We start from the raw sequence: 56058 nt of genomic DNA on the forward strand, positions 1-56058 counted from the left end.
TTCTCTTGACCTAGTCAAGAGACCCTACACATTTGGTTCGTCTTACTTTGTTCAGTTTTCAAAGGTCTAAGTTGTTTTGTTGTTGTTTTAACAACTTCTATATATTAACATTCGTTTAGAAGTTTGTCAATACTTTTGAATAAATATTTTTTCGATTGAATAATTATTCATATCTGTCGTCGCTCTTAATTGACGACTTAGAAATATTATCACATTCAATCAATGTTTGTCAACACTTATTTAAAAACATTTTTCAATGTCTTTCTAGGAGTTATTAGCTCTTAGCGACATCAACTACTATACCAAGTTTCTGATTATTGGTCAATAGAAATCTACACATTTTTATACATTTTTTTAATAAGCCGTACAATTCTATTTATAGACCCGATTTCATACTGGATAATCCAGTATTTTAATGCATGTTAAACCTTATTACATACGTGTTTATTGATAAGTTAGATTGCTTATACTTAGCAATCTAACTTATACAAATTGAAATCTGCTATTTGTTCTCCTGCATCATGTTGGTAAATTGTTTTAAAAAAGTTAAATCCTGCATCTTGATATAATGCATTTAAAACTTTATTATCAGCAATACAATCCAATCGAATTTCTTTTTTACCTTTAGATTTGCTATATTTTTCCACTTCAGTGAGAATTTCCATCGCTATACCTTGACCTGAATAATGACGATTAATCGCTAATCGATGCAAGTAAAAATAATGATCACTCTTGTCTACTCCCCAAAGTTCCTGATCCCATGAACTTTGTTTATTCCACAAAATACACATTCCGACTAGGGCATCTCCCTTAGTAAAATAAAAAACATCTCCTCTTTCAATAGCTGATTTTGTATCGTGATTGTCCTTTCCTTCCAAAATGCCATTCCATTGCTTAGAACCTTTTGCTTTTAACCATTTTGCAGATTCTATCAACAAATCAGTTATAAGTGTGTACTCCTTCATACTGGCTTTGTTTAACTTTAGTTGTGTATTCATTTTTCCCTCTTTTCTTCTATAGTAAGATATAAAAATAGACATGCACTTTTAAGTACATGTCTATTTAGTTTGTTTAATGAGATATTTTATAGACGTTCATTTAATTCTTTTGCTAACTCTTCGAAACCAGGTTTACCTAAAAGGGCGAACATATTTTTTTTATAAGCTTCGACTCCTGGTTGGTCGAATGGATTGACACCATTTAAATAACCTGAAATTCCTACTGCAATTTCAAAGAAGTACATCAAGTAGCCTAATGTGTACGCATCTGTTTCTGGAATTGTAACTAACAAGTTAGGAACTTCTCCATCTGTGTGTGCCAATAATGTTCCTTGGAATGCTTTTGTGTTTACAAAATCAATTTCTTTTCCTTGTAAATAACCTAAACCGTCTAAGTCTGATTCTGTTACTGGGATTTTAATATCATGACGTGCTTTGTCTACTTTGATAACTGTTTCAAAGATATTGCGACGTCCTTCTTGGATATATTGTCCTAGGGAGTGTAAATCAGTTGAAAAGTTTGCACTTGATGGATAGATGCCTTTTTGGTCTTTTCCTTCTGACTCTCCGAATAACTGTTTCCACCATTCTGAGAAGTATTGTAGACTTGGTTCATAGTTGATTAAAAGCTCGGTTACTTTTCCTTTGCGGTATAAAGCATTACGAACTGCTGCATATTGATATGCTTCGTTTTCTTCTAGTTTATCACTTGAATAAGCAACGCTAGCGTCAGCTGCACCTTTCATTAAAGCATCAATATCTGCTCCACTTGCTGCGATTGGCAATAATCCAACGGGTGTTAAAACAGAGAAACGTCCGCCTACATCATCTGGGATAATAAACGATTCGTATCCTTCTGCGTTGGCTTCTTCTTTTAAAGCGCCACGAGCTTTGTCTGTTGTTGCATAAATACGTTTTTTAGCTTCTTCTGCTCCGTATTTTTTAATTAGTAATTCTTTAAAGACGCGGAATGCGATTGCAGGTTCTGTTGTTGTACCTGATTTTGAAATGATGTTTACTGAGAAATCGCGGTCGCCAATTACTTCAATTAAATCATGTAGGTAGCTTGAACTAATGCTATTTCCAGCAAAGAAAATTTGTGGTGCTTTACGGTCTTCTTTGCCTATTAGGTTATAGAATGAGTGGTTTAAAAAGTCTAAAGCAGCTTTTGCTCCTAAATAAGAACCGCCAATACCAATTACAATCAGGATTTCAGAATCTGATTGAATTTTTTTAGCTGCAGCTTTAATTCTGCTAAATTCTTCTTTATCGTAAGCAGTTGGTAAATCAATCCACCCTAAGAAGTCACTGCCTTGTCCTGTTCCTTTACGTAGCATCTCATCTGCCGTTGTTACTTGTTGTTGTAAGTAATCAACTTCGTGTGGTTGTAAAAATTGGTCGATTTTTGAATAATCAAATTGAATATGTGGCATATTTTACCCTCCGATATTAAATTTTACAAGCTTTGTATTCCCTTTCTACTTTAGTAGTTTTTGAAGGAAAATGCAAGAAAAAACAGGAAGTTCTTTTAAATAAGAGCTTCCTGTTTTAGTTATATTTAAAATTGTGGTACTCCTGAGATTTCCCAAGTTTTCAATGCATCTCTCAAAGCACTTGTGTGCTGCCATGACAAATTGGATTCTGAAGGTTTTAAAAGCATTTCTAAATTTTCCATTTCTTTTGGCATTTCAAATACAAATAAAGGAATTCGCATGTCATCTACTACGGCATTTGTTAGTTCAAATAAATTTAATGATGAGACTTCAATGGTTAATTTCTCTTTTAAATCTTCTAAAATACTGGCTAAACCAGTTCTATCTTTTGATAGTTTTGTTGCCGGAAAAGAAAAGTCATCTGCTTTGCCAGACTGATTGGCAACTAAAAATACGGACTTTCCATCCTTATCAAGAGCCATTACGGTTCCTGCAACCCATTGTTTCTCAATCATTTTATATGCACCCCACACTATAATTTTAACTTCTAGAAATAGTACAATTTGTATCATAACATAATTTTTTAAAATTAAAAGCTCTAATTAATAATTAATTAATTGTTTCGGGCTTTCTCATCTTTTTTAGCTTCTTCAATCCATTTTGGTAGCATTTTCGCAATGGATTGAAATCCTGGTTTGACTGCTTTGTCTTGCCTGTTTTTGCGTTTTTTATGGTGGTATTGGAATGTAACATTTTCTTCAAGTGATCGCATTGATAAACTGATTTTCTTAGTGTACTCATCAACGTCAATAACCATTACTTCGATTTCTTCTCCAACTTGAAGAACATCATTTAAATTTTTAACAAAGCCATGTTTGCATTCTGAAATATGAACAAGTCCCTGCGTTTCTTTATCTAACGAGACAAATGCTCCGTATGGCTGAATGCCGGTTACTTTGCCTTTTACAATAGTTCCGATTTTGTAGTTCATGTTTTCACCTCTTTTGTTTAGATTTTCATGAATCAATTCTAGTTCATTATAGCACCACTTTTTTAGAAATGGGGAATTTTTACTTATTTATTCGTGTAACTATTTTTGAGAAAACGTCTTCAATGCAGTATACTACTCTATATAGAATGTTTTTATTTAAGGGGGAATTTTATGGAAAGTCATTTTGATGAGGTTATTAATCGCTTAGAAACAAACTCGATTAAATGGGATACGTTGGAAGATCGTTATGGATCAACTGAGGTTTTACCAATGTGGATTGCTGATATGGATTTTAAAACGCCAAAAGTTGTGTTGGATGCTTTAAAAAACACCTTGGAAAACTGTCCTGTTTTGGGGTATACAAAAGCACCTGATTCACTTTATGAGGCAATTATTGATTGGCAGCAACAGAAACACAATATGTCTTTAACAAGAGAGGCTATTTTATTTTCACCAGGTGTTGTGCCTAGTCTCGCGTTAGTTGTTAATGCCTTTACCTCACCTGAGGATAACGTTATGATTCACGATCCAGTATATCCTCCCTTTACGTCTATGATTACTGCCAATCAACGAAAGGTCCTTCGTTCTGAACTGACAATTAAAGATAACCAGTTTGTCATGAATTTTGAAGAAATAGAACAGCAATTCAAAACAAAGGATGTAAAATTGTTTATTTTATGTAATCCTCATAATCCTGGTGGACGAGTTTGGTCAAAAGACGAATTGATACAGCTTAGTGAACTGTGTTATAAATACAAGGTTATTTTAGTAAGTGATGAGATTCATGGTGATCTGATTTTTATTCCACATCGTTTTACTTCAGTCGTAACGATTGATGAACGTTATCAGGATTTTGTTGTTACCTTAACGGCTGCAACAAAAACATTTAATATGGCTGGAACAAAGAATTCAATGATTTACGTTTATAATGAAGGTTTACGAAATCTATTGGTTCGAGAACAACATAAATCAGAACAAAGTGGCATTAATACTTTCGGTTATGTAGCAACAGAAGCAGCTTATCGATTAGGTGATGATTGGTTAGCTGACTGTTTAGACTATTTGGAAGGAAACTTAGCTTTGGTAGTAGACTTTTTTGCAACTGAATTACCTGAAGTAATGGTTGTCAAACCACAAGGAACTTACTTAGTTTGGTTTAATGCTTCTTCTTTAGGATTAGAGGACCAAGCCTTGACTCAGCATTTTGTGGAGGTAGGAAAAATTGGGTTGAATGCAGGCATTGACTTTGGTCCTGCTGGTAGTCAATTTCTTCGGATGAATATTGCCACATCAAGAACAACTTTAGTCGAAGGGTTAAAACGAATTAAATATGCGTTTACTCATTAAAAATACCATTCAGTCTTTAAAGGACTGAATGGTATTTTTTTATAGACTGTCTGCTGCTAGTAGTAGGCAACCTGTAATTCCAGCATTATCTCCAAGTGCTGGTGGGACGATGTACTCATCTAATGGAGGAACTTGAACATAACCTGCTAGCATTTTCTTAAATTCTTGACGTACTAGTGGGAATAATTGTTCTTGTTTCATCACACCACCACCCAATACAATTCTTTCTGGGCTTAAAATCAACGTGTAGTTCATCAATGCTTGCGCTAAATAGTAGGCTTCCATTTCCCAAACGTGTTTTTCATCCGCTAAATGATGTCCTTTTTTCCCGTGACGTGCTTCGATTGCCGGTCCTGCTGCTAAGCCTTCTAGGCAATTTTCATGGTAAGGACACGTACCTTTATAGGTTTCATCTGGATGAAGACGGACTAAAATATGTCCCATTTCTGGATGTCCAAATCCTTGTAGTAGCTTTCCGTTCATGACAGCGCCACCGCCTACTCCTGTTCCAACGGTTAAATAAAGGCAACTTTCGGTTCCTATTGCTGCGCCTTTTTTGATTTCACCTAGCGCTGCGGCATTAACATCTGTTGTCCAGCCTACTGGTATCTGGTAACGCTCTTTTACTGCACCTAGAAAATCATAGTTTGTCCAAGCAACTTTTGGGGTTGTCGTAACATAGCCGTATGTGCTGGATTTTAAATTAACATCAATTGGACCGAATGAGCCAATTCCGATTGCATCTAGTTGGTAATTATCAAAAAATGCAAATACTTGTTGAAGAGTCTCCTCTGGGGTTGTCGTTGGAATACTGATTCGTTCGATGATTTCAAATGCTTCATTACTGACTGCACAAACAAATTTTGTGCCACCTGCTTCAATTGCGCCATAGTTCATTTTTTTACTCTCCTTTTAGCTCTTCCCTTTTTCCTATTTATTGTAGCATAAATTCGAATGAAAATGAGGGCGTTTTCATTTTTTTATAAAAAAACTGCTCAAATCTTTTCAGAGTTGAGCAGTTTTAGTTTATGCGATTTCTACAGATTCAATTCTAACACCATTTACAGGTTTATCTTGAGGTCCACGTTTTACTTTTTCAATTTCATAAACGACATCCATACCGTCAACGACTTGACCAAAAACTGAATGACGGAAGTCTAACCATGGTGTTCCACCATTTTTAGAGTATGCTTCGATGATTTCTTTTGGATAGCCCGCGCCTTCTAATTGTGACACCATGTTTTCTGGTACGTTTGTGTTTGATACGATAAAGAATTGGCTGCCATTTGTGTTTGGTCCAGCGTTAGCCATTGAAAGTGCACCGTTTAAGTTAAACACTTCTTTTGAAAATTCATCATTGAATGAATCTCCCCACAAGCTTTCTCCGCCCATACCTGTACCAGTTGGGTCGCCACCTTGAATCATAAAATCAGGAATTACACGGTGAAAAATCACACCATCGTAATAGCCTTTTTTAGCTAGTCCTAAAAAGTTTTCAACTGTTTTAGGGGCAACTTCTGGGAATAATTTAATTTTAATATCACCCATTGTTGTTTTTAAAGTAACTAGTTCTTCATTTTCTGCTACTTCTGTTGTTAGTTGTGGAAATTGAGTCATTGTTATAAAACCTCCTACTTTTTGTTTACTTGTCTATCATAACTAAATTTAAACTATTTTGCCAACTTTTCTTTTTAAATTTTTGAAAAATCTCCTCTCTAGGAACAATTCATGATATGATGAAGTTATTAAAAATCTTAATTTTTTAAAGGATGATGTCGATGAGCTTTCTAACCAATTTCCCTTTAATTTCCGCTTTGACAGCTATTTGTTTTTCACAAGTTGTAAAGGTTCCGATTGCTTTTTTGCTAAAAAAGAAAACAACATGGGCTTTAGCAGCCTCAACAGGCGGGATGCCTAGTTCTCACTCAGCTAGTGTTACTGCGCTGATTGCTTCATTAGTGATTCAGCATGGTTGGAACTCCCCATTAGTGGCAATTGCTGTCACATTTGGCGTCATTGTGATGTTTGATGCGATGGGTGTTCGTAGACAAAGTGGTGAACAGGGTCTTGTTTTAAATCAACTAATCATTGATTTGCAAAATTTAAAGTTAAAAGATCAACAGGCTAAAGAATCGTTGCGTAGAGAGCAGCAAAAAGACAAACACATTAAAGAATATTTAGGTCATAAACCACTAGAAGTGTTATTTGGAATGGTAACGGGTGTTTGTATCGCTTATTTTGTTCATTTTTTAATGTCCCTTTTTCATGTTTTATAATCTTTTACTTCTTTAATTTCTTCTATTTATCATAGAATTGAGATTAAAGTTTTTTTTGTTTTATTCTTTATATGTAATCTAAAGGAATTTGTGCTATACTGATAATCATTCTCAGAGCAATCCCATTTCAAGTATGGAGGAATTTAAATTGGAACATACAAAAGACGTATTTGACATAACCATCATTGGTGGTGGACCTGTTGGTATGTTTGCTGCCTTCTACGGGGGCATGCGAAACGCAAAAGTAAAAATCATTGAAAGCTTACCTAAATTAGGTGGCCAACTTTCTACTCTATACCCAGAAAAATATATTTATGATATTGCTGGGTTTCCAGAAATTAAGGCACAGGATTTAGTTCATAATTTAACCAAACAAATGGAGCGGTTTGACACGACGATTTGTTTAGAAGAAGAAGTTCTTGTCGTTACTAAAAATCAAGATAAATTATTTGTTTTAGAAACAGATCAAGGCATTCATTATTCAAAAGCGATTATTGTGACTGCTGGTAATGGCGCTTTCCAACCACGTAAATTGGAAATTGAACATGCTCGTCAGTTTGAAGGAACTTCTCTTCACTATTTTGTTGATAATATGGAACAATTTAAGGATCGCAAAGTAGCGGTTTGTGGCGGTGGAGATTCAGCTGTCGATTGGGCTTTGATGTTAGAGCCAATTGCTAAAGAGGTTTTTCTGATTCACCGAAGAAATCAATTCCGAGCCCATGAACATAGTGTTTCCTTATTGGCTCAATCTTCAGTTCACTTAAAAACGCCTTTTGTTCCTGCAAAAATCAATGGTAGTGGGAAGAATTTAACGAGTATCACCTTAAAGGAAGTCCGAGGTGACGGGGTTGAAGATCTTGAAGTTGATGATTTCTTAGTAAATTATGGTTTTAGTTCTTCAATTGGGAGCATTAAAGATTGGGGACTTGAAATCGATAAAAATGCGATTGTGGTGAACAGTAAGATGGAAACAACGATTGAAGGCATTTATGCTGCTGGTGACATTTGTACGTATGATGGCAAAATCAAATTGATTGCTGCAGGTTTTGGGGAAGCTCCTACTGCGATTAATAATGCAATGAGTTACATCAATCCAGATTCAAGAGTTCAACCCATGCATAGTACTAGTCTATTTTAAACGCATAAACACCGTTACTTTCTACTAGTAACGGTGTTTTTTTATAGCCAACCTTCTTCTTCTAACGATTGGTAAATACCTTTGATTAAATCATCTGTTGTTTTTGCACGAACTAGTTTGCCTTCTGCTAATGCAAAAAAATCTTGCGCACAGATGACACATTCATTTAAACAGTCATATGTAACAACTTCTACTAGGTCGTCTGCTTCTAATTTATCGAGGACAATTTGTCCGCCATTTGCTACATTATTAACACAAAATTCAACGATTGGTTTCATTTATACCCTCCTTTTTTTTAATCTGTTAGGGTTAGTATAACATGATTTACAAGTACTAGCGGAATCATTCGCTTTGCTTTATGAATTTTTTTATGAAATAAGGTATACTAGATAGATAGAATGGAGTGGATGAATTTGGTAAAAGATACAACAGAATTATATCGTAAAGCGTTAGAGTTATTGAAAGAACGTAAAGTTGAATTGACAGATATCGCCGAGCTTGTTATGTTTTTACAACAATCTTATATTGAAGATTTAACGTTGGCCATTTGTTTAGAAAATGTGAATGCTGTTTTGAAAAAACGCGAAGTTCAAAATGCTATTATTACAGGAATTCAGTTAGATATACTAGCTGAAGAAAATAAATTGATTCAACCGTTACAAGATATTATCGCTGAAGATGAGGGCTTGTACGGAATTGACGAAATTATGGCTCTTTCTATTGTGAATGTTTATGGATCAATTGGGTTAACCAACTTTGGGTACATTGATAAAGTAAAACCAGGTATTTTAAAACGTTTAAATAGTCATGTTCCTGGCGAAATTCATACTTTTTTAGATGATATCGTTGGAGCTATTGCAGCAGCTGCTGCTAGTCGTTTAGCCCATTCAGATCCTACTAAAAGTGATATTACCCAGTGAAGTCCTTGCCTAGCTATCTGTAAGATTCCTTAAACAATTGGAAAATAGATACTCAGAGACTTGTTTTTATGCTACAATTATTACGTTTAATACTAAAATAAGAATAGAGGGAACTTAATTATGTCTGTCATTTATGGACTGATCGATTTTATTTTACATATTGATCAGCATTTAGTAACAATTATTGACCAATTTGGAATTTGGACGTATGTCATACTATTTTTAATCGTGTTTATTGAAACTGGATTAGTCATTTTTCCATTTCTACCAGGTGATTCTCTACTGTTTGCAGCCAGTGCGCTAGCAGCTTTACCCGCTATCCATTTAAATATTTGGATTCTCATCGCTGTTTTTGCGGCTGCCGCTATTATTGGAGACACGGTAAACTATGAAATTGGGAAAAAAGTTGGGCTTTCGATTCCAGAAGATAGTTTGCTGGGAAAAGTCTTAAATAAAGAAAAAATGGAAAAAGCAGAAGCTTTCTTTAATAAGCATGGCGGAAAAACAATTTTAATTGCTCGTTTTATGCCCTTCATTCGAACTTTTGCTCCTTTTATTGCGGGTGCAAGTCGGATGCATTATGGTTACTTTATCCGTTACAACTTTATCGGTGGCGCGGTTTGGGTATTGCTATGCTGCCTAGCTGGTTTCTTTTTTGGAAATATTCCTTATGTAAGAGACAATTTTACAATCGTTGTCTTAGGGATTATCTTTGTTTCATTAATTCCAATGATTGTTACGTTTATTCGTGGAAAGATGAAAAAAACAGCTTAAAAAAAACAGCTTAAAAAAAACAGATTCGCTTAGATGCGAATCTGTTTTTTTGACCAATAATACCCAATAATAAATTGAATTTCCATTAATAAGATTGCTAAAATAAAGCAATGCATAAAAAAGGCTTCTGGAAGCACGTTAATAATTGGGTCTGTTGATGGATTAAACATCCAATCTTCATTGTTAAACAAGACTTCATGAAATACGATAAACAATTGATCGAAGCTAATCATCATCACAACTCCAAGCACAACTGGAGCTACTATTAATACTTGAAAGGGTCTAATCAACGTCCAACCTAATTGGTATCTTTTTAAATAGCGGATAAAGAAAAGACTTCCTATTCCACTGATAAGCACAACTAGGTAATCAACTAAAAATAACCGTTTCACTTCAAAAAAGTGATTCAATCCATTCGCAGAACTAGGAAAATCTGGCATTTCTAATGATCGAATCCAAGGGAGGTTTAAATAATTCAGTAATTGATGGTAATTATCCATTAATACTGCCTTCGACAAGCCTGACTGTTGATCAATTGCTAATAACGAGATATCTACGCGATAAAGAATCGTTACATTAATTGTCAGCGCAATTGAAATTGACAGAATAAATAGAATCAATAGAGTGACTCCACCTAGTTGAATTGCTTTTTGTTTCATCTTAATGACCAATCATCTAATGAAGGGACTTTATAAGTAGGCTGCTCTTTGACGTTGAGCAAATCTTCTGGCTTTGTAAAACCAGAAAACACGAGTAAGCTATCGATGTCATTTTTGATTCCTGCCATAATGTCTGTCTCATAGTTATCTCCAACCATTAGGACCTCTTCTTTTGCTAAACCAATCACACCTAAAGCTTCATTCATAATAATCGCTTCTGGTTTCCCAATATAGGTAGGTTGCTGCTTTGTTGAAGCTATCAATAACGCCGTCAACGCACCTGCTCCTGGAACTAACCCTTTTTCACTAGGTAGATTAGTGTCTTTATTGGTAGAAATAAAACGAGCTCCATTGTGAATGGCTAACGTCGCTGTTTCAAAATCTTGATAGCGAGCTTGACGATCCAAGGCTACAACTACATAATCCGGATTTTTTTCTTCAATAATAAAGCCTGCTTCGTGTAATTCTTGTTTTAAACCCGATTCACCAATTACAAACACTTTATTGCCTTTATCCAATGACTTTAAATAACTAGCAGTTGCCACTGATCCAGTATAAACGGTTTCTTTTGAAACATGGATATCAAAATTAGTCGCTAAATTTTCTGCTACTTCTTCTTGAGATTTCGTTGTATTATTTGTTACAAATAAAAAAGGAATGTTTGCTTCTTGTAAACGCGCTATAAATCTAGTTGCTGCAGGAATTGGTTCTTTTCCTCGGTACATCGTGCCATCTAAGTCAATTAAATAACCTTTATAAGTCAAAGTAATAAGCCCCTTACGATTTATTTTTAACTTGTTCAACGTCATTGCGACGAATGTTAAAGTGACGTTGCCCATTTTTTTCTTCTACTGTTTTAATTTTTGCTTTTGGTTCTTGCTTTTGTTTTTGAACAACCTGTACTTGTTTTGGTTGCGTTACGTCTTTTGTTACAAAATTCTTTTTAGGTGCTTTTTGTGCTGTGTTGTTTGGTTTGGTTGTTTTATTTTTTTGTGATTTTGCTTCTGGCTTTGTCGTTACTGCTTTAGGATTTGAATTAGTTGGACGGTTCCGTGATCTTTTTGGTTTAAAACTCTTTTCTTTTTTCACTTCCCCAACTCGTTGCAACACAAAGTAAGCACAACCAAAATTACAATATTCATACAGGTAATCTTGTAGCGTACTGATGCGTTGATCTTGCGAAACTTTTCGATTTTTATCATCATAGAAGCCTTTTAGTCTTAATTGTTCAAAACCCCAATCGGCTACGATGTAATCGTATTTTGATAGAATTTCACTGTATCGTTCTGAAAGTCTTTCAGCATCAAATGCCTCTCGATAGTTTAAAACGATCTCATAGGTTTGTTCTTCAATCATAATGGTTGTTTCATCAATTCGTTTAACTAAGAGATTTTCTTCTACTGGTTCAGTCACAGCCACTTCTTCAACTACTGCTGCTTCCATTACTTCTTGCTTAGGTTCTTTTGTTTTATTTTCCTGGGTCATTTTGTCACCGCCCTATTTTAGTTATGATGAAATGAAGCCACGTAAAGTCGTATCTTCAAATTTTCATGTTCTTATCTATTATACTGAACTTTTAAGCAATTGGATAGTTTCTCTTTAAATATTGTCCTAAAACATCGCGAATAAAAAATGGAAACAGAACTTGGTTTCTTCCTTTGATTTCAATCGTTGGGAAAAAAGGAACATATAAAAAATGATCGACAGTTGCGAGTGTATACTCTTTTTGAGGTTCTAATTTAACTCCTTGCCAATAAACGGTCTGGCTTTCATTGTCATAGGAAATGCCATCGTAACAAATTTCACCAAATAATTCCCCACGAAAACCCAGTCCCTTGATAGGGAAATAGCGTAAATAGTTACGGTTTTTTTCCATTTCTAAAATCAAACGTTCCAGATTTTCTCCGTCTAACGTACAAGTTAAAACTCGCATTGGGTGCGGCAATATTTGATGTAAGTCGTTTTTAGAAATGATTCCTTTTTGCAAAGGTTTCATAAAAAGCCCCGCATTGACAATCGCAACTTCTGTTTGTGCATAATCTTTAATGGCTTTTAATCCTAAATTGACTAACTGAGATGAGCCTTTCCAGCTTATGGAGAAGGCATTTGGTAAATAGGCAATTTTTTGTTCTTTTAATTGAATATGCCCTTGTTCTTCATAGTCTGAAATCAGTTTTGCTTCATTCGCTGTTGGAGGAAGTGAACAAGTAGCAATGACTTCGGCTTCTTCATGTTGGATTTTACCAGCAGCTAGTTCCAAGGTAATGTGTCCAATATGTTGACCAAATTTCCCGGCTGCTGTCACAAAAGTTTCTCGATTTTTCTCTCCTGTTGGCAATAGATGGTGTGTATGTGAACCCATAATCAGATTAATCATTGGATACATGTTAGCAATTTTGCGATCTTCTTCAATTCCTAAATGGGATAATAAGAAAATACTATCTACCATTGGAATTAGAATTTCTAGTAGTTCGGGGATACAATCATCGGGCTCAATCACATGCCAGCCATTAGGTTCATAGCTAGTTGGAAAGGGAGCCGTTAAACCAAAGACGCCGATTCGATGTCCTGATTTTGTTTGATAAATTTTAAATAATTCTGCCCATTCTGGTTTTAAATTTGTTTCTTTATCGATTAAGTTAGCCAGCAAAACAGGAAAATTGGCTTCGCTATAGAGCTGATTCAATTGTTTTTTTGAATTTCCTACGCCTTCGTTATTGCCAATTGTCGCACCGTCATAATGAATTTGATTTAAGGCTGCGATATTTGCTTTGCCATCAGTGGCTTCTGTTAAAGGATGAACTCGGTCTAAGGCGTCGCCGATATCAAAAATTAATACTTCTTCATTTTTTTGACGATCATACTCACGTTGCTCTAGTAAAAATTCCTGAATTCGTGGCCAATTTTCAAAATGTGAGTGGAGATCGTTTGTATGGTAAATATGAATGCGTTCCATCTAACCAGCCTTCTTTTCTTTTAGAATTCGTTTTCTTTTATTATAGCAATCTTTTCTTATTTTTTCTTAAAGTTCGTTCATTAGGATGAATTTACCTTTTATTGTCCAACTGTTTCTACTATAATAGAAGCAACTTATATCAAATAAGACAAGGAGGTTCTTTATGTTAGTCGAAAGTCCAGTCGGTTTACTTGAATTAAAAGAAGATGAATTTGGTATTACTAGTATTCATAATTTAACGATTCACCCGCAGGATGCACAGAATGCGATTCAGGATGAACCTTTTTGTTTGGCTTTGAAAGATGAATTAGAGGCTTATTTTGAAGGAAATTTAACTGAATTCTCCGTTCCTCTTTCGATTCATTCAGGCACCCCTTTCCAACGTAGCGTTTGGCAGGCGTTAAGAACCATTCCTTATGGCGAAACAAGAAGTTATGGGGATATTGCTGAAGCCATTGAAAATCCAAAGGCGGTCCGGGCTATTGGGCAAGCGAATCGCAATAATCCTTTTCCAATTGTGATTCCTTGTCATCGGGTAATTGGCAAAAATGGAAAGCTTGTTGGGTACAGTGGCTCTTCGGAAATCGGCTTAACGACGAAAGAATGGTTGTTGAATTTTGAAAAAAATAATCATCTAAAAGACGCCTCAATCTGATAATGGATTGAAGCGTCTTTTTTAGTTGTCTATTTGTTGGAACCAGTCATTTTCTAATAAATGAATCTCTGATTTCACTTCATTGATTTTTTGACGTACTACAGCGTTTTCTGGTTTTGTTTCTAGTGTGTGTGTCAATTTTGCCAATTCAATCGTTTTCTCTTCTAATTTCGTTTCAATCGTAGCTAATGATAATGTTCTTTTTTTGTTTAAAAGTGGAATTGATCCAATTGGAGGTTGTTCTTTTCGTTTAGTCGTTGCCCACTGATAACTGCCAGGGTACATCGTTAGGCCCTTTTTATCTAACCATAATGTTTCATTCGTTACTTTTGCTAAAAAATAACGGTCATGGGAAATTGCAAAAATGGTTCCTTGATAATTAGACAGGACGTCTTCGATTACTTCTCTGGTAGAAATATCTAAATGATTGGTTGGCTCATCTAATATCAAGAGATTTGTTTCTTGTTCCATTAAAATGGCTAAACGTAATCTCATTCGTTCCCCGCCACTCAATTGCCCAACTTTACGAAAAACATCGCTGCCAAAGAATAAAAACGTCGCTAGAAATTGTCTAGCTGCTCCTTCTTCCATGCCGATTTCTGAACGGAAGGTCGCTAATACCGTTGCTTCTTCTTTTGGAAAACTAATTTTTTGAGGCAAGTACCCTATTTTTACGCCTTCACCTATTTTTATTTCTCCTTTATCAGGAGCTATTTCTTTTAAAGCTAAACGTATTAAGGAAGATTTACCGGTGCCATTTTCACCTACCATTCCTACTCGCTGTTTCCATAGTAAGGTGAAATCAAGCTCTGTAAATAAGTGTTTCTCACCAAAAGCTTTACTTACATCGTGAAAGCTTAAAACTTTTTTTCCACTTCGTTGTGTGACCTCTAAAGTAAGTTTAACTTTTTCTTTTTCCATAGTTGGCTTAGCTAGCTGTTGAATTCGTTGCACCCTTTTTTCTAAGCTTTTTGCCTTTTTGAACATATCTTCGTTGCCACTTTCATTTCCCCATTGTCGGTAACGGCGAATGGCATCTTGAAGTTTTTTGATTTTCTTTTGTTGTTCTTGGTAATCTTTTAATTCTAGTTCTAGCTTCTTTTGTTTTTGAATTTTATAACGACTATAGTTGCCATTAAAAATACTCACTTCACTGTCTTCAAGCTCGTAGATTTGCTCCACTACTTCATCTAAGAAATGGCGGTCATGAGAAATAATAACAACTCCACCGCTGTATTCTTTTAGATAATGTTCTAACCATTCGATTGCTTGTAAATCCAAATGATTGGTAGGTTCATCTAATAATAATAAATCGGGATTTTGTAGCAGGGTTTTGATTAAACCGACTTTGGTTTGTTCGCCTCCACTTAATTGATTGAATGTTGCTTTTAAAAGTGTTTCTATTCCTAAACCTGTCGCTAGTTTTTGGATTTTGTAATCTAACTCATATCCACCAATTTCGATAAACGTCTCTTGTAATTCCCCATATTTTAAAAGCAGAGAAGACATTTTATCTTCATCAGTTTCGGTTGCTAGTTCACACTCCATTGACGTCAAGTCCGTTTTCATTTTGATAAAGGTTGGAAAGCTTTGTTCGATTACTTGGTAGACCGTTTCATTGGGTAGCGCTACAGGCAATTGTTCTAAATAGCCGATTTTCATCCCCTTTTTTCGGATGATTGTTCCACTACTAGGGAATTCTATGCCGAGTAAAAGTTTAAATAAACTTGATTTCCCACTCCCATTGTCTCCAACTAAACCGATTTTTTTATTTTCTGGTATTGTAAAGGAAAGTTCTTCAAATAAGGTTAAACTTCCGAAGGTTTTTCCGATTTCTTTGACTGTAATAAACATGATGTTACTCCTTTGTGCCATCATCTTTATCTTTTATTGCAACAAAAAAGGACAACTGGAGACGATTCTCCACCTGCCCAACTGACTTCCTAGTTACAGATCATTTCTGAATTAGGGAAATAAAAGACAAGTTGGCAAATTATTTTTAATTGAATTGTTGAAATTTTGGGCAGACTTATCCCTTGTTTGCGCAACATTAAAAATAACGGCATGACAGAAACTAACAAATAAAATTGTAAAATCAATCATTCCAACTAAATTACCACTCATCTTTTATTCACCTCCATTTCATTTATTAAAATTAGATTAACACAATCCAACCTTTTTCGCAACTTTTCTTTGATATGTAAGGAAATGTAACACCAAGATAGCACTTTTATAAAAAAAATTTCACTAAAAACTTTACAAACTGCTTATTTAGCCGATATAATAGCTCTATCATTAAAATATAATGAACGTATTCTAATAGTTTCTTTAGATTATCGACTTAATAGAGGAGTGATTTCATGATTGAATTTAAAGAGGTTGAAAAATATTACGGCTCATTTCACGCCTTGAAAGACATTAATTTAACCGTACAAAAAGGTGAAGTTGTGGTTGTAATCGGTCCTTCTGGCTCTGGTAAAAGTACGATGCTTCGTTGCATTAATGGGTTGGAGGATATTACTGAAGGGCAGCTTTTGATAAATGATGTGGATCTACATGGTAAGGGAACAAATATGAATCAAGTTCGTAAAAACCTGGGAATGGTCTTTCAGCATTTTAATTTGTACCCTCATAAAACAGTGTTAGAAAACATTACACTTGCACCAATCAAAGTCTTAAAAAAATCAAAAGAGGATGCCACTAAATTAGCAGAAACGTTGCTTGAAAAAGTCGGCATGTTAGATAAAAAGGATTCCTACCCTTCACAATTATCTGGTGGTCAACAGCAGCGAATTGCGATTGCAAGGGGCTTAGCTATGCAACCGGAAGTAATGCTGTTTGATGAACCAACGTCAGCACTTGATCCTGAAATGATTGGGGAAGTTCTTGAGGTGATGAAAAAATTAGCACGTGAAGGAATGACGATGGTTGTTGTTACCCATGAAATGGGCTTTGCAAGAGAAGTGGCTGATCGCGTGATTTTTATGGCAGATGGTCAAATTTTAGAAGATGCAAATGCGATTGAATTTTATGAGCAGCCAAAAGAAATCAGAGCACAACAATTTTTAAGCAAAATCATTAATCATTAATTAAAGGAGGCATTTGCTGATGAAACAATTATTAAAAAAAGGCGCTCTCCTCTTCTTGATGATGCTCGTCTTAACGGCTTGTGGCAAAGCAAGTGTTGCGAACGAGGACATTAAAACAAGAATCAAAACCAGTCCAACGATTGTTTGGGGAGTAAAAACAGATACACGGCTTTTTGGTTTAATCAATATTGAATCTCGTGAAATTGAAGGCTTTGACATTGATATTGCAAAGGCCTTAACAACTGAAATACTTGGTAAGGATGGAAAAGCGGAGTTTGTGGAAGTTACTTCCAAAACAAGAATTCCCTTGTTAAAAAACGGGAATATTGATGCCATTATTGCTACTATGACGATTTCTGACGAGCGTAAAAAAGTAGTGGATTTTACAGATAGCTATTTTGATGCCGGGCAATCTTTGTTAGTCAAAAAAGGCAGTCCAATCAAAAGCATTGCGGATTTAAATGCTCGTACAACAGTTTTAGCGGTTAAGGGCTCCACCTCTGCTATTAATATTCGAGCAAAGGCGCCTGAGACAAAAGTATTGGAATTAGAAAATTATGCAGAGGCTTTTACTGCCTTGCAATCTGGCCAAGGTGACGCTATGACTACAGATAATAGTATCCTTTTAGGAATCGCTGAAGAAAATCCTGATTATGAACTTGCAGGTGGGAACTTTACTGATGAGCCTTATGGGATTGCCATTAATAAAGGGCAAGAACCTTTCCTAAAAGAAGTGAATCATGCTTTAGAAAAAATTAGAGCTAATGGAACTTATGATAAGATTTATCAAAAATGGTTTCCTAAAAAATAATTTAAGTGAGGTGACGCGTAACTATGGGTACAATTCTTTCAACTTACTCAACGCCTTTGATTGAAGGTTTTAAATATACACTTTATGCAAGTTTGCTTGCATTGCTTTTTAGTTTGATTATTGGAACATTGATGGCTATTTTTCAACTCTCTCATAAAAAATGGGTTCAATACCTTGCAAAGGCTTATGTAGAATTTTTCCGTAATATTCCGTTATTGATTATTGTCATGTTTTTCTACGTGGTTGCACCTTTGTATTGGTTTCAATTGAATGGCTTTACTGCGGGAACCATTGGATTAACCCTTTATACTTCTGCTTTTATTGCTGAAACGGTTCGTGCAGGAATTGAGAGTGTTCCAAAAGGTCAATTAGAAGCTGGGCTTTCTTCTGGTTTCACCTATTCCAAGGTGATGTGGTACATTATTTTGCCCCAAGCCTTTAAGATTGTCATTCCCCCACTAGGCAACCAGTTTATTAATCTAGTGAAAAATTCCTCTATTTTAGCGATGGTTGCAGGTCTTGATTTGATGTATCAAGGGGATTTGATTGCAAGTGAAACCTTTAATACCTTTGATACGTATTTGATTGTTGGTGGGTTTTATTTGATTTTAACATTGCCTTTGTCTTATTTGATGAAGCATATTGAAAAACGTTTAGAGGTTAAAAATTAAGAAGGAGGAGAGTTGATTTGAACTTTATCGAGGCTTTTTCATGGATCAATATTCGCTTCTTATTAGATGGTTTATGGGTCACAATTATGGTCGCTGTCTTGTCGATTATTTTTAGCTTTGTCATCGGCGGGATTGCAGGTCTGATTCGTTTTATGAAAGTTCCATTTATTTCAGCGATTGTCGGTGTTTTAATTGATATTATACGTAATTTGCCTTTGTTGTTGATTATCTTTTTTACTTATTTTGCATTGCCACAAGTTGGCATTCGTCTAAGTATTTTCTGGTCAAGTGTGGCTGCTTTAACTATTTTTGAATCGGCAATGCTCTCTGAAATTATTCGAGCGGGCTTAAATGCCGTTCCTAAGGGGCAAATGGAAGCTGGTCGTTCGACTGGATTGACGTATGGTCAAACACTTTGGTCGATTATCTTTCCACAGGCCTTTCAAAAGATGCTTCCCCCGATTGTCAGCCAATTTATTTCATTAATTAAAGATACGTCTCTTGCTGTTATTATTTCTTTACCAGAATTGACTCATAATGCAAAAATTATTTACGGTCAAGATACAACAGCCGTCTTACCGATGTTTGCTGCTATGACATTCTTGTATTTTATTGTTTGTTTCTTACTTTCGCGTGTATCGAAACGACTTGAGCTGAAACTTCAATAAGTATATGTTATTTGAACAATAAATGATTCGTCGTTTATTGTTCTTTTTTTTTATTTCAAGTCAGCGAACTAGCGTTCTAAATTAAAAAATGCTATAATTTTGTTTACAAAAACATTAAAGGAGGGATGAAATGATTCGCTTTGAAAACGTCTCAAAATCTTATTCTCCAGGAAAACCTGTTGTTTCGGACTTAACTCTTGAAATTAACGAAGGAGAATTTTTTGTCTTGATTGGTCCTAGTGGAAGTGGAAAAACCACTACCTTAAAAATGATCAATCGCTTAATTCCATTAACAACTGGTACGATTCGAATTCAGAATAAACCGATTAGTGACTATACGATTCATGAGTTGCGTTGGAATATTGGCTATGTCTTACAGCAAATTGCCCTTTTTCCAAATATGACGATTGAAGAGAACATTACAACTGTACCCGAAATGAAAAAATGGTCAAAAACGCAAATGAAGGAACGAGTAACAGAGTTGTTAACGAGTGTGGGCTTAGACGCTGAAAGTTACCGTCACCGTTTGCCTTCTGAATTATCTGGTGGTGAACAACAACGTGTGGGTGTTTTACGAGCAATGGCGGCTGACCCAGATATTATTTTAATGGATGAGCCCTTTAGTGCACTGGACCCTATCAGTAAAAAGAATTTGCAAGAAGATGTGGCGAAACTTCATCAACAAGTTAAAAAGACGATTGTCTTTGTGACTCATGATATGCAAGAGGCTTTAAAGTTAGGCGATCGCATTTGTATTATGAAGGAGGGGCATGTGGAACAAATTGGGACTCCTGATGAAATTTGTCAGAATCCTAAAAATGAATTTGTTCGCGAATTTCTTCAATCTGGGAATGTAGCTGTTACCACTTCTCAAACCGTTCAAACGTTGATGGCTATGAATCATTTTTCAACATCACCTTTAGCACTTGAAGAAACGGAGGCTTTAGTGGTCACAAAAGAGACTTCGGTTGATGACTTAATTTTAGCCTTAACAAGATTTCCAATTGTTCAAATCATAGAGGACTCCACTTACTTAGGTAAAATCACTCATCAAGACTTCCTTGCATTTCTAAGTTCTGGTATTCAAAAAGGAGGGACAGATTGATGATGACGTTGATTGAAACATTTCAAGAACGTAAAGAAGATTTAGCAACTGCTCTCCTTCAACACATTCAAATTTCTTTTGTTGCCTTGTTGATTGCGGTTTTAATTGCACTGCCTTTAGGAATTTATTTAACTTCTCATAAAAAAATTGCGGAGCCTATTATTCAAGTTGCGGCTATTTTCCAGACAATCCCCTCTCTTGCCTTATTAGGCTTAATGATTCCTCTAGTGGGAATTGGAACGTTGCCTGCTGTGATTGCGTTAGTCATTTATGCACTCCTTCCAATTTTGCGAAATACCTATACAGGAATTGCGGAGGTTGATCCTTCTCTTGTTGAAGCAGCAAGTGCGATGGGGATGAATCGTTGGCGTAGTCTGTACAAGGTTCAAATTCCAATTGCTATGCCTGTTATTATGGCAGGAATTCGAACAGCGATGGTTTTAATTATTGGTACGGCCACCTTAGCGGCTTTAATCGGTGCTGGTGGTTTAGGAAGTTTGATTTTACTTGGCATTGACCGGAATAATCATCAATTAATTTTACTTGGGGCAATTCCTGCTGCTTTGTTAGCTATTATTTTTGATTATTTATTACGGATTTTTGAACGTATCTCCTTTAAAAAAAGCTTGATTACTTTGGGCACCTTAGCAGTCGTTATTCTAGGCTTTATTTTAATCCCGCTTATTAATCAACCTCAAAAAGAAGTTGTCATTGCAGGGAAATTAGGTGCTGAACCAGAAATTTTAATCAATATGTATAAATACCTTATTGAAGATGAAACGGATTTGAAGGTTACATTAAAACCAAATATGGGAAAAACTAGCTTTTTATTTAATGCATTGCAAAAAGGCGATATTGATATTTACCCAGAATTTACTGGGACGGTTTTAGAGACCTTCTTAAATGAGCCTTCTAAAAGTCATGATGAAAACCAAGTCTATCAACAAGCTAAGACCGGACTGGATAAGCAATTCAAAATGGCGTATTTAGATCCGATGAAGTACAATAACACTTATGCTTTAGCGGTTTCTCAAAACTATGCAAAAGAACATCAACTATCCTCTATTTCTGATTTACAAGCAGTTAGTCATACTGCAAATGTTGGCTTTACCTTAGAATTTGCTGACCGTAATGATGGGTATAAAGGGATTCAAAAATTATATGGGATTACCTTTGATCGTTTACAAACGATGGAGCCTAAACTTCGTTACTCTGCTATCGAAGCTGGTGATATTCAAGTGATTGATGCCTACTCAACGGATAGTGAGCTGGCTCAATACAAGTTAACGGTCTTAAAAGATGATCGACAGCTCTTCCCTCCTTATCAAGGCGCGCCATTGCTTTTAAACAGCACGCTGGAAAAATATCCAGAATTAGCAGCTATTTTAAATAAGCTAGGTGGAAAAATAACGGATGATGAGATGCGGAAAATGAATTATGAAGTGAATATTAACAATCAATCGGCAGCTACTGTTGCGAAAGAGTTTCTTCAAAAAAAAGGATTGTTGGAGTAACGAGTAGTTGAATTAAGAAAGAATCTTTCATAGTTGGAAGGTTCTTTTTTTCTACAAAAAAATGACTACGCTTATTTAGATTAATTTAACGTGCAAATGAACCTAACTCTCCGTATAATAAAAGACAAAGAGGTGGATGGAATGATTCGGATTTTAATTGCAGATGACAATGTCTTTATTACAGGTGGAATGGCGATTGTGTTGAATTCTTATGATGATATTGAAGTGGTTGGTACCGTTGCTAACGGGCAAGAAGCCCTTAATTATTGCTTGGAAACGCCAATTGATGTTGTGTTAATGGATGTTCGGATGCCTATTATGGATGGTGTGGCAGCTACACAGAAAATTGTTCAACAAACACAGACAAAGGTATTAATTTTAACGACTTTTGATGACGATGATTACATATCGGAAGCTTTGGAAAATGGAGCAAAGGGTTATTTACTTAAAAATAATGATCCTGATGTGATTGCTCAAACCATTCGGAGTGTTGCATTGAACCAGCATGTCTTGCAAGAAACGATTTTTGAAAAATTTAGGCTGCAATTAAAAACAAATCAGAATGAGGCGTTGTCGCCTACGATTGACTTGAGCCCGTTTACTACTCGAGAAGTTGAAATTATGGCAAGTATTGCCAAAGGCTTGTCTAATAAGGAAATCGGTAAAGTTTTGTTTATTTCTGATGGAACTGTTGCCAATTATATTTCAACCATTCTTAGTAAAACGGGGTTGGCCCATCGGACACAGATTGCGATTTATTTTTTAACTGGGAAGATTGGTGAATGACATGGTTTTGAATCATAAATTGATTTTTCAGTTGCTTTTACTTTTTGCTTTAGGGGCTTTTCAAGAAATTCAACACTTTCAACAATTTGGCTTCTTTTTATTAGGATGCTTACTTTATTTTTCAATTAGTTTGCTTTTTTACAGCTGCAAAACAAAAAAACAGCAACAATTAGTAGCGCTTGGGTTACTTGTAAGTTTAGTTGTTTTTGGTACTTTTTGTTCTCAGCTTTTTTATTATTTAATACCGATTACAATAGGAGGTTATTGGGTTGATTTTGCTTTATTTTATCGTTTTACCTGGCTAAAATTTTGCTTAGTAGGTGTCCCCTTTTTTATTTTTAAGGATTCCTTCTTGTTGATTGCAAGTTATAGTTTAGTAAGTTTATTGACTTTCTTTGTCTTATATTTGGAAGAGAAAATTCAAACTTTAACCCTCCAATTACGTGACTATCAGCTTAATCAAAAGCAAGCCAATCAACGCCAAGAACAGCACGTATCTCAGCAACAACAGCAATTGCTTCAATTAGAAACACATAATCAGTTAGCCCATTTATTTCATGATGAAATTGGCCATTCTCTGACGGGAGCTTTGATTCAAATGGAGGCTGCGAAAAAAACAATGCGGGGTAACCCCAATCAATCTGAACATTTATTGAATAATGCTATTGCCATTACAAAGGAGGGCGTTGAGCAAATTCGGTTGGTTTTGAAACAGTTGAAACCGCCACAAGAAAGTTTAGGTATTCAGCGTTTAAAAGGAGATTTAATTGCTTTTTCAACAGATTATGCGATTCAAACGTCTCTTCAATTTTCTGGTGATTTGACGGCTATTTCGCCTGTCATGTGGCACGTTTTTTCTCAAAATTTAAAAGAAGCTTTAACAAACTGTTTAAAATATGCGGAAGCTTCCCGTATTGAAGTGGAATTGGCTGTTTACCATAAATTTGTCCGTTTAGAGATTAAGGACAATGGGATTGGAACGAAAGATTTCCAAGCAAGTTTAGGTTTGACTGGTATGGAAGAAAGAACTGCCCAACTTGGCGGAACGCTTTTAGTCGTGGGACACCCTCATTTTACGGTCACTACACTGATTCCATTGTCAACACATGAGAATTCTCATATCTAAAAGATGACTGATTGCACTAAGCAACGGTCTTTTTTTTTGCTATGATAGAGCTATCACAACGGTAAGGGAGCGGATTGAAATGAATTGTATCGTTATCAAAGATTTATCAAAACAATTTGGGCAACATCTGGCTGTGGATAATCTCTCATTGACGATTGAAACAGGGGAAATTTTTGGTCTATTGGGACCAAATGGCGCAGGAAAAAGTACGACGATTCATATGATCTGTGGATTATTACAGAAATCAAAAGGCAGTATGACGATTTTAGGTCATGAACAAACGGGACAAAAAAAGGATGACATTAGAAAAAATATTGGCTTGGTTCCGCAAGATATTGCGGTTTATGATGAATTGACTGCTTATGAAAATGTTCATTTCTTTGCTGGTCTGTATGGTTTTCGTGGCGCTGATTTAAAAGATAAAGTTCTAAAGGCGCTGGCTTTTGTAGGGTTAACTGAACATATGAATGATAAACCTGCCTCTTTTTCTGGTGGCATGAAACGTCGTTTAAATATTGCCTGTGCGATTGCCCATGAGCCACAACTTGTTATTATGGATGAACCGACTGTCGGAATTGATCCTCAATCAAGAAACTACATTCTGGAATCTATCAAAAAATTAAATCAACAAGGAACTACGGTGATTTATACAAGTCATTATATGGAAGAAATAGAAGAAATTTGTACAACGATTGCCATTATTGACCACGGCAAGGTCATTGCTGAAGGGAGTAAAGAAGCACTTAAAAGTATGGTAACGGATGTTCATAAAATTAGGATTGAAGTTGGACAAGAACAAGAAATCGAACTAAGTGACTTGGCTTTAATTCGTGGCGTTAAGCATGTTGAAAGAACCGGTGACTTTATTGAGATAACCTCTGCAATTGAAGTTACTAATTTGAACTTTATTTTAATCTACTTAATGGAGCAAACTATTGAAATTAAAAGCGTTGATGCTCAAAAAATTAATTTAGAAACTGTCTTTTTAACATTAACGGGTCGAACGTTACGAGACTAAACACTTTATTGAAAGGAGGAATCGAAAATGTCTATTTTTACTATTGCGTTAGCTGAAATCAACTTAACGCTACGTGAGAAAAGTGCGATTGTCTATATGCTCGCTTTGCCTATTTTTTTAATAACCGTTTTAGGACTTGCCTTAGGTGGTAGTTTTAATCAGAAAGTTCAAGTAGAAGACATTAAAATTGGGTACACGATTACAGATGCTCAGCTTCAAGAACCTTTTACTGCGTTTAGAAAGGAAGTTGAAACAGCTCATTTTGCTTTTCAAAAGGTTTCGTCTTTAGCTGATGGAAAAAAGAAAGTTCAAGAAACTGAGTTAACTGCTGTTGTTGAAGTTGGGAAACAAGGATTAATTCTTTATTATGCGGATACATTAAGTGATTTTTCTAAATCTGTCATTGAAGGCTATTTAAATGGATTTAGTGGTGAATTTCAATTAATGACTACACTGAATCAGCTAACGCCAGAAAAGGCTGCATCCTCCCCTACTATTCCACAAGCCTCCACTGTTACGATTGCTACAACAGGGATTGCTGGAAAAAAAGCGGAAACTTCTATTCAATATTATTCCATTGCGGTTATTGCAATGATGATGCTTTATGGATTGCTTTATGGCTCGTCGATTTTAAGTTCTGAAAAACGTTCGCATACGTTAAGTCGGATTTTGATGACCCCTATTACTAAAGCTCAATTATTTGCTGGAAAATTAATTGGCTGCATTTCACTTCAAGCCCTCTTTCTAGCAATTACAATGCTTTACAGTCGCTTTGTTTTTGATATGAATTGGGGTTCTTATTGGTTGGCTGTCTATGGTCTTTTCTTGCTGGAAATGATTGCTGCAGTCTCACTTGGTTTATTGTTTGATGGGATTACAAAGGGAAATTCTCGTGCCTTAGCTAGTCTATTTTCAATTGTCATCACTATTCTTTCAGCTATTGGTGGTGCGTACTTCCCAATTTCTGACACTCATACGTGGAAAAATATTTCTCCTGTTGGCTACATTTCAACAGTGATTAAACAAGCGGTTTATCAAGATAACGTTAGCGCCCTTCTGCTCCCTGCTAGTGTATTACTCCTGATTAGCTTTGGATGTATTTTTGGCTACGGACTATTGACTCGAAAAAGGGAGGTGCTGTAGATGAAACAATTGGTTTGGTTAATTGCTCATTACTTTAAAAACGCTTTTGCGAATAAACGAAAATTAGTGACATATTTAGTATTTCCGCTAGCTTCGATACTCTTTGTGCTTGTTTTAAACTCTATTTCTAGTGGGGAAACGGTGCCGGCAGCTTATGGTGTTATTTATCAAGAGGATACTCTTGCTGGCAAGCAAGTAATGGAATGGATGAAGGATAGTGGTAAAAAAATAACGGTGTATCAAACAAAACGTGAGGCAGAACAGTCTATTGTTGAAAATAAAAATACGGCGTTGATTCTCTTTAAAAAAGGCTTTGAAGCTTCTTTAGCAAAGGGAGAAATTAATGACCTTGAGATTAGCTCGATTCAAGGAGATGTCGTTAATACTGTGCTTAAAAGAGAATTAACGACCCACTTAAATCACTTGATTCCATTAATTGCTGCTAGTCAACAGGGTGCTGATTTTAACTCCTTACTAGCGGACTACCAAAAAAATGCGTATCCTGTAACTGCCAAAAAACTTTCAACTACGAAACAAACAGGACAACTGCTTAGTACGGCTATGTTAGGCGTTTTAACCTTTTTCTTACTTTCTTCTGCTGGGAATATGAGTGATTTTATGGCTAAAGAAAAAGAAGAAAAAACGTTTTATCGTTTGTTAAGTACGCCGATTAAAAGTAGTACGTATAGTTTAAGTACGATTATTGCAAATTTCTTATTGATTGAAGGACAAATTTTTCTGACTTTGTTTGTGATGAAATTTTTGGTACAGATTGATCCTGGTGTTTCTTATTTTGTTTTATTTTTGATGCTGAGTTTATTCGGATTGGTTGCGGTTAGTTTAACCTTAGTCATTTTTTCTTATAGTACCAGTTACCGTGTGATGAACTCTATGAAGATGTTTATTTTCACTGGCAGTAGTATGTTGGCTGGGATGTTTGTTCCTATTGAATTGATGCCTCGCTTTATGCAAAAAGTCGCTCACCTTTTCCCTCAATTTTGGTTGATTGATGGTATTAAAAGGATTCAAAGTAGCGGATTGTTAAGGGATAGTCTGTTGAATATTGCAATCTTAGTTGGCTTTAGTAGTTTGTTTTTTTGCTTAACCCTTTATCGTCAAGCAAACAGTGAACAAGAAAAGAACTTTGTGTAAGGACAAAGCCTAGTCGCTTCGGTTGCTAGGTTTTTTATTTTTAGTGACAACAATTTTCAAAAAAAGAAAGAAATTTGAACATCTTCCTGTATACTATAAAAAAGGAGGTTCGCAAATGAACAATCATTCTGAACAAAATGAAAAAAAAGGCTTGTTATCTGGTATTGGAGCTTATCTAATATGGGGTGTTTTGCCGTTATATTGGAAGGCTTTAGGAAGTGTGACTCCTTTATCGGTTTTATCTTATCGAATTATTTGGTCTTTTGTTTTTATGTTAGTGGTTTTATGCGTGACTCGAAAATGGCAAAGCTTTAAAGTGGAAGCTTTAATGGTTATAAAGGATAAAAAAAGACGACGAGCTATTATTTTAGCAGCGCTATTCATTACAGTAAACTGGTTTATTTTTATATTTACAGTCACTAGTGGCAATGTTGTTGAAGCCAGTCTAGGTTATTATATTAATCCTTTAGCAAATATCTTGATTGCAACACTCTTTTTAAAGGAACAGTTAAGTCGAGTTGAAAAAATCGCTTGCGTGTTAGCTACGATTGGTGTGGTTGGGTTAGCCATTCAAACTGGAGCTATTCCTTGGGCAGCTTTAGCAATGGCGACTACCTTTAGTCTTTATGGCTTAATTAAAAAGCAGGCCTCTGTAAGTTCTTTGACAGGTTTAACTTTGGAGACTAGTATTATGGCTCCTATAGCGATGATTTACCTGTGCTTTTTTGCACCAGCTGGTTTTATGAGCTACTCTCCTTCAATCAATTTATTAGCAATTGGTGCCGGCGTTGTGACGGCGATTCCTTTATTCTTGTTTGCTGAGGCTGCTAAAAATATCTCTTATATTTTGCTTGGCTTTTTACAATATATCGGTCCAACACTTATGTTGATTTCAGCGGTCTTTCTATTTAATGAAACGTTTGCGGGTCCACAATTATTAGCCTTTGGCTGTATTTGGTTAGGGATTTTATTGTTTACGATTAATAATTTAGTCTTGCTTCGAAAACGGTATCGTTAATATTACTTTAAAAGCCCGAGAAATGAAGAAAAACGCTTCATTTCTCGGGCTTTTTTAATCGTTATTTTAGAGCTGTTGGTTCATCTTGCTTAGGTAATACTCTATCCAAAAGAGTTTTCATGTGAACTTTCTTTGTTCCATATTTAAGTGATATAAAGTTTTTTTATTCTAATGTTATTTTACGTTCAAATGATTTAATTTCAATAGCTTCGATTGCCGAACAATAAAAATCAATAAACCTAAAACCAGTTTCCTCTCCATATCCATTATCGTCATGAACATGGTAACGTTGCTTCGTTTCCCATCCATTCTGCTGGGTATCATGGATAATAAGACGATCTCCAATTGGTACTCGTGTTACTTTGTTTAAAGTTACATCCGAAGCGTCAACAAATTTTATAGTAGCTACATATTCATCTGACAATTGAGAGCATTTAATAATAAATGTAATTAGTAATACATTTTTTGAATTCCCTTCATAATCCAAATCTGTTTGAAAATTAATTCCAATAATCTCGTGAAAGTACCATGGTCTTTTATTTTTTAAAAAGTTCACAATTAGTTCTGAATTTTTGATAAAGTCCATCATATTTATCATTCCTTTTTTGTTAGTCTATAAATTTTATTCCATTCGTTTGAGGATCAATGATTCCTCTTCTAAGCACGCCAAAATCATCTAAAAAATATTTTGTTTCTGACAATAAATTTTTTCCACCATTGATATAAAAAAATTCATGTACATGTGGCTCAGTATGATGAAGACTATTTCCATGATTAGATAAATCAACTCTTACTGACTGTTTTCCATACTGATTATAAAAAACTAATGATTCCTCTATATTACCACTTGATCCTAATCTTTTAAATATTATTTTTGAATTTGGAGTGCCATCTATTGGAGCATAATTATTTTCATAATATGATTTAGGTAAAAAAATATCAGTTGCAAAATCATCATCTACTCTAGCATTAGAATTAATCACCTGCTCTTTAATTCCTTTATTTGTAGGAACATTTATTCCTGAAAAATAATTTTCAGTAGCATTATATAGAGGCCCCGCCATCCCGGCTATTTCATTATTCATAGCAAAAGAATCCATCGCTACTGCGCTTCCAGCTACTTTCGCCATTTCTTTAAAGTTCTCAATATCTCGTTTTTGAACTTCTTCAATATGAGTTCCATGTTCTTTGTGATAATCTGTTACTTTTTTATACCAGTTACTCTTAGAAAAATCAACTGCTTGGTATCCTTTTTGATCTCCATTAAAGGATTTTTGCTTTCCAAGTTCATCTAATCCAAGTAAGGCTTGCTCGATTTGGTTATTTAATACAGAAAAATCACTGCCATGTCGATTGATAAAGCTTTCAAAATCTTCTAGTAGAGCTACTTTTTTATTTGCTTGAAATAGGCTATAGTCGTCAAATAATTGCCCTGCCCAAGGAATTTTTGACGCCACATCTGCTAGTTTATGAAACCAATCCTCTTTTTTTTGCTGTAATTCATCTCGTCTGGCTTGGAGGTCAGCAAGTTGCTCTAAATCTAATTTAACTGACTCAGTAGTCACTTCATTTTCAAAATCATGAATAAACTGTTCAGTCGTTTCCACTAATAGATATAAGGGATCATTCATTCCATCAATGATTGGTATGTATCCTTCAAAAAAGAACTGTTTTGTTGTATCCCAAGCACTCCCCTTCAAACTCGTATCATTTTTAAACTCTTGAAAGGTAGCCTTTGTTCCTGTTAATGACCATCCAACTGTTAACTTTAGCTTTTGCAAATCAGAGAGTAGTTGAGAAAACTCGCTAATATCGATTTTAGTCATTGCTAGCTTCCTCCTTTTGCATGAAAGCTAAGTTGTCTTCTGCTTCATAAAGTCTCTTACGTAGCAATGCCTGTTCATCTTGGAGGTCGAGTTTCCTATAATTAGTTTTTTCTACCGCACTTGCCACCTCTTCTTCAATTTGAAAAATAGATTGCTGAAGACAATGACTGATTGCTGTATTGCTAAAGAGCTGTTGCTCTTCGTATAACAATTCCAATTCTAAGTTAGCTAGTTGCTTGATTTCTGTTTGAATTTCTTCAAGTTGCTCTTCTTCAACCCGTTTTATCCTTACTTCTTTTTGTAAATCAGTAACTCGTTGAGTGACATTTTTTTTAGTTAAATCGTTTTTCATTTTGTTTATCCGTTTCAGCAAATGTCTGATTAATTTTTTGAACATTGTCTCCATCTACTTGGGTTGAAGAAGATAGTTGTTTCATGGCACTGGATAATTTAAATACGGTACTTCCAATATCTGTAATGGTACTTCCTGATGAATAGTCAAATAGCTTTAGTTCGTCAATCTTTTCTCTTCCATTTTTTAAACGGTTTGATGTTTCTTTGATTCGTTCAGCAAAATCATCTGCTATATCTGTATGTGTTGAAATCTCTCCCATTTACTCACCTCATTTAAATTACAATCGTTACTTATTAAGTAAATCATATATTTAAATAAATGTAAATAATTTATTTCCTTTTTTATTGATAGGTTATTTATTAATTTTTTGATTATTTTCTATTTTAGGTTGAAAAATTACTCACGTTTCTTTATAATAGACGCAAGTAGGATAGAATCAAAAAAACTTTATATAAATAAAAAAATTGGCACTCTGAAGTTTGGCGGGAACCAAACTTTCAAAGCCTTGTAGCGACAGCCAGAAACTGCCCATACAAGTTGCCAATAGTCACTAACAACATGTGTTAGCTTATTTTATTGTACTCCATTTCTATGTACTTTTATAGAAGAACTTTTGTTCAAGTGAGAAAGTAAACTCGGTTAAGTTCTTTGTTTCGTGTCTATTGACGATCAGTATTGGGAATTTTTCCTGATACTTTTTTTGTTTCTATCCTACTTCGTAAAAATAGTCTTATCCTAAAATAAAAAATGGCACTTCATAGCTTGGCGGGAACCGCGCTATGAAGCCCTGTATAAACAGCCAGAAACTGATATACAAGTTGCCAATAGCTAGCACTGAAGCACTAGCTTTTTCATTGTACCTAATTTCCACTCTTTTTTCAATGAGAAGTCCGCTACTTTCTTTGCTAATCGCTATTTGGAACGGTATTGGTTGTTCGCCTTTAGCGTTTTTTATTTTGTGATTGGGACAAAAATAGGGGGATTTTTAATGATGGATTGGAAAGAAATTGATGGTTTGGTGGTTCGGATGGAGGAATGCTGTGAGGAAGCGTTAGAGCTGTCTCGTGGCGGTGAGTTTGAAATAGCGGAACAATTATTAAATGAGGCGAAGCTTTTGGAGACAGCTGTTTTTGAGGCGTTTAATGGCTGGCACTTTTCGGATGGTGATATTGGTGTTGTGGGTATGGGAATGACGTGGCAGTTGTTTGGAAATGCGCGCGTTGGGTTGCGATTAGGGAGGAGTATTTTGGGGTTGGAGAGGAGGATGACAAAATCCCCATAATAAAAAAATAAAATAGATTTTTTGCAAACACTATTACTAACAAATAATTTAAAAAAAATTACTATTAAATAGTCTACATTATCTCAAGCTAACCACTTGATCTTTCCACTTGAATAATGTATAATATTTACATTAGTGACCGAAAGGATGTTCGTAATATGTGTGCACAAAAAAAATTAAATGTTCTGGAATTATTTGCAGGCGTTGGCGGATTTCGAATCGGCTTAGAAAAGGCTGATTCAAATTTATATAAGACTAAATGGTCAAATCAATGGGAACCTTCAAAAAAGCAACAAGATGCTTTTGATTGTTATAATAAGCAGTTTCCAGATAGTATAAATATGAATGAAGATATTTCTAAAATTCCTGATGAAACGTTTAAAAAAATGGATATTGATATGATTGTGGGTGGTTTTCCTTGTCAAGACTATTCAGTTGCAAGAAGTCTTTCTGGTCAACTAGGTATTGCTGGAAAAAAAGGCGTTTTATTCTGGGAAATCATAAGAGTTTTAGAAAATAGTAATCCAAAATTTATTTTTCTTGAAAATGTTGACAGATTACTTAAGTCTCCTGCTAAACAACGAGGAAGAGATTTTGGTATTATGTTATCCGCTATGAACAGTCTCGGATATACAGTTGAATGGCGCGTTATAAATGCTGCTGAATATGGTCAAGCACAAAAAAGAAGACGTGTATTTATATTAGCTTATAAAAATGATGAAGCTTTTGCTACTAAATACATTAAAAAAAATAATGAAGATATGATTTACTTTGATAGTTTATTCGCTAAAGAGTTTCCTGTAGAAAATTTCCCTAATAAAAATAGAGTTTTAGAAGGCGAATTATCGGAAGATATTGTATCTGTATCTGATTCATTCTCTGCTACTTTTTATAATTCAGGTATTATGAAAAATGGTCTATACACGACTATTGATACTATCCCCAAATTAGAAACACCTATAACTTTAAAAGAAATCCTTCAAGATGAAAAAGATGTTGATGAAAAATATTATTTAGACGATGAAGCTGTAAGTAAATTTAAGTATTTAAGAGGTCCAAAAAAAATACATCGCACATCTGCAGATGGACATGAATATGTTTTTGCAGAAGGTGGCATGTCTGAAACAGACGATTTGAATAAACCAGGGCGTACAATGTTAACAAGCGAAGGATCAAAAAATAGGAGTACACATTTAATTAAAATAAATAATCGATATCGAATTTTGACTCCAATAGAATGTGAAAAGTTAAATGGATTTCCTCCCGATTGGACTAAAGGAATGTCTGAACGCATGAGATATTTTTGTATGGGTAATGCTCTTGTTATTGGAATCGTTGAACGTATTGGTAAAAGCTTAAGCAGAGAAATAAAAGATATCGATTTATAATAAAATAGAGTCCTGTTATACAAAAGATATGGCAGGACTCTATTTTTTTATGACCTTCTATATATAATTAACAGTACAACAACCTAAACTTTTAAAAACCGTTTCAAAAAATTTTAATGACATTCAGAATATTTTTTAATATTGCTGAAGTTCTACTAAATTTCATAAAAACCAACTTTACTCAATCTCACTTTTTATTCATAAATTGTCTAATATATTCTTTATCAATAAATAAAGCTTTTTTCTTAATTTTAATTCCATTAGGAAGCATTACAAAAGGATATTTTTTAGTCCCTTTAGGACGAATTTGAAACGGTGAAAATTCTGACTTTCCTGGAAAATTATCAGTCCAAATACCATTACTATCATTTTCAACAATATTAATCACTAATTTGTTATTAACAACCAAATCCTTAATGTAATTATAAAGTTGTTTACTTGTATTAATTATTTCTGAATCTGGAGTCCAAAAATAATAGCTGACTAATTTATACTCTTTAGGCCTAATTTCTTCAAAGTAAATAAACACATAATTAGTCTGAGCAAATCTAGTATACCAACTTGAATCTTCGAATTCTTCACTAAAAATTTCTGTAAAATCTAAATTTGGAAATGACATATCTTGATTATCTTTTTTTAATAGTCTATTTACTACTGTTTTCATTTCAAAAGATTCTTCCACAAATTGTTTAGTTTCATTTATATTTTTAGATTTAACTCCAAACATGTTTTTAATTAAAATGGATAAATAGCTTTTACCTTGTTTTGTAGACAGTTCAGGAATATAGTTAATCATTCTACATATTTCAGAATCAGTTTTTCCAATATATCTATCTAACGTTTCTTTTAAATATACTTTAAAACTTTCTTCTTTTGGTATAGATAACGATTCTATTTTTTCTGGTTGCATCAATTCTCGAAAATAATTAGTCATAAACCCATTTTTGTATGAAAATGCTCTTGATTTAGCTTTAATTTCAGAAAATGGTTGATTCACTAAATCCTTTCCTTTTCCCGCTCCTTTTGTACAAGGAGAAAGGTACTGAGCAGCTTTTTCAGTCAATAAATGTGCTTCTCCATCTAGAATACTATCAATAATGTAGTTGTAATCTTTTTTCACATCATTTATTTTGTCTGGACTTAACTTAAAATGACTCGTTTTAATTATTTTAAAATCTTTTACACTTTTATTTTCCTCATGAAGATAAAACACGATTAACATTTTTTTTGTTTTTTCATAAACATGACTACTTAAAAATTCAGGTTCTTTGTATGCCTTCATATAATTAATCATGCTTAATACCAGTCTTTCCTTTGAACTATAAAGACCTCCTTTGATTTTTTTTATAGGAGTTACCTTTAATTCGATATTATGGTGGGAAAAATCTGCACTTGAATCAGAATTGGCTGGTATTCCAAAAAAATCATGTTGAATCATATTACCTATTGCACCTTTATTTGAAATGTTACTTAAGCTTCCGCTTAGATCAACTTCTCCAAGTTTCTTTCCCTCCAATTCCTTTGAAATACTAAACAAGTATTCTTCTGTCCATTCTTCACAATATTGATACCGACTCATAGTTATGTTCACTCCTGTTTTAATCATCATTTAACTCGTAATTTTTAATACATTTATTATAGCATAGGCAAAATAATTTGTTAGTGAATTTATTATATAAATCAAATTGAGTTGATACAGTTCTATCTTTTCTCACTTCAAATGCTTTTCAAACATCTCATTAATTTGATCACAATCCCCTAATTGCTCAATTTCTTCAAATACTTTAAGAGGAATTTGATATTGGCGAACATTGCCGTAAGAAGTATATTCATCCTCCAACATAAATTTGCGGTCAGAGAAATTTCCAATCACCTTTTCATAGTGAGTTGAAACAATCGGCTTCACTTTATTTTTTTCTTCCCAAGCGGTGATCTCATCTACACTTTTTTCTTGTTTCCATCGAACGCCAAATTTTTTTTGCCCAGAATCTTTGATAAATTTAAGCATTAGTATGTCTTCTGGCGAAAGAATCTCCTTTTTTAATAAAGCTTCAATAGAATTTCCATTTATTTCTTCAGCAATTTCTTCTGTTAAAGTAGCTTTTGATCCATCTTCAAGAGAGCGAACTTTGCTATATAGATGTTTAATGATTGATTCTTTATTGTAATCTGAATAAATACCACTAAAGGCTTGTTTGTATTCTTTTAATTTCTGAATTTCTTCTAAATCACTTTCTTGTGGGAAAGCATCTTTTTTGAAATAGACCATAATTTCATTTGATTGCTTGTTTTCAATAAATTTACTGATTTCTTCAATCGTTCCTGATTCTGAATATTTTGTTGGTGTACCTAACTTAGTCCAAAATACGCCTATTACATAGTCACAATCATTGACAATTTGTTCGTTGATAATTTCTTGTGGATCATTTTTTTCACTATAGGACGGTGTCACAGCACTCTCCCATCTAATAGGCAATAATATTTTATTTAAGGTATCTGCATACTGCAAATTCCATTCAAAAATAGCTCGCTCAATTTCATCTCGCTCATTTAGAACATCAGACGGAGATGCTATTAGTACTTTTAAGACAGTTGCGTTAAAAGACATCGTTTCTCACCCTTCTTTTTTAAAATAATGTATCATGCAGTTTTTTAGCGTAGCCATCTGTCATATTGCAAACGAAATCGACAGCCATTTTAAGCCGGTAATAATCTCTAATTGATTCATCTGTGTAGCTCTCAACTTCTTTTTTATACAATGTTTTAGCACTTTCAGAAATATTGTTAAATAGGCGTTCTTCATATTTATTCATAAATTGACCTGTTTTTTGATACTTTAATGTTACTGGCACGAATTCATCTAGCAATCGGCTCATAATGTTAAATCCAAGAACCTCTTGATCAAGGATTTCTTTCGTATTAAAAATATGTTTATGAGCAAATTTCTTTAAAGCATTGAATAATTTAATTTCATCACTCGCTTCTATCATTAAATCAGAAGTAAAATTACCATTCATAATTTTATTGTAGTTAGACACGAATACCTGACTTGCACTTTTATAAACTTTTTGCTGTGTTTCACGAATAAATCTTTGGAAAATTGCATTATCAGAGCTCGAATAGATGTCTTTAAATATTTTATCAGTGGATAATTTGGTTTCCTTTTCTAAAAAATTTTTTATCTGATCAAAGGAATACAACCCATAACCATAAGCATCTTCGACATCTGAGAAGGTATACGAAATATCATCTGCAGCTTCTAATAAAAAAACTAATGGATGTCTTACAGTTCCTGTTCCTGTTGCTTCTTTAATTGCAAAAAATTCTGTCTCTTCAGAAAAAAAGTAACCTATCTTTTTTCTAAGTAAGTAGTCTTTGTTAACCTCCGCAGAAGTCGCTGTATATTTTATAACTGAATCAAGAACCGATGCGGTTAGTCTCATTCCATTCGCAGAACTTCCATTATAATCATAAATTTTAGTTAATAACCGAATTGTTTGCGCGTTCCCTTCAAAATTTAAAAAATCAAATTGTTGTTGTGTTGATAACGCGTCCCAACATTCTAATTTACTACCATTTTTCTTAAACCAAATACGGATGGCTTCTTCACCAAAATGTCCAAAAGGTGGATTTCCAATGTCATGAATCAAGGCTGCAGTTTCCATTAAACGATAAGAATCATTAAGCAAGTCAATATTTTTTCCAGAATTTTTCAATTCTTTGATCACTTCGGTCAAGATATCTCTGGAGACCATCGCTACTTCCAAGCTATGCGTTAATCTCGTTCGAACAAAATCGTTGCGCTCTAATGGAAAGACTTGTGTTTTATCTTGTAGTCTTCTAAAGGCATCGCTTTTAACAACTCTCCTATAGTCACTATCAAAAGCTGTTATACATGCTGTATTTTCATAATCATAACTTAAAGAAGGTACTCTTTTATTGCTTACTAATTTTTGCCATTCCATTTTTACTACACCTCATTCTTTAGTATATAAACCGTTATTTATTCTCAGTACAAGTGTATAATAAAATAACTTTACTTTCAACTGATTTATTAAATTAAGTTTTAACAAACATTCTCAATTAAAATAAAATAATAAACCTATTGAACGTCATCTCATGAATGCTCAATAGGTTTATTATGTTCAATTGATAGTTAGTTTAAAAACTCCCGAATCTCTTCCCCAATTCTTTCAGACTGCGTATGGTGCAAGTAATGGGTGCCTGTTAGTTCGATTACTTTGCCTTTGTCTAAATGCTCAACTTGCTTTTGGTGAAGCTCTAACCAGCCGGCTACTTCTGAATCGTCTTTTACAACGAAGAGAAGAACGGGTAGATTTTTTGGAAAGGTATGTTTGTTCGCTAGATCGAAGCTTCCTTTTAATTCTTGCCCTTCATTTCGAACGGTCTCGTTGCCTCCATTTTTCATCGTTAGGAGACGAATCTGCTCATTGGTTTTTGCATCCAGACTTTTTACTTGTGATGCTTCTGGATTAAGTTTGGTGATGGCTCTTAGAATTCCTGCTTTTTGAACAAAGGTTATCACCCCGTCGTTGAAGCCAGGCCACGGTTGATTTGATGTACTCGTGTCGATTCCAACAAAGGCTTTTAGCTGTTCTGGATACGTGTTAGCGTAGTTTAAGCTGTAAATGCCTGAAATGGAGTGTCCCATCAAAATAAAGGAATCTAGTTTTAATTGTTTGGTGACTTCATGGATTTCTTCCACCATGTTATCTGAAGTTCTTGGGCGTTTTGTTTGACTGCTTAGGCCATAACCAAAGGGCTCAATCACAACAACTCGATAATCTTTTTTTAGGTTATTCACTAGAGGTGTAAAATCTAGGCCTGGACTTGCCGTACCGTAACCTGTTAATAATACGATGGTTTCCTTGCCCTCGCCTTTGCCTTCATCTAGAATATTCATTTTCCCATCAAAAACAGAGAGCTTCTTGCCGTAGTTCTCAATCCGTGGAGCTTCGCTTTTTAGGCTTAGGCGATGTGCCGTATAGATTCCAGCCAAGGCTAACACAATGATGCCAATCAAGGTTGCCACAATCATTCCGATAATATGGAAGAAACGTCGAATTCCAGTTTTTTTAGCTTTTTTAGTTGTTTTCATATGCGCCCTCTTTTTCTATCATTATTTTTTTGATGTTTTCAATCAAATCATCGCTTAAAATAGGTAAGCCAATTCCGTCTAATACATATTTTGATGCGTCAAGCTTCTCCCAGAAGGTTTCTACTGTGTTTGGATAAAGTGAAACGATAAACCATGTGCTTAGGAGCAGCACCACGATTTCGCCAATTTGTTTAGGGTATTGAATGTTTAGAGAGCCGTCTTGATTGCCTTCGTTAAGGTAAACTTCTACTTGGGGTGCAATGAATTCATTACAGTTCATCATGTACATCATAAAAAATTTAGGATTATTAAATAACGAATAGGTCAATGAAAAGGATGCGCCTACTTCTTCGTTAAATAGGGTTTCTAAAAATAAATGCTGAATTTTTTCTAAACCGTTTAAATCTTGCCGATTGGAAATGGCTTCGATGTATTTTTTTTCTGGCAATAAGCGTTTGATAACGCCATCAACAATTGCCTCTTTTGATGGAAAATGGTGATAAATTGCCCCTCTAGATAAGCCATCTAGCTCGTTAACAATGTCTTGAATCGTTGTTTTCTCATAGCCTTTTTCGGTGAATAAGCGTGTAGCTGTATCTAAAATCAATTTGATGGTTTCTTCGGTATTGTATTTTTTTGCCATTTTTCTGTCCCTTTCTAAAAAAACATTTATTCGGTATGTTTTTAGAATACAGGTTTATTTTCTAGTTGTCAACTTATTTTGCCTTAAAAAAAAGAACTCACAATGAGTTCTTTTTATTTCCAATTGCCTGTTAAGATTTCGCCACGATCCGTTGCTGGTTGTGGGCTTGGAGATAGTTTTGATAATTCTTGATAAAATTCTTCGGTCATTTCAAAATTAACGGCTTCTAAACTAACTGCTAACTGCTCCATGTTTCTTGCGCCAATAATCGGTGCTGTGATTCCCTGATGATAGTTTACCCATGCAATCGCTAAAGGTGCGGGATGTACGCCTAATTTTTTGGCAAACTGCGTAAATTCAGCTGCGATTTTAAAGTTTGTTTTTTCTCCATAACGCTGTGCGTAGCGCTGATCTTCCACAAGTCGCCCACTGACAGGTCGCTTGGTTTCACCGTATTTTCCTGTTAGTAAGCCGCCACCTAGCGGGCTATAGCTAATCACTCCCATTTTTTCAGCTTGAGCCATTGGTAAAAGCTCTACTTCGGCTTGACGCTTCACTAAATTGTACATGGGTTCCATCAATTCAAAGGGGGAATAGCCGTTCTTTGCTTGAATTCCTAGGGCTTTTTCAATTTGCCAAGCTGACCAATTGCTGACTGCGGGATGCAGAATCTTTCCTGCTTTCACAAGTTGATCTAAGGCTTCAAGGGTTGTTTCCATTGGGGTATTGTGATCAAAATCATGAACAAAATAAAAATCGAGATAGTCGGTTCCTAAACGTAATAGGGTGTCATCAAGGCTTTTGAAGATATTCTTTTTAGAGAGACCTTTTCCATTAGGATCTTCTGAGGTTGGCCAATAGACCTTTGACGTTACCACGTATTTTTGGCGTTCTTTTTTAATAAATTCTCCTAGAAACAATTCTGCTTGACCATTGCCGTAAACATTCGCTGAATCAAAAAAATTAATGCCTTTTTCAACAGCAGCGTGAAACATTTTTTCTGACTCTGCTTTGTCGGCAGTTGAGCCAAAGGACATGGTGCCAAAAGCAAGTTCTGAAACTGTGATACCTGTTTTTCCAACGGTTTTAACGTTCATTTTCATTTCCTCTTTTCTGTTAGTTCATTTACACCTTACACATTGTGTACTAAATTTTTTCATCCTTAGTTTACACCTTGAAGTTCACTCTAGGTCAAGGGAAAGTGCCTTTTTAGAGAGCAAAAAAAACAAGTTAGACCTCCTTCTATTTTAAGAAGGTCTAACTTGTTTTTAAGATTTTTGAACGTTTGCCTTAAAGTTCTGTTTTAATACATTTAGTAAGACTACCACGTGATTTTCTAGTTGATTTTTTGCACCATAGACGAATGTGAGGGTCTCTTTTTGACTTTTATTCGTTAATTCTACTAGTTTTTCCACCGCTTTTGGATTGGTTAGTAGTTCCTTTTGATACGCTTGGCTAAAAGCTTCAAATTGATCCAGATGTTGGTGATACCACTTGCGTAATTCTGTTGAGGGGGCAATTTCTTTTGCCCATTCCGTAAGATGAGCTCGTTCTTTCGATACGCCTCTTGGCCAAAGGCGATCCACTAAAATACGTTCGCCATCGGTTTCTTGATAGTCTAGGTAAATTCGTTTCATCGTAATCATTTTGCTCACTCCATATTGCTCTAAGTTTTAATCCTTTTCTTATTTGGTAAAGGCCACTGTTTTGTTTAAAAAGAAGGGGTTGTAAAAGGCTACGCCACTAGAAAGAGGCAACACTGAATCATGTAGCTGTATGTGTAAGACTTCTTTTAAATAGCTACGTCTTGCAACAATTCGTGCCCATAAATCAGGGTAGTCTTGTTTGATTTCATTTCGCAAAGCTTCATCTGCAAGAGCAATGCCATTTTCACAACCAACGCCGCCATAGCCTTTAACCGATGGGATAATGTCGATTTGGAAAAGCATTCCTGATTTCAGTGGGATCGCTGAATCTTTTTTAATTGGGGAAGACATCCACTCTTCGTCTGCTGTTAAGTGTCCTGGATTTAAATGCCAGCCAAAGCGGGACTTAGGTAGAACCTCTTCTATTAGTTGGTAAAGCTCTTGACCTTCCACGCCAATATCAATGGCTTCTAACCAATTGACTACTGCGTTATAGTACGGCTTCGCCACGCGTTCCAAATATTCCTGTTGATCACTCGGCAGCTCTGAAACTTGGCTTACTGCGTAACCGCCTCGACTTGCTAAGCCACCTTTAAAGCCGGTTGTAATCGACATTTTATCGCCTAACTGGACACGTTTAGGGGATGGGTATAGGTTGGCTTGTTGAAAGCGCTCGCCGGTTGCTGCAATTGGAACAACGGTTGGATTTTGACCGTATTTGGTTAAAAAAGTACCTAATTCCATTTCTGATTTTCCAACTTCGATGGCTTCAATTGTTTCTAACACACAGTCTGAAGCAAGTGATGAACCGAATTCGTAATGAGCAATTTCATTGGCATTGTTTGTTGCTTTGGCACCATAAGCTGCATCAATAAAAAGATCGGAACGGTTTTCAATGGTTCCTTTGGTTACGACTGATTGAATGGCAGAAAGCAGATAGCTTGGGACGTCAAAGAGTGTGCGGTTGTTTTCAGACATTGCTGTAAACATTTTCCAACCAACAACCCCCACATTGCTTGCCTTTGTTAAGCCTGCTTGTTCAAAGAGAGTTTCCAATTTTACTTCGCCATCCATCGGTTGATCCGGTAATGAGAAGAAGGGACAGTGAATCAAATCGGCTCTAATTCTAGCATGTTGGGCCATTTTTGTATTTTCGTTTCCTAGCATTAAAACCGCTTCGCCAGTTTCATGTAAAATTAAAACGCCTTCCTCAAAACGCGTCACAAAACCCGTTAAATAAGAAAAATTCCCGCCATGTTCAAGATCACCGTAAATGACCAATGAATCTAAATTCTCTTGCTTCATGAGCGTTAAAAGCTTGTCCTTGCGTTCTTTAATGGTTTCATCCGTTAGCGGAATCGTGATGCCGCTGTTATCTGTCATTGGATAGGCCACTTCGGTTAGTTTGATTGTATTTAACATGATATTCCCCCCACTTTTCTATCAGTTTTTCTGATAAACTTGTTATTCTTATCATAACCTTTGGCTTACGGATAAGCAAATGAAAGTCAAAAAAGCACTCACTATTTGTTGCTGGTGAGTGCTTTCATTGATTCGATTTTCTTATTCACTTCGCAAAATCTTTTCTAGTTTTTTGCCTTTAGCCAATTCATCAATCAACTTATCTAAATAGCGAATCTTTTGCATCAAAGGATCTTCGATTTCTTCTACTCGAATGCCACAGACAACGCCTTTGATTAAATCCATATGCGGGTTCATTTTGGGTGCTTCGTCAAAAAATGTTTTAAAATCAACTTCTTTTTGGATTTGCTTTTCTAAGGTTGTTTCATCATACCCCGTTAGCCAGAAAATCAGGGTGTCCACTTCTTCTTTGGTACGATTTTTACGTTCTGCTTTTTTTACATATAACGGATACACACTTGCAAAGCTCGTAGTGAAAATGCGGTGCTCAGACAATTCCAACGCCCCCTTTTCTTCTTATTATAGCAAGAACGTGGTGTTTATTATACTGAATGGCTTTATTTTTTTACCACGGCTGACTTGTTGGTCCTACTGTAAATTCACTTACATTTACATCTGCTGGTTGATCAATGGCATATGCGACAATACTTGCCACCCGATCTGGACTGATTCCATGTTGCTTGTACAAAGCTGTCATGCCGTTTGCTATTTCTTCGTCTGTAATCGTGTCTAATAACTCTGTATGAATGGCTGCTGGGTAAATCGTTGCTGTTCGAATATTCGTTCCTTCTTGAGCGGACTCTATTCGTAAAACTTCCATTAAGTCTCGCACTGCCCACTTCGTTGCTCCGTAAACAGCACTGCCAGGATAGGCCTTCAAGCCTGCTACTGAAGAAGTTGTAATAACATGTCCTGATTTTTGTTCAATGAATAACGGCAATACTGCGGCAATTCCGTTTAAGACACCTTTGATATTGATGTCAATCATTTCGTTCCATTCTTTGACCTTAAGAGCAGATAGCGGTGAGCTTGGCATAATGCCAGCATTTAGAAAAATCACATCGATTTTTCCATAGGTTTTTTTAGCAAAAGCTATTAAATTCTGATTGTCTTCCTCTTTTGTAACATCCGTGACGAAATAAACGGCTTCCCCTGAATCAGCTTTAATTTCGTCTACAAGTTTAATCAGGTTCCTTTCTCTGCGGGCAGCTAAGACAAGTTTTGCGCCCTTTTTAGCTAGTAACTTAGCGGTGGCTTCTCCGATACCAGATGAGGCTCCTGTGATAATTACGACTTTTCCTTTTGTGGTCATTGTATTTTTCTCCTTTAAATTCTTATTTTCTGCACTTCATAAATAGACTTTCAAAAAATATTAGCGATTTATTTCACGCATTATTTTGGCTGGACTTCCTGCTACGATGACATTTGCTGGTACATCTTTAGTCACCGTAGAATCTGCTGCAATAATGGCATTTTCACCAACTGTAATACCCGGTAAAATGGTAACGTTCGCTCCAATCCATGCGTTCTTTTTGATCCGAATAGGTGCTACGCTAAGTCCGCGGCGTTTTTTTGGGTCCGTTAAATGATTGACTGTGATTAAGCGCGCGCATGGACCAATCAATACTTGATCCTCAATTGTAATGCCGCCTAAATCGACAAAGGTCACATTTTGATTGATGAAAATATCCTTGCCAAAGGTGATGTGTTTGCCAAAATCACTGTAAAAGGGTTGTGAAATGTTAACTGAAGCATCAACTTCCTTACCAATGATTTTTGTTAAATAATCTTGTATTTCATGTGGAGGATGATAGTGGCTATTTAATTCCATCACTAAGCGCTCATTGTCTGCTTTTACAGTGTGAATTTCTTTATAGAGTGTCGTTTCTGGTAGTATTTCTTTGCCAATTAGTTTTTCTTGTAGTGTAGGTTCAAGCATGCTTTTCCTCCTAAACATAAATTATTTTACTACTTTATTGTAATGGGTTACGTTATACTTAACTAATACTTATATACAATAGTTAGCTATTGTTTTTAACTATAGGAGGTATTTTAAATGGAATTGCGTGTTTTAAACTATTTTTTAACCGTAGCTAGGGAAAAAACAATTAGTCAAGCAGCACAAGTCCTCCATCTTTCTCAACCTACTCTTTCAAAACAATTGAAGGAATTGGAGGAAGAACTGGGTGTGACGTTATTTGAACGTGGCAATCGATTTATTACGTTAACGGAGGATGGTGTTTATTTGGTCAACAAGGGGAAAGAAATTCTTTCTTTAGTTGATTCAACCACTGCTAATTTAATTAAAAAGGATCGTATTAGTGGGAAAATAACCATTGGTGGAGGTGAAACGCTGGCCTTTCAGTTGATTGGGAAAGTTCTTTATCACTTAAGGGAAGAACACCCTGATATTCAATTGGAACTTTATAGCGGGAATGCGGATGATGTGTTGGAAAAAATTGACAAAGGTGTGCTGGATTTTGGATTGGTGATTGATCCTGTTGAAAAACAGAAGTATGATTTTATTCAGTTGCCTTTGGTGGATCGTTGGGGGTTAATGGTTCATTCAGCTAGTCCTTTGTTTTCTAAACAAACGATTTCTCCTAAAGATATTGAAACAGTTCCTTTATTGGTTTCTAATCAATCTTTTGTGGATACTCAATTAGCTGAGTGGTTAGGGGGAAATTTGGATCATTTAAATGTAGTGGGCACCTATAATTTGCTCTATAATGCTTCTTTATTAGTAAAAGAAGATGTGGCTAGTGCACTTTGTATTGATGGCATTATCAACACCACTGGTACGAATTTAACCTTCATTCCATTAATGCCAGAGTTGACTGCCTCCATCAGTATTGTTTGGAAAAAGGATTCATTTTTTTCAAGATCTGCTACTGCTTTTTTACAGTGTATTCAGTCGATTTAACTCCCTTACTTACAAAAAAAGGCTTTTCTCTAAAAATAAAACCACGAATGAGTTTATTTTTAGGAAAAGCCTTTTTACTTATTTAGTTGAGGTTTTTTTCAGCTTAACGATAATAGACTTCATCCAGAAACAGTCCATGAGAAGGAGCTGTCTCACCTGCATGTTGTCTAATTCTATTTTTAAATATCTCTTCAATTGCACTTACTTCCATCGTACCTGCTCCAATTTCTAAAAGGGTGCCCATGATAATTCGAACCATATTGTACAAGAAGCCATCCCCTACAAAAGTGAAATGGAGTAAGCTGCCTTCTCTTTGAATAGAAAGCTCGTCAATGGTTCTAACCGTTGATTTTTTCATTTTTTTAAGAGATGAAAAACCAAGAAAATCATGGCTTCCTACTAATAGGCTACAAGCTTGATTCATTTTATCAATGTCTAACGGTTGAGGATAGTGTAAGCTATAGTAACGTTCAAAGGCAGAAGGAATGGCATCATTCCAAACATAGTAGCTGTACTTTTTGCCTGTCGTGTTATAACGCGCATGGAAGCGTTCAGGAACGTCTTCTACTTTTTTTATAATAATGTCTTGCGGTAAGTAACGGTTCATAAAATCAAGCATTTTTTCTCGCTCCATGGTTGTCTCCGTTTTAAAATTCGCCACCTGTCCCCTTGCATGGGCGCCAGCATCTGTTCGACCTGAACCGATAATTTCAATTTTTTCTCCTGTGAGTTGTGTTAAAACACCTTCGATTTTCCCTTGAATGGTGTTATCAGAATCTCCCAGCCTTTGCCAGCCTAAATAGCGTTTTCCGTCGTACTCAATTGTTAGTTTGATATTTCTCATCGTTTTAGTTTGCTCCTCTGATTGCTTAGATTATTTCTTGTGGATGTATTTATTTGTTTATTGTAGCAGTAATGAGGGGAATTCACAATTGGGTGGTTTTTGTTCAGTTACATTCTAATTTTTAAGTATCCATTGTTGAGCTCTTCTAAATGGTTTAACAAACTATCCCTTATTTCATCGTAAGAGACAATATGAGTCAGCATCTCTTGTACTTCTGCTAGACCTATTTTTTTACTCTAGGCTAGGTTACAATCAATCTCTAAAAGAAGTATATACCGTTTTGTTGCAATCATTAGTCTTCTCTCCTCAATAAAGTAATGCGTTTCACCTCACAACTAATTTCTTTATCATGCGATAGTTGACTAGGTTTTCACCATTTCGTTGATTGTCTTGTTTTCTCATCACTTCTAAACCCATTTTCGTAAAAAATGGGACTGCTGTTATTGAAGCATCTGTATAGATAGACTTTGCTTTTTCTAACACTGCATATTTCTCTAGTTCATTAAAAATGAAGCGACCTACACCTTGATGGATCATAGTATAAGAAATATAGAATAAATCAAGATACCCATCGCTTGTTATATTGCCAAATCCCACTAAAGTTTCGTCTTTAATAGCCACTAAACAATAGCTACTTGTTAACTTCTCATGCCACGAATCAAGGTCAGGCTTTTTTTGAAGCCACTCATTTAATTCAGCTTGGCTATAATCCTTACTATTTACCCTTTGAATTGTGCTGTTAAATAGCGTTACGATAGCTGGTAAATACTTGCGATTGTATCTAACTAAACGAATCTCCATTTCATTCATTATGATCTTTTTCATGTTTATGCACCTTTCACTACCCGCGTTTCGGTTAATGTTCCCTCGCCGTATTTCTGACACTCAATTGGGAAGAGTTATTTAAAAATCAATCGCATATAAAACCGAGTCAGCCAATTTAGTGAAACCAGTGGATTGATAAAATTTTTCAGCTGGCGTATCTCGATCCGTATCTAAAATAATCGTATGAACTTCATCAGCCACTAGCTCATTCTTGATTTTATTCATAAATAATTTTCCGTAACCTTTACCTTGAAAAGCTGGATCTATACAAAATGTGTCGAGGTGGTACTGAATTCCTTTATACCACGATCTTGTAAAACCTAATGCGATTCCTATCATCATTTGATCTTTTTCTAAAATAAAGGATTTTTCCGTGTTCATTTGGGCTAAACGTTTAAAATGCGCTACGATATCCTCTACTTTATTTTTTTCATTCCAGGGTTCTTGGCTAAATGTTTTGACGTAAAGTTCAGCTGCAATTGTCGTATCCTTATTGGTTGATTTTCTGATGTTCATTGTTTCCTCCAAATAAGTTCTTTTTTTAAATTATACCGACTATTTTTAAATAGTACAAATGTTGTTGTTTAGTAACTAAATGATGGTTGATTTCTTTTTTTGAATAATTATAAAAGGCCACAAACGTATCTAAATAAACGTTTGTGGTCTTTGATTTACGCTACACTGCTTTATTCTAAATAACATCATCTACAATTGACTAATTGACTATCAAACTAAGAATTTTAATGGAATCAAAAAATTTTACATCATTAAATTTCAGCTACTATTTAACAAATGGCATTCAATTTGGCATTCAAAAATATGACTTTGTGGGGCACATAGAAAAGAAAATTATACTTTTCCTAAAAAATAATATCATTCTTAAAATTGTGTTTTATCTCCATAACTAGAACGATAAACACCATTCAGTCCAGATGTTTGTCCAATTTTGCTCAATTTTCTAATCATGCTTTCTTGTTCTTCATTAAAATGTAATTTTTGATTAAAAGCTGTAAAATAAATAAAATTAACAAGACGATTAATAAGTGGTACATTTTCTTTAGAGTCTTCTAGTTTTGTATAGACTTTTAATAAAACTTCTTTGATGTCTTCCATATCTGATTGATTAAGATGATTGTACAAATCATGTACAATTTGTTTCGATTCACATTTCATTACAATCCCACCTTTTTTATTTCTTCTAAGTTTATTATACACTCATTTGCTCAATTATGAACTAACAAATTCTTCTTAAATACTCTATTAGAATAGAATATTTTTTGAACAATACATTATTTCCAACTTAAAAAAAGTTAGACTCTTCTTTCGAAAAAAACATTTTTTAGAAATCAGACAATATGAACAATTACTAATAACGCTAGTTACACTCACGTTTTCCCTGAAAAAGTAAAAGAAACTGGCGAAAGATTCGCATCATATATTAATTTTTAACATGGCATTCAATTGATTTTTGACAGTACAAAAAAAGCTCTAAGTACTGATATATCAATACTTAGAGCTTGTGTTCAAAGGCTATCCAACCGAGCCTTCCATCTCATACTGAATCAATCGATTCAACTCCACCGCATATTCCATCGGCAGTTCCTTCGTAAACGGCTCCACAAAGCCCATAATAATCATTTCAGTCGCTTCTTGTTCACTCAACCCACGACTCATTAAATAATAAAGCTGCTCCTCAGAAATCTTCGAAACCTTCGCTTCATGCTCTAAAGAAACGTTGCTATTACGAATTTCATTAAAAGGAATGGTATCTGATTTCGATTTGTCATCCATAATAATCGTATCGCACTCGATATGTGAAATCGAGCCTTCACTCTTACGGCCAAAGGTTACTTGTCCGCGATAGTTTACTTCCCCGCCATCTTTAGCAATCGATTTTGAGACGATTGAGCTTGAGGTGTTTGGTGCGTTATGAATCATTTTTGCACCAGTATCTTGGTTTTGACCTTCCCCTGCAAAGGCAATTGACAACATCGTGCCACGTGCGCCACGGCCATCTAGGAAGATACTTGGGTATTTCATCGTTGTTTTCGCGCCTAAGTTTCCGTCAATCCATTCCATTGTTGCGCCTTCTAAGGCTTTGGCTCTCTTCGTTACAAGGTTGTAAACATTGTCTGACCAGTTTTGGATTGTGGTGTAACGGCAATAGGCATCTTTGCGAACAAATATTTCCACGATTGCAGCGTGTAAGCTGTTGGTTGTATAGCTTGGTGCGGTACAGCCTTCTACATAATGCACGCTTGCTTCTTCATCCACGATAATCAAAGTACGTTCAAATTGTCCCATGTTTTCTTGGTTGATTCGGAAATAAGTTTGTAAAGGAACATCACATTTAACGCCTTTTGGTACATAGATAAAGGTTCCACCTGACCATACCGCTGAGTTCAATGCGGCTAGCTTATTATCTGTTGGTGGTACAAGCTTAGCAAAGTACTCTTTAAACAATTCTGGGTACTCTTTTAAGGCTGAATCTGTGTCGGTAAAGACAATTCCTAATTTTTCAAATTCTTCCTTCATGTTATGGTACACCACTTCTGATTCGTACTGAGCGGATGCGCCGGCTAAATATTTTTGCTCTGCTTCTGGAATTCCGATTCTTTCAAAGGTTTCTTTGATTTTTTCAGGTACGTCGTCCCAATCACGGGCAGCTTTATCACTTGAACGGCTGAAATAAGTGATGGCATCGAAATCGATATCGGATAAATCCGGTCCCCATGTTTGCATGTGCATTTTATTAAAGGTTTCTAAGGCTTTTAAACGGAAATCTAGCATCCATTCAGGCTCATCTTTAACTCTTGAAATCTCGCGAACAACGTCTTCGCTTAAACCGGTTCCGGTAGTAAAGACCGATGTGACCTCATCATGAAAACCAAATTGGTAATCTTCTAATTCTGGTACTCCACTCATGTTGGATTCACTCCTTTTGTTTTGTTTTTAAGGTTCATCAGTCACAATGTAAATGACTGTTTAATTCAGTTTGATTGCCTTCGGTTAGTGCTTTTTCTAAGGCCTTCCAGCCAAGGGTTGCGCATTTAATTCTCGCTGGAAATTTTGCCACGCCGCTTAGCATTTGGGCGTCTCCTAGTGCGTCTGGATTGGTCAGCTCTTCGCCTAGTACTAATTTTGAAAAATCGTCTACTAGCGCTAAGGCTTCTTCACGGGTTTTGCCAATCACAGCATCTGTCATCATACTCGCGCTTGCTGTACTAATCGAGCAGCCGCTTCCTGAAAAACGAATGTCTTTGACGGTATCCTGCTCCACTACAAGCTGAATTTGAATCACGTCCCCACAAGTAGGGTTGTTTAATTCTATCTGATTGGTTGAGGCATCTAAGATTCCGTGATGATGTGGATGACTTGAATGATCCAAAATCACTTGACGGTATAAATTGTCTAATCTAGAAAGGGCCATTGGCGAAAAACTCCTTTGTCGCTAAAAGGGCTTTGATAAATGTATCGGCGTCGCTTTTAGTATTGTAAAAATAAAAACTTGCTCTTGCTGTCGAATTGACTTCTAAATAATTCATTAACGGTTGCGCGCAATGATGCCCCGCTCTTACCGCTACGCCTTCCATATCCATCGCCGTTGCCAAATCATGAGGATGAACGCCTTCAAGATTAAAGGTAATCACACCTGTTCGCTTCGCTGGATCAGTTGGGCCATAAATCGTAATTCCTGGAATTTCTTGAAGCTTTGGCAATACATAGGCCACTAATTCTTGTTCATAGTGATGAATGTCTTCCATGCCTAGTTCTGTTAGATAATCAATCGCTGCACCTAAGCCAATTGCTCCTGCTATATTCGGCGTGCCTGCTTCGAATTTCCAAGGCAACTCTTTCCATGTGCTGTCTTCAAGGTACACAAAATCAATCATTTCCCCACCAAATTCAATCGGCTCCATTTTTTCTAATAGACTGCGTTTGCCATATAAGACACCGATGCCGGTTGGCGCTAGCATTTTATGTCCACTAAAGGCGTAGAAATCAACATCTAACTGTTGAACATCGACTGCCATATGTGGAACTGATTGCGCGCCATCAACAACCATTACTGCTCCTACTTGATGAGCGATATCAGTTAATTCTGCAATCGGATTGACTACTCCTAACACGTTGGAAACGTGGGCAATCGCTACGATTTTGGTTTTTGCGGTAATCAGTTTTTTAGCACTTGCTAGGTCCAATTCACCAGTTGGCGTTAACTCAATATATCTAAGGGTTGCTTTTTGTTTTTTAGCTAGCTGCTGCCACGGGATGATATTCGAATGATGTTCCATATAGGAAATCACAATTTCATCACCTTCGTTGACATTCGCTTCCCCAAAACTTTTAGCGACCCAATTTAAGCTGGTTGTTGTTCCTCTTGTAAACAGAACTTCTGCCGTTTCTTTAGCGTTAATAAAGGTTTTGACCTTTTGACGGTCCATTTCGTACTTTGCGGTTGCTCGCTCTGCTAACGTATGAACGCCTCGATGCACATTGGCATTGTCTCTTTGGTAATACGTATTCAACGCGTCTAAAACCTGCTGTGGCTTTTGGCTTGTTGCGGCATTATCAAGGTAAACCAGTGGTTCGTCATTGATTTCTTGAAAAAGGATTGGAAAATCTTTTTTTAAGGCCTCCGCATCAATCATATGCTTAGCTTCCTTTCAATAACATCTACTAGTTCCTCTCGTACAGATTTTACTGGAATTGCTGCAATAACAGAACCTAGGAAGCCACGAATAACTAGACGTTCAGCATCTACCTTTTTAAGTCCGCGACTCATTAAATAATACATTTCTTCTGGATCAACACGACCAACGCTGGCTGCATGTCCAGCAGTAACATCATTTTCATCGATTAAAAGAATTGGGTTCGCATCGCCACGAGCCTTGTCAGATAACATCAAAACACGACTTTCTTGTTGAGCATCTGCTCCTTTTGCGCCTTTGATAATATGACCGATACCATTAAAGGTTAACGTTGATTTGTCACGAATCACACCATGCTGCAGAATATGGCCAATCGAATGACGTCCGTAGTTGGTCACACGTGTATCGATTCCTTGAATTTGTTTGCCCATGCTGATTGCCACGATTTTCACTTCACTGTGACTGCCTTCGCCAATCAAATCTGAATCAAAATCAGCAACCATATCGCCATTGTTCATAATGCCTAGTGCCCAATCAATCGTTGCATCTTTCAATAGATGACCACGTCGATTAAAGTAGGTTGTTGTTGCTTCCCCTAGTTGATCTACAGCTGAGAATTTCACCTTTGATCCTGGTTTAGCTACCACTTCTACAATGATATTGGCTAGGTTTTTTTCAGTCCCAATTGTTTCGTATTTTTCTACATAGCTAAATTGACTGTTTACGTCAGCTAAAATCAATACGTGCTTCACAAAGTTTTCTTTGATTTCACTATTTTGGATAAATAAGGCTTCAAGTGGTTCTTCAATCACTACGTTTTTCGGTACGTATAGGAAAATCCCACTGTTCATAAAGGCTGCATGAAACGCCGTTAATTTGTCTTCATCTGCTTTAACAGCGTATTGCATATAAGCTTCTTTCACTAAATCAGGGTGTTCTTCTAGTGCTGTGAAAATATCCGTAAAAATAACCCCTTTTTCAATCAATTCCATTGGCAACTGCTCAAAAGCTGTTTGACGGCCAATTTGAATTAGTTTAGGTCCATCATTTTTATCATCAATAAATTCATTAGCTAACATCACTGCTTCTGTTTCAGCAGCAATGGTTGGGTCTTCCAGTAACGGCCAACGATTAATTTTTACTCTTTCAAAAAATGGCAATTCTAGTCCATCTATTTTATCTAACATACTTAAACGTAAATCCAACATCCATTCAGGCTCAGCGTGACTTAATGAAAAATCACGGATGGCGTCAAGATGGGTTTTAAAAGTTTTCTCTGTCATCTTGAATCCTCCTTAGTCTTCGTCTAATACGATGTCAATTCCTAGTTCATCGCGAATTCCTTTGTATCCTTCTGCTTCTAAACGTTTCGCAAGCTCTGCGCCACCGGTTTTAACCACAATTCCGTTCATCATAACGTGTACTACGTCTGGTGTGATGTAGTTTAACAGGCGTTGGTAATGGGTAATAATCAATGAACCAAAGTTGTCGCCACGCATTGCATTCACGCCTTTTGATACTACTTTAAGAGCATCGATATCTAAGCCTGAATCGATTTCATCTAAGATTGCAAAGGTTGGTTCGATCATCATTAATTGTAAAATTTCATTGCGTTTTTTCTCTCCGCCTGAAAAGCCTTCGTTTAAATAACGTTCAGCCATTTCTTCTGGCATATCTAAAATCGCCATTTTGCTGTCTAATTTTTTGATAAAGTCCATCACTGAAATTTTATTGTCTTCCTCACGTCGTGCGTTGATTGCAGCACGCATAAATTCAGCATTTGTGATTCCAGCGATTTCACTTGGGTATTGCATCGCTAAGAAAAGACCCGCGCGAGCACGTTCGTCTACTTCCATTTCTAAGACATTTTCGCCGTCTAATAGAATTTCGCCTTCTGTTACTTCATAGCTAGGGTGACCCATAATAGCTGCAGATAAAGTTGATTTACCTGTTCCATTTGGTCCCATGATGGCATGGATTTCCCCAGTTTTCATTGTTAAATTAACACCTTTTAAAATTTCTTTGTCTTCAATTGACACATGTAGATTTTTAATTTCTAAAACTGCCATTTTTGTATCCCCTTTGCTATCTATTTCTACACAAACTATCTGTGTGAGTGTCTTCTTTGACCTTCCTCTATTTTAGCCCAATTGAGAACCTTTCGCAATCAAATACACTAAAAAAGTCTTGAAAAACAAGCGAATATCCTATCAATTTAGAATTTTTATCAAGTAAGTGCTGTTATCATTAGGTTCTCATGCTTACTATTAATTAGCAATTCTTTTTGAAATAGTGTAAAATACTATCTTATAGAAAGTGGGGATTATGAAATGAAGCCAATTATTGGAATAGCAGGAAATTTATTAACAAAACATGCGGAGGTATTTCATGATAATCTTGTGACTTATACGCCTCAAGGTTTTGTTGACGGCGTTCAACAGGCAAATGGTTTGCCATTGGTTTTCCCAATTGGAAACCCCGCAGACGCCAAAGCCTATATTGACCAAATCGATGGTCTCTTATTAGCCGGTGGGCAAGACGTCGCTCCTTCCTTTTACGGAGCAGAACCTAGCCTTAAACTACAGGAAACTGAACCTCGTCGTGATTTCTTTGAAAAAGCCCTGATTGAAGAAGCTTTAAAACAAAAGAAACCTATTTTTGCGGTTTGCCGAGGCATTCAAATTTTAAACAGTGTGCAAGGTGGAACACTTTATCAAGACTTATCAGAATACCCTCAATGGAGCGTCCAGCATTTACAACCCAGTATCCCGACTGTTGGCAGTCATTCAGTTAGTATCGATTCTAAAAGTCATTTAGCTTCATTGCTAGGAACTTCTGTGTTGGTCAATTCTTACCATCACCAAGCAATCAAAGAGTTGGCTACTGATTTTGTCGCAACTGCATGGAGCACGGATGGTTTGGTGGAAGCTTATGAAGCAAAAGATCCTGCGCAAAGCATTGTGGCTGTCCAATGGCATCCTGAATTGATGCAGGCAACCGATGAGAAAATGCAAGGGTTGTTTAATGATTTTATTGAAAGAGCAAGTCATTAAAAACTTCTTAACCCTGCTTTTTGATAATCACAAGTATCTATCTCCCTTTTAAAGATAGACTAAATTAATTTTCGTATTAATAAAAAAACCGACCTCCAAAAATTAATTTTTGGAGGTCGGTTTAATTTTATCGGTTGTAGTAACTTGAAATTCTGCCATTCTATTCGTGCAACTCCAATGGCAAGCCATCTGGATCAAAGAAAAAGGTCATTTTTTCACCTGTATAGTCATCAATTCGAATCGGTTCACAAGGAATTCCTAAAGCCGTTAATTCTGCAATCGTTTCCTCGATTTCCTCAACCTTAAAGGCTAAATGTCGTAAGCCACATGCTTCTGGCTGTGAAACCCGTTTTGGACTGTTTGGCATTGCAAAGATTTCTAGCTCGCTTGCGCCTAATTTTAAATCTAATTTCACATCGTTGCGTTCTTTTCGATGGTTTTCGCGGATAATTTTAAAGCCTAGTTTTTCTACATAAAATTCTTTTGATCGTTGGTAATCTGACACTATAATTGCAACATGATGGATGGTTTGTAAGTTCATAAGTATGCTCCTTTGTCCTAAATCATTCAGTTAAGTTTAACATAATTGGAATCCAATAAAAAAGAAAGTACGCTTTAAAAGCCTACTTTCTCATTTTTTATTCATTAGTCAACCGGTACAACGGCACCTTTCCACTTGTCTAAAATCCATTTTTTTACATCTTCTGATTTTAGTACTTTTACTAGTTTTTTGATGCGTGGATCGTCTTTATCTTCAGAGCGAACTGCAATAATATTTGCATAAGGTGAACTTGTTTTTTCAAGAGCGACTGCGTCTTTTAATGGATCTAATCCGGCATCAACAGCAAAGTTAGAGTTGATTGCAATCAAGTCTCCTTCGTCATTGTCTAGGAACGTTGTCATTAATGCAGGGTCACTTTCATATGTGAATTTTAGCTTTTTAGGGTTTTCAGCGATATCGTCAAAGGTTGCTGTTGTAATATCCACACCTTTTTTAACTTTTACGAGACCGGCATCTTGTAAAATGCTGATTACTCGACCCCAATCGGTTTGTGAATTGCTCACAATTACAGTTGCGCCTTCTTTAACATCTTTTAAATCTTTCACGCGTTTTGAATACAAGCCAAGAGGTTCAATATGAATCTCTCCAGCATTTTCAAATTTGTAATTGTTTTCTTTGACTTGGTTTTTAAAATAAGGAATATGTTGGAAATAGTTCGCATCAATTTCCCCGTCTGCTAAGGCTTTATTGGGAATCACGTAATCAGTATACGTTTTAATATCCAATTTAACCCCTTCTTTTTCAAGAATTGGTTTCACATGTTCTAATATTTCAGCATGAGGGACGTTACTTGCCCCAATTTTCAAGGTATCTTCGTCGCTTTTTTTACTGTCTTTGCCGCCATTTCCACAAGCTGCTAGTGTTCCTACTAAACCTAATGTTAAAATGATTCCAAAAATTTTCGATTTTTTCATAATAAATTCCCCCACATTCTCATTTTTTTATTATCGTTTGTCAATACGTTTTACTGCAATATCGCCAATCGCTTGAATACAAAAGACGATAATTAAAATCACTAGTGTAGCTACAATTGTCACTGCTGTTTGATTGCGTTGGAAGCCTTCTAGGTAAGCTAGATTTCCTAAACCACCTGCTCCAATAACACCCGCCATTGCAGTATAGCCCACTAAAGAAATGGCGGTTACAGTTAAGCCTGAAACGATGGCTGGTAAACTTTCTGGCAATAGTACTTTGTAAATAATTTGAAATTTATTGGCTCCCATTGCTTCTGCTGCTTCAATGACACCTTTATCAATTTCTCTAAAAC

At 35.6% G+C, this 56058-nt stretch carries 62 protein-coding genes (1 of these 62 only partly in view); 22 read left to right on the forward strand and 40 right to left on the reverse strand.

What is annotated here, in order from left to right; all coding sequences use genetic code 11:
- Positions 1 to 470: 470 nt before the first annotated feature.
- From AC07SW_RS07335 to AC07SW_RS07350, 4 genes are all read right to left on the reverse strand, one after another.
- Positions 471 to 998 (reverse strand): GNAT family N-acetyltransferase, encoded by a 528-nt coding sequence (locus AC07SW_RS07335; protein WP_311780691.1) that lies wholly within the window; start codon positions 996 to 998, stop codon positions 471 to 473.
- Positions 999 to 1084: 86 nt separating this feature from the next.
- The gene (locus AC07SW_RS07340) at positions 1085 to 2431 is read right to left on the reverse strand and encodes a glucose-6-phosphate isomerase (RefSeq protein WP_034568603.1); all 1347 of its coding nucleotides are present in this window, start codon (positions 2429 to 2431) and stop codon (positions 1085 to 1087) included.
- A 125-nt stretch (positions 2432 to 2556) separates the two neighbouring features.
- On the reverse strand, positions 2557 to 2946 hold the full coding sequence (locus tag AC07SW_RS07345; protein ID WP_034568601.1) for a hypothetical protein: 390 nt from the start codon (positions 2944 to 2946) through the stop codon (positions 2557 to 2559).
- Between the two features lie 98 nt (positions 2947 to 3044).
- On the reverse strand, positions 3045 to 3422 hold the full coding sequence (locus AC07SW_RS07350) for a CvfD/Ygs/GSP13 family RNA-binding post-transcriptional regulator (protein WP_034568599.1): 378 nt from the start codon (positions 3420 to 3422) through the stop codon (positions 3045 to 3047).
- Positions 3423 to 3593: 171 nt separating this feature from the next.
- Between AC07SW_RS07350 and AC07SW_RS07355 the strand changes: the two genes are divergently transcribed.
- Positions 3594 to 4769, forward strand: coding sequence for a MalY/PatB family protein (locus tag AC07SW_RS07355; protein ID WP_119908360.1), 1176 nt, complete (start codon positions 3594 to 3596; stop codon positions 4767 to 4769).
- Positions 4770 to 4808: 39 nt separating this feature from the next.
- On the opposite strand, the gene AC07SW_RS07360 is transcribed toward AC07SW_RS07355, so the two are convergent.
- Both AC07SW_RS07360 and AC07SW_RS07365 read right to left on the reverse strand, forming a co-directional pair.
- Positions 4809 to 5666, reverse strand: a complete 858-nt coding sequence (locus tag AC07SW_RS07360) for an ROK family protein (protein WP_034568596.1) — start codon at positions 5664 to 5666, stop codon at positions 4809 to 4811.
- A 129-nt stretch (positions 5667 to 5795) separates the two neighbouring features.
- Positions 5796 to 6386 carry a peptidylprolyl isomerase gene (locus AC07SW_RS07365; RefSeq protein WP_034568594.1) on the reverse strand — a complete coding sequence of 197 codons (591 nt, stop codon included), beginning with the start codon at positions 6384 to 6386 and terminating at the stop codon, positions 5796 to 5798.
- Positions 6387 to 6547: 161 nt separating this feature from the next.
- Here AC07SW_RS07365 and AC07SW_RS07370 point away from each other — a divergent pair, with 161 nt between their 5' ends.
- Together AC07SW_RS07370 and AC07SW_RS07375 are read left to right on the forward strand one after the other, a co-directional pair.
- The gene (locus AC07SW_RS07370; protein WP_034568592.1) at positions 6548 to 7045 is read left to right on the forward strand and encodes a divergent PAP2 family protein; all 498 of its coding nucleotides are present in this window, start codon (positions 6548 to 6550) and stop codon (positions 7043 to 7045) included.
- 133 nt (positions 7046 to 7178) lie between these two features.
- The gene (locus tag AC07SW_RS07375) at positions 7179 to 8186 is read left to right on the forward strand and encodes an NAD(P)/FAD-dependent oxidoreductase (RefSeq protein ID WP_074401799.1); all 1008 of its coding nucleotides are present in this window, start codon (positions 7179 to 7181) and stop codon (positions 8184 to 8186) included.
- A 41-nt stretch (positions 8187 to 8227) separates the two neighbouring features.
- Here the strand turns inward: AC07SW_RS07375 and AC07SW_RS07380 are convergent, their stop codons facing one another.
- Positions 8228 to 8464 (reverse strand): DUF1450 domain-containing protein, encoded by a 237-nt coding sequence (locus tag AC07SW_RS07380; RefSeq protein WP_034568588.1) that lies wholly within the window; start codon positions 8462 to 8464, stop codon positions 8228 to 8230.
- 129 nt (positions 8465 to 8593) lie between these two features.
- Between AC07SW_RS07380 and AC07SW_RS07385 the strand changes: the two genes are divergently transcribed.
- Together AC07SW_RS07385 and AC07SW_RS07390 are read left to right on the forward strand one after the other, a co-directional pair.
- Complete coding sequence (locus AC07SW_RS07385; RefSeq protein WP_119908361.1) at positions 8594 to 9106, forward strand: phosphatidylglycerophosphatase A family protein; 513 nt, start codon at positions 8594 to 8596, stop codon at positions 9104 to 9106.
- Between the two features lie 129 nt (positions 9107 to 9235).
- The gene (locus AC07SW_RS07390) at positions 9236 to 9880 is read left to right on the forward strand and encodes a DedA family protein (protein ID WP_199198186.1); all 645 of its coding nucleotides are present in this window, start codon (positions 9236 to 9238) and stop codon (positions 9878 to 9880) included.
- Positions 9881 to 9909: 29 nt separating this feature from the next.
- On the opposite strand, the gene AC07SW_RS07395 is transcribed toward AC07SW_RS07390, so the two are convergent.
- The 4 genes from AC07SW_RS07395 to AC07SW_RS07410 all read right to left on the reverse strand — a co-directional run bounded on the left by AC07SW_RS07395 (position 9910) and on the right by AC07SW_RS07410 (position 13495).
- Positions 9910 to 10539, reverse strand: coding sequence for a TIGR01906 family membrane protein (locus AC07SW_RS07395; RefSeq protein WP_034568582.1), 630 nt, complete (start codon positions 10537 to 10539; stop codon positions 9910 to 9912).
- Positions 10536 to 11303: a TIGR01457 family HAD-type hydrolase gene (locus AC07SW_RS07400; RefSeq protein WP_034568581.1), complete on the reverse strand. Its 768-nt coding sequence runs from the start codon at positions 11301 to 11303 to the stop codon at positions 10536 to 10538. The genes AC07SW_RS07395 and AC07SW_RS07400 overlap by 4 nt, the downstream gene beginning before the upstream one ends.
- A gap of 13 nt (positions 11304 to 11316) precedes the next feature.
- Complete coding sequence (locus tag AC07SW_RS07405; RefSeq protein WP_119908363.1) at positions 11317 to 12024, reverse strand: YutD family protein; 708 nt, start codon at positions 12022 to 12024, stop codon at positions 11317 to 11319.
- Positions 12025 to 12115: 91 nt separating this feature from the next.
- Positions 12116 to 13495, reverse strand: coding sequence for a bifunctional metallophosphatase/5'-nucleotidase (locus tag AC07SW_RS07410; protein WP_494632555.1), 1380 nt, complete (start codon positions 13493 to 13495; stop codon positions 12116 to 12118).
- A 163-nt stretch (positions 13496 to 13658) separates the two neighbouring features.
- Here AC07SW_RS07410 and AC07SW_RS07415 point away from each other — a divergent pair, with 163 nt between their 5' ends.
- Complete coding sequence (locus AC07SW_RS07415; protein WP_494632556.1) at positions 13659 to 14150, forward strand: methylated-DNA--[protein]-cysteine S-methyltransferase; 492 nt, start codon at positions 13659 to 13661, stop codon at positions 14148 to 14150.
- A 21-nt stretch (positions 14151 to 14171) separates the two neighbouring features.
- Here AC07SW_RS07415 and abc-f read toward each other — a convergent pair whose 3' ends face one another.
- Together abc-f and AC07SW_RS07425 are read right to left on the reverse strand one after the other, a co-directional pair.
- Entirely contained in the window at positions 14172 to 16004 is a 1833-nt protein-coding gene (abc-f, locus tag AC07SW_RS07420) for a ribosomal protection-like ABC-F family protein (protein ID WP_463685418.1), read from the reverse strand.
- A gap of 111 nt (positions 16005 to 16115) precedes the next feature.
- Positions 16116 to 16274: a hypothetical protein gene (locus tag AC07SW_RS07425; RefSeq protein WP_156099050.1), complete on the reverse strand. Its 159-nt coding sequence runs from the start codon at positions 16272 to 16274 to the stop codon at positions 16116 to 16118.
- A gap of 236 nt (positions 16275 to 16510) precedes the next feature.
- Between AC07SW_RS07425 and AC07SW_RS07430 the strand changes: the two genes are divergently transcribed.
- The 12 genes from AC07SW_RS07430 to rarD all read left to right on the forward strand — a co-directional run bounded on the left by AC07SW_RS07430 (position 16511) and on the right by rarD (position 28251).
- Entirely contained in the window at positions 16511 to 17239 is a 729-nt protein-coding gene (locus AC07SW_RS07430; protein ID WP_034568572.1) for an amino acid ABC transporter ATP-binding protein, read from the forward strand.
- Between the two features lie 19 nt (positions 17240 to 17258).
- Positions 17259 to 18050 (forward strand): transporter substrate-binding domain-containing protein, encoded by a 792-nt coding sequence (locus tag AC07SW_RS07435; RefSeq protein WP_135022929.1) that lies wholly within the window; start codon positions 17259 to 17261, stop codon positions 18048 to 18050.
- Between the two features lie 23 nt (positions 18051 to 18073).
- Positions 18074 to 18721, forward strand: a complete 648-nt coding sequence (locus AC07SW_RS07440) for an amino acid ABC transporter permease (RefSeq protein WP_074401788.1) — start codon at positions 18074 to 18076, stop codon at positions 18719 to 18721.
- 17 nt (positions 18722 to 18738) lie between these two features.
- Entirely contained in the window at positions 18739 to 19389 is a 651-nt protein-coding gene (locus AC07SW_RS07445) for an amino acid ABC transporter permease (RefSeq protein WP_034568567.1), read from the forward strand.
- A 130-nt stretch (positions 19390 to 19519) separates the two neighbouring features.
- A complete protein-coding gene (locus AC07SW_RS07450) occupies positions 19520 to 20494 on the forward strand; it encodes an ABC transporter ATP-binding protein (RefSeq protein ID WP_311780681.1) in 975 nt (324 codons plus the stop codon).
- A complete protein-coding gene (locus AC07SW_RS07455) occupies positions 20494 to 22008 on the forward strand; it encodes an ABC transporter permease/substrate-binding protein (protein ID WP_490424827.1) in 1515 nt (504 codons plus the stop codon). The genes AC07SW_RS07450 and AC07SW_RS07455 overlap by 1 nt, the downstream gene beginning before the upstream one ends.
- A 141-nt stretch (positions 22009 to 22149) precedes the next feature.
- Positions 22150 to 22794 (forward strand): response regulator transcription factor, encoded by a 645-nt coding sequence (locus AC07SW_RS07460; protein ID WP_034568561.1) that lies wholly within the window; start codon positions 22150 to 22152, stop codon positions 22792 to 22794.
- Position 22795: 1 nt separating this feature from the next.
- Positions 22796 to 23920 carry a sensor histidine kinase gene (locus AC07SW_RS07465; RefSeq protein WP_485402364.1) on the forward strand — a complete coding sequence of 375 codons (1125 nt, stop codon included), beginning with the start codon at positions 22796 to 22798 and terminating at the stop codon, positions 23918 to 23920.
- Positions 23921 to 23999: 79 nt separating this feature from the next.
- On the forward strand, positions 24000 to 24938 hold the full coding sequence (locus AC07SW_RS07470; RefSeq protein ID WP_034568560.1) for an ABC transporter ATP-binding protein: 939 nt from the start codon (positions 24000 to 24002) through the stop codon (positions 24936 to 24938).
- A 27-nt stretch (positions 24939 to 24965) separates the two neighbouring features.
- Positions 24966 to 26081, forward strand: a complete 1116-nt coding sequence (locus AC07SW_RS07475) for an ABC transporter permease (protein ID WP_490428021.1) — start codon at positions 24966 to 24968, stop codon at positions 26079 to 26081.
- Entirely contained in the window at positions 26082 to 27233 is a 1152-nt protein-coding gene (locus AC07SW_RS07480; protein ID WP_494632559.1) for an ABC transporter permease, read from the forward strand.
- Between the two features lie 115 nt (positions 27234 to 27348).
- Complete coding sequence (gene rarD, locus AC07SW_RS07485) at positions 27349 to 28251, forward strand: EamA family transporter RarD (RefSeq protein ID WP_490424829.1); 903 nt, start codon at positions 27349 to 27351, stop codon at positions 28249 to 28251.
- Positions 28252 to 28414: 163 nt separating this feature from the next.
- On the opposite strand, the gene AC07SW_RS07490 is transcribed toward rarD, so the two are convergent.
- The 4 genes from AC07SW_RS07490 to AC07SW_RS07505 are packed head-to-tail and all read right to left on the reverse strand — an operon-like array spanning position 28415 to position 30691.
- Positions 28415 to 28840, reverse strand: a complete 426-nt coding sequence (locus AC07SW_RS07490) for a hypothetical protein (protein ID WP_051915601.1) — start codon at positions 28838 to 28840, stop codon at positions 28415 to 28417.
- A 19-nt stretch (positions 28841 to 28859) separates the two neighbouring features.
- Positions 28860 to 30077: a T7SS effector LXG polymorphic toxin gene (locus tag AC07SW_RS07495; protein ID WP_494632561.1), complete on the reverse strand. Its 1218-nt coding sequence runs from the start codon at positions 30075 to 30077 to the stop codon at positions 28860 to 28862.
- On the reverse strand, positions 30070 to 30429 hold the full coding sequence (locus AC07SW_RS07500) for a hypothetical protein (protein ID WP_057002200.1): 360 nt from the start codon (positions 30427 to 30429) through the stop codon (positions 30070 to 30072). Before AC07SW_RS07500 ends, AC07SW_RS07495 begins: the two co-directional genes overlap by 8 nt.
- A complete protein-coding gene (locus AC07SW_RS07505; RefSeq protein ID WP_034568548.1) occupies positions 30410 to 30691 on the reverse strand; it encodes a DUF3130 family protein in 282 nt (93 codons plus the stop codon). Before AC07SW_RS07505 ends, AC07SW_RS07500 begins: the two co-directional genes overlap by 20 nt.
- Positions 30692 to 31363: 672 nt before the next feature.
- Here AC07SW_RS07505 and AC07SW_RS07510 point away from each other — a divergent pair.
- Both AC07SW_RS07510 and dcm read left to right on the forward strand, forming a co-directional pair.
- A complete protein-coding gene (locus AC07SW_RS07510; protein WP_494632563.1) occupies positions 31364 to 31714 on the forward strand; it encodes a hypothetical protein in 351 nt (116 codons plus the stop codon).
- A 158-nt stretch (positions 31715 to 31872) separates the two neighbouring features.
- Complete coding sequence (dcm, locus tag AC07SW_RS07515) at positions 31873 to 33102, forward strand: DNA (cytosine-5-)-methyltransferase (RefSeq protein WP_494632564.1); 1230 nt, start codon at positions 31873 to 31875, stop codon at positions 33100 to 33102.
- Positions 33103 to 33289: 187 nt separating this feature from the next.
- Here dcm and AC07SW_RS07520 read toward each other — a convergent pair whose 3' ends face one another.
- From AC07SW_RS07520 to AC07SW_RS07570, 11 genes are all read right to left on the reverse strand, one after another.
- On the reverse strand, positions 33290 to 34681 hold the full coding sequence (locus AC07SW_RS07520; RefSeq protein WP_494632565.1) for a Sau3AI family type II restriction endonuclease: 1392 nt from the start codon (positions 34679 to 34681) through the stop codon (positions 33290 to 33292).
- Between the two features lie 132 nt (positions 34682 to 34813).
- Positions 34814 to 35710 carry a DUF4062 domain-containing protein gene (locus AC07SW_RS07525; RefSeq protein ID WP_494632566.1) on the reverse strand — a complete coding sequence of 299 codons (897 nt, stop codon included), beginning with the start codon at positions 35708 to 35710 and terminating at the stop codon, positions 34814 to 34816.
- Between the two features lie 19 nt (positions 35711 to 35729).
- On the reverse strand, positions 35730 to 37067 hold the full coding sequence (locus AC07SW_RS07530; RefSeq protein WP_494632568.1) for a deoxyguanosinetriphosphate triphosphohydrolase: 1338 nt from the start codon (positions 37065 to 37067) through the stop codon (positions 35730 to 35732).
- 191 nt (positions 37068 to 37258) lie between these two features.
- Positions 37259 to 38221: an alpha/beta fold hydrolase gene (locus tag AC07SW_RS07535; protein WP_494632569.1), complete on the reverse strand. Its 963-nt coding sequence runs from the start codon at positions 38219 to 38221 to the stop codon at positions 37259 to 37261.
- Positions 38208 to 38864 carry a TetR/AcrR family transcriptional regulator gene (locus tag AC07SW_RS07540; protein ID WP_494632570.1) on the reverse strand — a complete coding sequence of 219 codons (657 nt, stop codon included), beginning with the start codon at positions 38862 to 38864 and terminating at the stop codon, positions 38208 to 38210. Before AC07SW_RS07540 ends, AC07SW_RS07535 begins: the two co-directional genes overlap by 14 nt.
- 113 nt (positions 38865 to 38977) lie before the next feature.
- Entirely contained in the window at positions 38978 to 39961 is a 984-nt protein-coding gene (locus tag AC07SW_RS07545) for an aldo/keto reductase (protein WP_034568541.1), read from the reverse strand.
- Between the two features lie 171 nt (positions 39962 to 40132).
- The gene (locus AC07SW_RS07550; RefSeq protein ID WP_074401769.1) at positions 40133 to 40510 is read right to left on the reverse strand and encodes a DUF488 domain-containing protein; all 378 of its coding nucleotides are present in this window, start codon (positions 40508 to 40510) and stop codon (positions 40133 to 40135) included.
- A gap of 39 nt (positions 40511 to 40549) precedes the next feature.
- Positions 40550 to 41932, reverse strand: coding sequence for a M24 family metallopeptidase (locus AC07SW_RS07555; protein ID WP_490428013.1), 1383 nt, complete (start codon positions 41930 to 41932; stop codon positions 40550 to 40552).
- Between the two features lie 141 nt (positions 41933 to 42073).
- Positions 42074 to 42427 carry a DUF2200 domain-containing protein gene (locus tag AC07SW_RS07560; RefSeq protein WP_034568535.1) on the reverse strand — a complete coding sequence of 118 codons (354 nt, stop codon included), beginning with the start codon at positions 42425 to 42427 and terminating at the stop codon, positions 42074 to 42076.
- Positions 42428 to 42497: 70 nt separating this feature from the next.
- Positions 42498 to 43244, reverse strand: coding sequence for an SDR family oxidoreductase (locus tag AC07SW_RS07565; protein ID WP_494632572.1), 747 nt, complete (start codon positions 43242 to 43244; stop codon positions 42498 to 42500).
- A gap of 60 nt (positions 43245 to 43304) precedes the next feature.
- A complete protein-coding gene (locus AC07SW_RS07570) occupies positions 43305 to 43871 on the reverse strand; it encodes a DapH/DapD/GlmU-related protein (protein WP_494632573.1) in 567 nt (188 codons plus the stop codon).
- A 117-nt stretch (positions 43872 to 43988) separates the two neighbouring features.
- Here AC07SW_RS07570 and AC07SW_RS07575 point away from each other — a divergent pair, with 117 nt between their 5' ends.
- On the forward strand, positions 43989 to 44855 hold the full coding sequence (locus tag AC07SW_RS07575) for a LysR family transcriptional regulator (protein WP_311908630.1): 867 nt from the start codon (positions 43989 to 43991) through the stop codon (positions 44853 to 44855).
- 103 nt (positions 44856 to 44958) lie between these two features.
- Here the strand turns inward: AC07SW_RS07575 and truA are convergent, their stop codons facing one another.
- The 9 genes from truA to sufC all read right to left on the reverse strand — a co-directional run bounded on the left by truA (position 44959) and on the right by sufC (position 53245).
- The gene (truA, locus tag AC07SW_RS07580; protein WP_034568531.1) at positions 44959 to 45699 is read right to left on the reverse strand and encodes a tRNA pseudouridine(38-40) synthase TruA; all 741 of its coding nucleotides are present in this window, start codon (positions 45697 to 45699) and stop codon (positions 44959 to 44961) included.
- Between the two features lie 324 nt (positions 45700 to 46023).
- Positions 46024 to 46524, reverse strand: a complete 501-nt coding sequence (locus AC07SW_RS07585) for a GNAT family N-acetyltransferase (RefSeq protein WP_490428010.1) — start codon at positions 46522 to 46524, stop codon at positions 46024 to 46026.
- A gap of 78 nt (positions 46525 to 46602) precedes the next feature.
- Positions 46603 to 47040, reverse strand: coding sequence for a GNAT family N-acetyltransferase (locus AC07SW_RS07590; RefSeq protein WP_494632574.1), 438 nt, complete (start codon positions 47038 to 47040; stop codon positions 46603 to 46605).
- Positions 47041 to 47403: 363 nt separating this feature from the next.
- Positions 47404 to 47697, reverse strand: coding sequence for a bacteriocin immunity protein (locus AC07SW_RS07595; RefSeq protein ID WP_490424850.1), 294 nt, complete (start codon positions 47695 to 47697; stop codon positions 47404 to 47406).
- Between the two features lie 357 nt (positions 47698 to 48054).
- Positions 48055 to 49449, reverse strand: a complete 1395-nt coding sequence (sufB, locus tag AC07SW_RS07600) for a Fe-S cluster assembly protein SufB (RefSeq protein ID WP_034568514.1) — start codon at positions 49447 to 49449, stop codon at positions 48055 to 48057.
- 37 nt (positions 49450 to 49486) lie between these two features.
- On the reverse strand, positions 49487 to 49954 hold the full coding sequence (gene sufU / locus AC07SW_RS07605; protein WP_119908392.1) for a Fe-S cluster assembly sulfur transfer protein SufU: 468 nt from the start codon (positions 49952 to 49954) through the stop codon (positions 49487 to 49489).
- Positions 49941 to 51176: a cysteine desulfurase gene (locus AC07SW_RS07610; protein ID WP_494632575.1), complete on the reverse strand. Its 1236-nt coding sequence runs from the start codon at positions 51174 to 51176 to the stop codon at positions 49941 to 49943. Before AC07SW_RS07610 ends, sufU begins: the two co-directional genes overlap by 14 nt.
- Entirely contained in the window at positions 51173 to 52459 is a 1287-nt protein-coding gene (sufD, locus tag AC07SW_RS07615; RefSeq protein ID WP_034568508.1) for a Fe-S cluster assembly protein SufD, read from the reverse strand. The genes AC07SW_RS07610 and sufD overlap by 4 nt, the downstream gene beginning before the upstream one ends.
- 12 nt (positions 52460 to 52471) lie before the next feature.
- Positions 52472 to 53245, reverse strand: a complete 774-nt coding sequence (gene sufC, locus AC07SW_RS07620) for a Fe-S cluster assembly ATPase SufC (RefSeq protein WP_034568506.1) — start codon at positions 53243 to 53245, stop codon at positions 52472 to 52474.
- A 261-nt stretch (positions 53246 to 53506) separates the two neighbouring features.
- Between sufC and AC07SW_RS07625 the strand changes: the two genes are divergently transcribed.
- Positions 53507 to 54229, forward strand: a complete 723-nt coding sequence (locus AC07SW_RS07625) for a gamma-glutamyl-gamma-aminobutyrate hydrolase family protein (RefSeq protein ID WP_034568504.1) — start codon at positions 53507 to 53509, stop codon at positions 54227 to 54229.
- A 160-nt stretch (positions 54230 to 54389) separates the two neighbouring features.
- On the opposite strand, the gene gloA2 is transcribed toward AC07SW_RS07625, so the two are convergent.
- The 3 genes from gloA2 to AC07SW_RS07640 form a co-directional block, all read right to left on the reverse strand.
- Positions 54390 to 54770 (reverse strand): SMU1112c/YaeR family gloxylase I-like metalloprotein, encoded by a 381-nt coding sequence (gloA2, locus tag AC07SW_RS07630; protein WP_034568502.1) that lies wholly within the window; start codon positions 54768 to 54770, stop codon positions 54390 to 54392.
- A gap of 104 nt (positions 54771 to 54874) precedes the next feature.
- Positions 54875 to 55705: a MetQ/NlpA family ABC transporter substrate-binding protein gene (locus AC07SW_RS07635; protein WP_034568500.1), complete on the reverse strand. Its 831-nt coding sequence runs from the start codon at positions 55703 to 55705 to the stop codon at positions 54875 to 54877.
- Between the two features lie 30 nt (positions 55706 to 55735).
- Positions 55736 to 56058 carry the final stretch of a methionine ABC transporter permease gene (locus AC07SW_RS07640; RefSeq protein WP_490427999.1) on the reverse strand. 361 nt of this gene lie beyond the right edge of the window, so the window shows 323 of its 684 coding nt (coding positions 362-684); its start codon lies off the right edge, out of view; it ends in the stop codon at positions 55736 to 55738.

Source organism: Carnobacterium sp. GW821-FHT04C06 (assembly GCF_059420345.1).

What these genes read in the sequence shown, in the direction of transcription:
- AC07SW_RS07335 (WP_311780691.1), bottom strand. Translation starts at nt 998, where the DNA reads ATGAATACACAACTAAAGTTAAACAAAGCCAGTATGAAGGAGTACACA.
- AC07SW_RS07340 (WP_034568603.1), bottom strand. Translation starts at nt 2,431, where the DNA reads ATGCCACATATTCAATTTGATTATTCAAAAATCGACCAATTTTTACAA.
- AC07SW_RS07345 (WP_034568601.1), bottom strand. Translation starts at nt 2,946, where the DNA reads ATGATTGAGAAACAATGGGTTGCAGGAACCGTAATGGCTCTTGATAAG.
- AC07SW_RS07350 (WP_034568599.1), bottom strand. Translation starts at nt 3,422, where the DNA reads ATGAACTACAAAATCGGAACTATTGTAAAAGGCAAAGTAACCGGCATT.
- AC07SW_RS07355 (WP_119908360.1), top strand. Translation starts at nt 3,594, where the DNA reads ATGGAAAGTCATTTTGATGAGGTTATTAATCGCTTAGAAACAAACTCG.
- AC07SW_RS07360 (WP_034568596.1), bottom strand. Translation starts at nt 5,666, where the DNA reads ATGAACTATGGCGCAATTGAAGCAGGTGGCACAAAATTTGTTTGTGCA.
- AC07SW_RS07365 (WP_034568594.1), bottom strand. Translation starts at nt 6,386, where the DNA reads ATGACTCAATTTCCACAACTAACAACAGAAGTAGCAGAAAATGAAGAA.
- AC07SW_RS07370 (WP_034568592.1), top strand. Translation starts at nt 6,548, where the DNA reads ATGAGCTTTCTAACCAATTTCCCTTTAATTTCCGCTTTGACAGCTATT.
- AC07SW_RS07375 (WP_074401799.1), top strand. Translation starts at nt 7,179, where the DNA reads ATGGAGGAATTTAAATTGGAACATACAAAAGACGTATTTGACATAACC.
- AC07SW_RS07380 (WP_034568588.1), bottom strand. Translation starts at nt 8,464, where the DNA reads ATGAAACCAATCGTTGAATTTTGTGTTAATAATGTAGCAAATGGCGGA.
- AC07SW_RS07385 (WP_119908361.1), top strand. Translation starts at nt 8,594, where the DNA reads ATGAATTTGGTAAAAGATACAACAGAATTATATCGTAAAGCGTTAGAG.
- AC07SW_RS07395 (WP_034568582.1), bottom strand. Translation starts at nt 10,539, where the DNA reads ATGAAACAAAAAGCAATTCAACTAGGTGGAGTCACTCTATTGATTCTA.
- AC07SW_RS07405 (WP_119908363.1), bottom strand. Translation starts at nt 12,024, where the DNA reads ATGACCCAGGAAAATAAAACAAAAGAACCTAAGCAAGAAGTAATGGAA.
- AC07SW_RS07410 (WP_494632555.1), bottom strand. Translation starts at nt 13,495, where the DNA reads ATGGAACGCATTCATATTTACCATACAAACGATCTCCACTCACATTTT.
- AC07SW_RS07415 (WP_494632556.1), top strand. Translation starts at nt 13,659, where the DNA reads ATGTTAGTCGAAAGTCCAGTCGGTTTACTTGAATTAAAAGAAGATGAA.
- abc-f (WP_463685418.1), bottom strand. Translation starts at nt 16,004, where the DNA reads ATGTTTATTACAGTCAAAGAAATCGGAAAAACCTTCGGAAGTTTAACC.
- AC07SW_RS07425 (WP_156099050.1), bottom strand. Translation starts at nt 16,274, where the DNA reads ATGAGTGGTAATTTAGTTGGAATGATTGATTTTACAATTTTATTTGTT.
- AC07SW_RS07430 (WP_034568572.1), top strand. Translation starts at nt 16,511, where the DNA reads ATGATTGAATTTAAAGAGGTTGAAAAATATTACGGCTCATTTCACGCC.
- AC07SW_RS07435 (WP_135022929.1), top strand. Translation starts at nt 17,259, where the DNA reads ATGAAACAATTATTAAAAAAAGGCGCTCTCCTCTTCTTGATGATGCTC.
- AC07SW_RS07440 (WP_074401788.1), top strand. Translation starts at nt 18,074, where the DNA reads ATGGGTACAATTCTTTCAACTTACTCAACGCCTTTGATTGAAGGTTTT.
- AC07SW_RS07450 (WP_311780681.1), top strand. Translation starts at nt 19,520, where the DNA reads ATGATTCGCTTTGAAAACGTCTCAAAATCTTATTCTCCAGGAAAACCT.
- AC07SW_RS07455 (WP_490424827.1), top strand. Translation starts at nt 20,494, where the DNA reads ATGATGACGTTGATTGAAACATTTCAAGAACGTAAAGAAGATTTAGCA.
- AC07SW_RS07460 (WP_034568561.1), top strand. Translation starts at nt 22,150, where the DNA reads ATGATTCGGATTTTAATTGCAGATGACAATGTCTTTATTACAGGTGGA.
- AC07SW_RS07465 (WP_485402364.1), top strand. Translation starts at nt 22,796, where the DNA reads ATGGTTTTGAATCATAAATTGATTTTTCAGTTGCTTTTACTTTTTGCT.
- AC07SW_RS07470 (WP_034568560.1), top strand. Translation starts at nt 24,000, where the DNA reads ATGAATTGTATCGTTATCAAAGATTTATCAAAACAATTTGGGCAACAT.
- AC07SW_RS07475 (WP_490428021.1), top strand. Translation starts at nt 24,966, where the DNA reads ATGTCTATTTTTACTATTGCGTTAGCTGAAATCAACTTAACGCTACGT.
- AC07SW_RS07480 (WP_494632559.1), top strand. Translation starts at nt 26,082, where the DNA reads ATGAAACAATTGGTTTGGTTAATTGCTCATTACTTTAAAAACGCTTTT.
- rarD (WP_490424829.1), top strand. Translation starts at nt 27,349, where the DNA reads ATGAACAATCATTCTGAACAAAATGAAAAAAAAGGCTTGTTATCTGGT.
- AC07SW_RS07490 (WP_051915601.1), bottom strand. Translation starts at nt 28,840, where the DNA reads ATGATGGACTTTATCAAAAATTCAGAACTAATTGTGAACTTTTTAAAA.
- AC07SW_RS07495 (WP_494632561.1), bottom strand. Translation starts at nt 30,077, where the DNA reads ATGACTAAAATCGATATTAGCGAGTTTTCTCAACTACTCTCTGATTTG.
- AC07SW_RS07500 (WP_057002200.1), bottom strand. Translation starts at nt 30,429, where the DNA reads ATGAAAAACGATTTAACTAAAAAAAATGTCACTCAACGAGTTACTGAT.
- AC07SW_RS07505 (WP_034568548.1), bottom strand. Translation starts at nt 30,691, where the DNA reads ATGGGAGAGATTTCAACACATACAGATATAGCAGATGATTTTGCTGAA.
- dcm (WP_494632564.1), top strand. Translation starts at nt 31,873, where the DNA reads ATGTGTGCACAAAAAAAATTAAATGTTCTGGAATTATTTGCAGGCGTT.
- AC07SW_RS07520 (WP_494632565.1), bottom strand. Translation starts at nt 34,681, where the DNA reads ATGAGTCGGTATCAATATTGTGAAGAATGGACAGAAGAATACTTGTTT.
- AC07SW_RS07525 (WP_494632566.1), bottom strand. Translation starts at nt 35,710, where the DNA reads ATGTCTTTTAACGCAACTGTCTTAAAAGTACTAATAGCATCTCCGTCT.
- AC07SW_RS07530 (WP_494632568.1), bottom strand. Translation starts at nt 37,067, where the DNA reads ATGGAATGGCAAAAATTAGTAAGCAATAAAAGAGTACCTTCTTTAAGT.
- AC07SW_RS07535 (WP_494632569.1), bottom strand. Translation starts at nt 38,221, where the DNA reads ATGAAAACAACTAAAAAAGCTAAAAAAACTGGAATTCGACGTTTCTTC.
- AC07SW_RS07540 (WP_494632570.1), bottom strand. Translation starts at nt 38,864, where the DNA reads ATGGCAAAAAAATACAATACCGAAGAAACCATCAAATTGATTTTAGAT.
- AC07SW_RS07545 (WP_034568541.1), bottom strand. Translation starts at nt 39,961, where the DNA reads ATGAACGTTAAAACCGTTGGAAAAACAGGTATCACAGTTTCAGAACTT.
- AC07SW_RS07550 (WP_074401769.1), bottom strand. Translation starts at nt 40,510, where the DNA reads ATGATTACGATGAAACGAATTTACCTAGACTATCAAGAAACCGATGGC.
- AC07SW_RS07555 (WP_490428013.1), bottom strand. Translation starts at nt 41,932, where the DNA reads ATGTTAAATACAATCAAACTAACCGAAGTGGCCTATCCAATGACAGAT.
- AC07SW_RS07565 (WP_494632572.1), bottom strand. Translation starts at nt 43,244, where the DNA reads ATGACCACAAAAGGAAAAGTCGTAATTATCACAGGAGCCTCATCTGGT.
- AC07SW_RS07570 (WP_494632573.1), bottom strand. Translation starts at nt 43,871, where the DNA reads ATGCTTGAACCTACACTACAAGAAAAACTAATTGGCAAAGAAATACTA.
- AC07SW_RS07575 (WP_311908630.1), top strand. Translation starts at nt 43,989, where the DNA reads ATGGAATTGCGTGTTTTAAACTATTTTTTAACCGTAGCTAGGGAAAAA.
- truA (WP_034568531.1), bottom strand. Translation starts at nt 45,699, where the DNA reads ATGAGAAATATCAAACTAACAATTGAGTACGACGGAAAACGCTATTTA.
- AC07SW_RS07585 (WP_490428010.1), bottom strand. Translation starts at nt 46,524, where the DNA reads ATGAAAAAGATCATAATGAATGAAATGGAGATTCGTTTAGTTAGATAC.
- AC07SW_RS07590 (WP_494632574.1), bottom strand. Translation starts at nt 47,040, where the DNA reads ATGAACATCAGAAAATCAACCAATAAGGATACGACAATTGCAGCTGAA.
- AC07SW_RS07595 (WP_490424850.1), bottom strand. Translation starts at nt 47,697, where the DNA reads ATGAAATGTGAATCGAAACAAATTGTACATGATTTGTACAATCATCTT.
- sufB (WP_034568514.1), bottom strand. Translation starts at nt 49,449, where the DNA reads ATGAGTGGAGTACCAGAATTAGAAGATTACCAATTTGGTTTTCATGAT.
- sufU (WP_119908392.1), bottom strand. Translation starts at nt 49,954, where the DNA reads ATGGCCCTTTCTAGATTAGACAATTTATACCGTCAAGTGATTTTGGAT.
- AC07SW_RS07610 (WP_494632575.1), bottom strand. Translation starts at nt 51,176, where the DNA reads ATGATTGATGCGGAGGCCTTAAAAAAAGATTTTCCAATCCTTTTTCAA.
- sufD (WP_034568508.1), bottom strand. Translation starts at nt 52,459, where the DNA reads ATGACAGAGAAAACTTTTAAAACCCATCTTGACGCCATCCGTGATTTT.
- sufC (WP_034568506.1), bottom strand. Translation starts at nt 53,245, where the DNA reads ATGGCAGTTTTAGAAATTAAAAATCTACATGTGTCAATTGAAGACAAA.
- AC07SW_RS07625 (WP_034568504.1), top strand. Translation starts at nt 53,507, where the DNA reads ATGAAGCCAATTATTGGAATAGCAGGAAATTTATTAACAAAACATGCG.
- gloA2 (WP_034568502.1), bottom strand. Translation starts at nt 54,770, where the DNA reads ATGAACTTACAAACCATCCATCATGTTGCAATTATAGTGTCAGATTAC.
- AC07SW_RS07635 (WP_034568500.1), bottom strand. Translation starts at nt 55,705, where the DNA reads ATGAAAAAATCGAAAATTTTTGGAATCATTTTAACATTAGGTTTAGTA.